A 57,671-nucleotide genomic window follows, 5' to 3' on the forward strand; every position below is an offset into this window, starting at 1 on the left:
GCAGCTATCGCCAGTGGAGTTTGAAAAGCGCTATTTCCAGAGCTTGGAGAGTGTCTAGGAAAGCCGGGGCGATTCAGAAATCTCTACGCGGGCGGTCACAATGCAGGCTGGCCCCCTCATTGTTTCCTTCCCATAAGGTAAGAACTCAGAAATCGCGCCGACACCATGTGTGTGGATGAATTCAGCTTCGCCAAGACTCGTCACCTCACTCACCCCAGGCAAATGCAGAGGCTGGGGGCTGTGTCATTGAGACGAAGACTGTCATGGTAAATGTGTGCGGACTCCATCGCCTCGGGCTGAGATTGAGCAGTTGTATGAAAGGGACGCTTGAGCTGCGATGGGACACGCTTCTACTGTGTCCCACGCCCCTGGTCGCCGGTCGACCGGAAGGGGCCTAGTTGGTTGATGCGCGTTTCGACCACTAGCCTGAGTCGTCAGGGCTAGGGCTGTTTGCACATGATTTTCTACCTTAGGGCCACTAGCAGTGTTTGTCCGGTCACAGCCTTTGGGTTAGGTATTGCACAATCTCTCGGCGTTCGTGGCCTACAGCTACCCATAGCGCATCATAGGTCTGCAAAGGACTATTGCTGGGCATAAGGGGCAGTGCTGCGTCACCACCATGGCTTAGCAGGAGTTTAAACAGAGCTAGATCCCCAATTTCTGCGGCGAATAATGTTGGGGTCCACTCGGCTAGATGCTCCGGTTGAACTCGGTAGCGACGATTGGGGTTGGCACCGTGCTTGAGTAGGACTTCGATGACTTGACGTCTGTCTTCCAAGGGGCGTGAGTAGTATTCCTTAGTGGCTTGGAATAGGTCTCGGTAACGGGGGTTCTGCATCATGCTGAGCATGGAAAGACGGCGACTGGGTAGATCAACGTCCACTGCGACACCTTCTTTGGCGTCATACGCATCACTGCGAGTTGTGCCGTTGAAATAAAGTTCTTGCTCGATAGCGAATGCAATTTCTGGCCGTTTGCTGTGGTGGAATAGTGCCATTGCATAGCACAGCGCTGAGGCCTGGTATCCGCAGGAGTTTTCAGTTTGGGCACCTAGTTGTAGTAGTTGTTCGACGGTGGCCGCGTCAGCCATTTCTATGGCCCATTTCATCGGAGTTTCTTTTTTTGTGGAGGCGTGGCGGTTTACCGTTTCGACGGTCAGTCCCGCGCCGAGCAAGTGATACATGATGGCGGGATCTTTCTGGTCGCAAGCTCGGCGCATGGCATAACTGATCGGCCCTTCACCTGACTCCGGAATATAGTCGTTTGGGTCTCCGCCGTGTTCCAAGAGAGTCTGTACGTCAACCAGTGAGCCCATCATGACAGCCTGCATAAGCGGTGTTCGTCGTGTGCGCCCATCGGCGTATTTAACTTTTCGGTTTGGAGCCTCAAGAGCTTCGCTTGTGACGCGAAAGGGGCCGTCCAGAACCGCCATTTCCAGGACTGGCGGCACGCGATCATGTGCTTTTAATGGTTGGAAGCGATGCTCAAAGGCCAAGGCGAGGCTTCGGCGTTGTTGCTCATCAAATGGGCGTTTTGGCCAGTGGTTGATGCCTAGTAAAAAAGTCTTGTCCCAGAGGTGTTTTGCGACACGCTGCTCGCCAGCACCTACAGCGAAAAGCAGTGCCTCTGTGAGCAGTGCCTTCTGATTGGCCCCTTTTCGCCACCAGGCCTGTTCGACTGCTCGCAGGTATAGAGTCACGGCTTCACTGTGTGGTCGAGTGAAAGCGGCTAACCGCGCATCCAGCCAGTCATGCTGGTATTGGAGCTGTACTTGCTCTTGTTCTGTGCTTTGCCGGATCAGCTGTTGCAGCTGTTGAAGGTTTAGTCGAATGGTTTCCGCATGCGCTGTTGTTGACGCAAATAACTCTTCGGTTTCAATGATGAGCGGTATGGCCTTTTTACGAATACCGTGAAAAGACCACTGCGCTTCGCGTTGAGCAAAGCGGTTGATGACATCATCAAGCGATGAGGGGGAATGCGGGGGCGACTGGTTGACGGCTACTCGCAAAGCGATAGGGATGTTTTGCAGGCCAATCGCCACGATCAGCCAGCCTGTACTTAGCTCGATTTGCCGTTCGGACATAGCACCATCTGCACACGTCTCTACTTTCTTTCGGAACGGCCAGAAGCTTTTTTTGATTGGATTGCCTTGTAGCCAGCGTTGCAAGCTACGCATTTCAACGCTGAGGCAGGGCTCTAGACGTTCTAGTAGGGTTGCTTGCTCAATCGCCAACTGTGCAGAAAACCATTCAACCCAAGTATGGAAGGGGCGCACGCACAGGTCATTTAGAGGTGGTCCCGGCATCTGACGTTGAGCCGACTGAAGAAGGCCCCTGAACAACGGCAGTTGAATCGTCTCCCGGTAAAGGTCTTGGCCTTCCTCATCAGCCCAAGACATTTCATCAATGTTCTGCACAAGGATTTGTATCGTTGTGCGGGTGTGACGCCAAGCAGCGTCCAACCACTGATGCCAAGAGGGGCCACACTCTGCGTGCACGGCTTTAAGTAACTGCTGCTCAATCTCGGCGATCAACTCTGCGGTGGATTCAGGGCGGGCCTCGATAGCCGCATCGTCTAGGCCTTTATCCATGCCGCGCTCGTTTAAGAGCGGACGCAGGCCTGCATCGGTAAAAACGTGGCGAAGCAATTCTCCGAGTTTGGGCAGAGGACTTCTGGAAAACATTGGGTGTCCCTAGTGAAGAGGCGGGGCAGAAGCCCCGCGTTTTCCTTAATCAGCGTTTGTTCTTTTCAGCCGCACGAGTCGCCCGTGCTGTGAAACTGTCTTTGGATACCTGGCCGCCATTACCCTTTGCCTCGCTGGAATGGATTCGGGCCGCTGCTTCGCTAGTCATTGGGGTGGGCGAGGTTGTCTTAGATTGCTGGGTCATGATTGCTCTCCTGATTATGTGCCATGAGCGGCACTAAGGAGATCATCCCGTCCAGCTCCACGTAGCGCACGACAGGCTACCGAGAACATTTACGAATTTTCGGGATGATAGGTTTTAGGCGGCTGGCGGTTCGAGCTTGCTTGCTAAAGCGAGTCAGTATGATGGCATCATGGTGGCAACTTTACCGTCTGAGATACTGACTCAGGGGGCAAGTTTTCTTCATATGTCCCTTCATCATTGTCGCCGCACATCACGGCGCTAAGGATCAGCCCCAATGCTTTATGAGTTGACTGTGCCGGCCCTAGTGGACAGTCGTCGAGTCCCTATCGAGCGCCCGGATGCCTTGGGGATTAGCGAAAAGCACATTGAGGAGTTCTTGGCTTCTCACCTTGTTGAGTTGATTCCCGAAGAACAGCTCATGCTGCTGGCTCAAGAGCGGCAGTTTCAGGAAGAGGCCGATATTTTGGCGCTCGACCGGAAAGGAACCCTGTACATCTTCGAGTTGAAACGGTGGCAATCGAGTGCGGAGAACCTGCTCCAGGTCATGCGCTATGGCCAGAAATTTGGTCGTTACACCTACGCTCAGCTGGAGACGATGGTGCAGAGACAGCAACGCTTGCAGGGTGCCTTGAGTGCTCGGCACCAAGAGTACTTTGGGCTTGAAGCGCCGCTGAAGGAGCAGGAGTTCAATCAAGATCAGCGCTTCGTTGTGGTAACCAATGGTGTGGATCGTGACACCTTGGAGGCCATTCAGTACTGGTCGAAAAAAGGCGTCCACATCGACAGCCTGACCTACAAGCTTTACCGGGTGGGAGGTAAGCCGTTCATTCAGTTCGATACCTACAACCCCGAACTGGATCTGTTGATGGAGGCTAACCCCGGCATCTTCATCGTCAACACCAACCGTACCTACATGGACGATGCCTGGCGCGACATGCTCGGTGATGGCAAGAAAGGAAAAGCGGCGGCTTACTATGACCGCAAGAACGCGGTGCGGAAGATCGGAAAGGGATCGACCGTGTTCCTGTATCACACAGGAGTTGGGGTCATTGCCAAGGGCAAGGCAACTGGTGGTGTACAGGCCACCGACTACGAGGGGGATGTGGACGAGCAGTTCTTTGTCCCGCTCCAGTTTGAGTGGTCGCTGCCGGATCCGGAAAGCTGGTCGTCACGGGCACCCAAGGCCTACGAAATCAATGCATCGACCGGGGCTAGCAACCGTTTTCGCCAGACAGTGTTCAACGCCTCGGAAGAAATGCGGGATGCGATCCAGGGCGTGTGGGTTGCACGCAAAGGCTGATTCCTCACTCGACATGCCCTTTCGTTCGAACGGGCCTGCCTGAGGACGCTGACTTGAGGTGAACTGGTCGAGTTGTGCTCTCCGAGTAGGTATGTAGTAGGCAGCGACAGATTTATGGTTATTCGACGTAAGGAAGAACTACGCATGGACGTCACCATGATTCAGCACCCCGTCGGACAAGGCGGGATGTTCAGCGGTCAGCTTCAGGAGGGAAACTCAGTCCTGCGCTGGGTCTATGACTGCGGCTCCAACCAGCAAGATCGCCTCAACGAAGAGATTCTTTCCGTCGCGGCCCAAGGGATGATTGACCTGCTGTTTCTGTCTCACTTGGACAGTGACCATGTCAACGGCGTTGACCGCCTGCTCGCGGCGACCAGTGTGGCCGAGGTGGTTCTGCCCTATCTGAGCGCAGCTGAGTTTGCGCTTGCTGTGGTTCAGGATGTGGTAACCGGTGCGCTCTCTGGCACCTTTCTGGAGTTCGTGGCCGACCCGGCGAAATGGCTGATTGGCCGTGGCGTTAGTACCGTGAGTTTTATTCGAACTACCGGCGAAGACCAACCGTTGGGTGAGTGGCGGATTCCGGAACCAAAGCGCGAGGACGACACTCGCCGCCTCAAGGTGCGATGGCCGGCAGCGGCGGTAACGAAGCGAGCGGTGAAAACAGCGACCGTGCAGGATATTGCGGCGGGCGCAGTGGCCAGCATTTCAACAAATGGTGCAAAGGTGGACTGGCTGCTTGTTCCCTATGCGCACAAGCCTTCCAAGCAGCAAATGAAAGACTTCAATAGGGCGTTGGAGTGCTGCTTTGGAAAGGGGTTGACCCGTTCAGCTATTGTGCGCCATGCCCGTGACGAGAACGGGCGTGTGAAGCTGAAAGAGTGCTATCACCAGTTGTGGAGCGACCATAATAAGGTCTCCATGTCGCTCTATGCTGGGCCGCAAACATCCCCTCACATCACCAGCCTGCAACTGCCGTTCAGCCAGTGGCGAAGGGGAGCGTCGGCAGCACCTCGTGCAGAGGTCGGTTGGCTAATGACGGGCGACGCCGACCTTGCATCATGTCGTAGGCTGGACGCTCTGTTGAGCTATTACCGTCCGGTGCGAGATCGTGTGAGCGTGCTGGTGTTGCCGCATCACGGCTCAGCGTTGAGCTTCCATTGGGATCTGGTCCCTAGCTTCTCGAATGTAAGCGCCTGCATCGTGGCGGCTGGGCGCAACCAGTACGGGCATCCACACTCTTGGGTATATGAGTGCGTGACGAGTTTTCTGGGGTCTCAGGGATGGCATCAGGTCAGTGAATGCCCCACTAGCGGTTTTGGTGTGCGCGCCGTGCTATGAGCTGGCTCTCGCTGAGTAAGGCTGCGTAACTGCGCGTAATTTGGCCTTATGGTCAATCGACCCCCTCGTTTCACCCGTGTCTGGCGAGAGTCCCAACTGGGACTGGTCACCAGCACCCCGGTCGCTGGTCGACCGGAAGTAGGCCAGCTGGTTTACACCTCTATTGCCCACTAGCCTGATCTGTCTGAGAGCGGGCGGTTGGGACCAAAAGAAATGAAAAAGGCGGTTGAGCAGGACACGCTGGTGGCGCTGATCGAGAGCGGGGCGGCACGGGAGTTTCGGGCGACGCGCGGGCCGGGTGGTGAGGGCTGGAGCCTGAGTACCCGACTGGGCAGATTTTGGTTGCCGGTGCGCTCGCGGCGGGAACCGGTCAGGACCTGGGCGAGCCTGACCGCGCTGGGACGCTTTTGCGAGACGGTTGGAATCCGCAGTTTGAGCGTGGAGTTTTAGCTGGTGATAGCGGGTTCACTCGTCTCGATACGTTGAGTATCCATTTCGCTGCTGGCACTGGTGGTTTTCTTCAAGGCCGCAGGCAGTGGTGGGCCCATATAGGTGCCGAGCAGGTGGCTGCGGTCGAAGCTGAACACATGGTAATGGGGGCTTTCCAGGCAGCGGCCCACCAAGGGGACACGGTGGTCGGGTTTGCCTGGCAGCAGTTCAACGCTGCCGCCACAGAGTGGGCAATCGGCCGTAAAGCGCACGAGCCGAATCCATTTTTCTCCTGCGTGACGATACATCTCCAACTGGCACGGGTCTTCGCTAAACGCGACTACAGCGCCGGGTGCACTGACCACCCGATGATCGAGCAGTTGCCACCAGGGGCGATAAACCTCATGCCAGACGAGCCCGAACGTGGCAGTGGTCACCAACAGCTTGACCACGTGGCCGAGGGTTAACGGCTCGTTCGATAGCCACATCCCGAAAATCGACAGCGCATACATCACCACCCACCCAGCGGATAGCAGCAAGATACTGCCGAGGAAAAACTTACCTTTGCTGCTGCGATTGCGCACCTCGCCATTCTTCAGCCACCAGCGTAGCCAGTGGGCGGGTTTGACTTCGCCTTTTTCGGTGCGTCGGTAGGTGATGTCGAGCGGGGCGGTGGGTGTTTCGTCGGCGTCATCGGTATCGAGCGCACGTTCCTCCAGAGCTAGCCAGAACTGGCTGATGTTGCCTTTTCCGCCCCCAGTGACATCCCGCAAAACCAGCGTATAGCCGGGAGCCAGCGCGTGGGTACGGGCGCTGAGTGCAGCGCGAAGATCCTTGGTGCGAGGCACCCATTTATTGGCGTCGATCAACTGCGGATTGCCATCCGGATGGCAGGCGGCGACGAAGTTGTCGCGCACGAACTGCACCGGTTCAGCCTGGCCGCCCTCCAAGCGCCGCAACGTCTCCGCGACCATGTGGCGAATGATGCTGTTGGCCTTTCCCGAACCAGGGTCGGTCAAAAAGCTTTGGTGCAGCGTCCGCAGTGCATCCTGCATGTCCATTTTCCCTAAAGGCTCTATTCCGGGTGTTTTTGGCCAGTTTAAACCTCCGTAAACCCCGTTTGTGGAGGTTTGGGGGCTGTTTGGCGTTTCGGCGGCGATGACTCTGGAGTCCTTCTTAACACCGGAGGACGCCATTATGTCGATGTTTGTTGCCCTGAACAGCCAGCAGCAGTTGGTCACCATCCACGAGGTCGCACGTGGACTTGCCTGCACTTGTACCTGTGTGGCGTGTGGCGAGGTATTGATCGCACGCCAAGGGGCACTGAACGAACACCACTTCGCCCACTACTCGAATAAGGTCAGCTGCGAAGTCGGGCGCGAAACGCTGTTGCACCTCTATGGTAAGCAGGTGATTCGGGAGGCGATGGGGCTCCAGATTCCGCATCTGCCAGACCACGCTCCAGCGTTTGGCGATCTGTCGAGCTGGTGGGACTTTGAGTCCGTTCAGGATGAGGTCTGGATGGACAACTTCAGGCCCGATCTTGTCGCGCATCTGCGTGATGGGCAGCGCTTGCTGATTGAGGTCGCAGTCACCTCATTCATCGATGACGAAAAGCGGGAGCGGATTAATGCGGCAGGGCTATGGGCTCTAGAGATTGACTTGAGCGGCTTGTTCAATGGGCAGGAGGCGATTCCTTCGGAAGCGATTCGTCAGCAGATTCTGCATCGAGTTGACTGCAAGCAGTGGGTATATCCAGAGCCGGTAGAGGCGGCAGTAGAACTGGAGATCCCACCGGTTGCCCCCCTTCCTTTGGCGAAACCCCAGATGGCAGAGTATCGCTACACCATCCAAGGAATGTGGGTGACAGCACGGCTGTTGCCCTCAGGATCTCTGGCGGTGCGCTCACTCGCCTACAGTCCCCAGATCAGAGATCTGCTCAAAACCATGGCATACCAGTTCGGTGGGTACTACAAGCCAGCGTATCGCAATTGGATCTTTCCAGCAGAGGTCACCCCGAGGCTTATCGAACGGCTTGAGGGTTGCGCGCTGATGGGGTGACTCTGCTCATGGGGCAAACGACCAAGCAGGAACACCGGCCGCGAGAAGCTCGTGTTTGTTCTCCAGATAAAGGTGTTGGGCCTTTGGGTTGCCGGTCGCTGAGTCCGTGACATCTATATTCCACTGCCGGAGGAAGTAGCCGACGAGGCATGCCTTTAGCTCAACATATTTGGCCTCGCCGGTGATGTCGTAATCAAGGCGAATGCTGTCCAGATGCTCGGCTGCCGGATGCGGAACAAGCCGCAAGCGAACGTCAGTTGTCCAATGGGGGTCGTTGTCGAGCTTGGCTTCTGACGGCTCGCCAGGGTGGGCGGATGTGAATCGCGCGAGGTTGAAATCCCGAAAGTCTTCTTTGGCATGGTCGAAGCAGCGGATATGCCAGCGCAATCCGTCATGCACCATCGCCAGTGGGGACAGTACGCGCTCTCGGTGTCCACTGCTCATCGAGCCATATTCGACCGTCATCTGCCGGCCTAGGTAGATGCAACGCGTAATCGTGCTCACCAGGGATAACGGAATCTTCCTTTTGATGCTGGAGCTGATCCAGCCAGGTAGACGCTTGGCATGCTCAGAGTCCATGGCGATTGCTCGCTCACCGACGAGTGAGAACAGCGCCTGATTAACGTCATGCTGGAAGTGGGGCTTACCTTCGGACAGGACGTAACACTTTTGCCTCAGGTCATAACGCAGTACATCGGGAGCCAATTCTGAGTACAGGGACAGATCTTTCGTGGCCGCAGGTTCACTGATTCCGAAGCGGGACACTAGATCTTTTCGACTGACCTGGCCGGTGAACAAGGCGAGGAACTCAATGTAGAACAGTCGTTCGCGCTGGATGTCTCGTTGCTGATCCATGTGTTGGCTTAGCTTGGCTTGAGTAGAGTATTTCAGTCTAGCAGGTGGGCATAAAAAAAGTGACAGGATAAAAAGTATGACGTGATAAAAAGTATTTGCGTTGTTTTGATCTGGGCGTATAGTCATGGCTGTGGTGCCTGGTTTGGACAAGTGTTGGTCTCGTCTAGGTGCCCCCCCCAATCCTTGGTTTCACCTTCGCTGTATAGGAGTATTTCGATGAGCCAGCGTGACAAGCCCGAACACCCGCACAAACCCGATCATCCCGGCCGGCCAGAACATCCCGGTCACCCCGATCATCCTGATGTACCGCCAGGGCCGCCGATTGATCGCCCCAATCCTGGGAACGGTGCGCCCAAGCCTCCGAGCCACAGGCCGGTGGGCTGACATGAGCGGCTGGTGGAATCGCTACCCGCTTGAGTTCGAGGCCGAGAAATCGGCTCTCGACGCGCTGGGGTGTTCGTGGCGAATCGATGAGGGCGAGTGGCAGTCGGGGCGTTTAGCCATCGACATCGAGTTGCTGCATGGGGAGCAGCGGTTTCGCTTAACGGCGGAGTATCCGGATAGCTATCCGTATTTCCCGCCTCAAGTGACTCTGCACGAGCATGTGTTGCAACGGCATCAGCATCCGGTTGGTAGGAACTTGTGTCTGTTGGCCAGGGAGGGCGAGGACTGGCGACCGGGTCAGGACACGCTCGCGTGCCTTTTGGCGCAACAGTTCCCTGTGGTTTTGGCGGTCAATGCTGCCGAACTCTCATCTGACTTCGTAGCCGAGCACGAGGATCATGTTGGGGAGCCGTTTTCATCGTTTGTACCAACTGACCCCAATTGCATGATCGTGGTGCCTGACGAAACACCAGGTGTCGAGATTGCTGGTGGGCGTTTGGTGCTTGATGTACGGGCTACTGCTCCAGCGGCGCATGACCGATTGCTCGTCAGTGGAATGATCAAGGCCATTCATGACCTGCGTGGCAATCCACTCATTGAGGTGGCTACTTGTGTTCCCGCGTTTTCCCAATCTATGACTGGGTTTTGGCTGCGTTTGCCGGAGCGTCCCAGCGTGGAATGTTCCAGTCAGGAAGTGGAGTTGGCGCAGCACTTCCTCAACCTCATGAAGTCTTCGCTCCCCGAATTTGAGAAAGCACTACATGCGGCCAAACCAGGCCAAACTCTCATCGCTGGTTTCGTTTATCGGGATGAGGTGGTGTGGCGAGAGAGTGCTGACGATTGGTTATTCCTCGCGGTTCGGGTTCGGCGCGAAGCCAAGCGCACAAGACCTGCGCAAGTACAGTTAGCCCTCGTTCGGGCAGATTGGGGTGGTGAGAATGCTTGGATGCGACGGGCTCCGGCTTTGCTTCCTCTTCGCGGCAAGTCGGTCATGGTTGTCGGTTTAGGTAGCCTAGGCTCGCCACTTGTACTGCACTTGGCGCGTGCCGGTGTGGCGCAGATGGAGCTGATCGACTGCGATTGGTTGCAGGTCGGTAACACCGTGCGCTGGGCTCTCGGCTGGCAGTACGCCGGACTACATAAGGCGCATGCCCTGGATCTTCATTTAAAACATGAATATCCCTATACATCGGTAAAGCCGCATCACCTACATATTGGGTCGACCGTCTCCCATGGCGATATGACGGACTATCAGCGCCTGCGCTCTATAAGCGAGGGCTGCGATCTGATCATCGATGCGACAGCCAATCACCGGGTTAGCCATTTTCTTGCGGATCTGGCCCGAGAGCTGGGCAAACCTTATCTGTGGCTCACCACGACTCATGGTGCCGCTGGAGGTGTTGTTGGGCGTGTCATTCCAGGAAGGACGGCGGGGTGTTGGCATTGCTTTCAGCATCGTCTGGCGGATGGTTCTATCCCCTTGCCCGCTGACTCCGGGGGGAAAGCAATTCAGCCGGGAGGGTGCTCCCAGGCGACATTCGTCGGTGCTGGCCTAGATAGCGATGAGGTCGCTTTACTGGCTTCCAGATTGGCGGTGGCGACCTTGGTCTCGGGAGCAGAAGGGGGCTATTCCGATTTCAATTGGAATGTGGCAGTCGCGGATTTCTGGCGGGACGGATTTTCCATCGCTCCGGAATGGGCGACCGATCAACTCCACTCTCATCCCAGCTGTGCGCACTGTAATTCCGTATGACTGTTCTATGGATTGAGGCGCAGGCGCTCTGCGAGTTAAACGCCGAAGCCTGTCGCGCCTTCCCTCAAGAAACAGGCGGAGTGTTGGTGGGGTATGTCGCTGATGGTCAGCAGCCGGTTGTAATTACTGTGATTGGTCCAGGTCCGGCTGCGGTTCATCAGCGAGACAGGTTTCAGCCTGATCATCAATGGCAATGCGAACAGCTTGACGATCTATACGAGCGCTCATCGGGGCGGTTGGTCTATTTAGGTGATTGGCATACGCATCCTGATGGTTCACCGCAGATGAGCTGGCTGGATAGAAGAACAATCCGAGCCATCGCGAGGCATTCTCCTGCTCGATGTGCTCAGCCCCTTATGCTAATCGGCGGTGGTTCGTCTGAGTACTGGTTGTGGCGGGGGCATCGATACCGGTCTGCGCGATTGCTGGGAGTCCTGATCGATTGCGAGGTGTTGGAGGTGCATCAGTTTCGGGCAATGGACTCTCAGTTAATGCCTGGCCAAATGGGCTGAGGTATTGTGGCCCCCATCACGCCAAGGCGGGAATGTCCGCCCCAGAGCCTCTGAGAAGAATGCTAAAGCCGTGTGACTGACTTGCACCGCTCTCCTGCCATTGTTTATGGCGAGTAAGCACAATCGAAAACGCGAATCTCCAGCCCAATTGATAAAGCTCGAGATATAGAGGTAATAAGCATGACCGCACTTGCCGAAGGCATCGGCTATCGCCAGCTTCCCGAACCAGGCCAGTTGGTGGAGGTTCGCCGCAGGCAATGGGTCGTGGCAGAAGTGAATGGATCCAATCTTGGGGAGCGTCGTCAGCATCTGATCACGCTCAACTCGATTGACGAGGATGCCTTGGGTGAAGAACTCCAGGTGATCTGGGAGATTGAGCCTGGTGCACACGTTATCGAGCGTGCGGGTCTCCCTGCTCTCACTGGTCAAGATGATGCCGAAACCCTGGACGCTTTTCTAGACGCGGTGCGCTGGGGGGCTGCCACCAATGCGGATCGTGGTTTCCTTCAGGCCCCTTTCCGTAGCGGCGTGAGTATTCAAGGTTTCCAGCTTGATCCACTCGTCCGCGCGATCGATATGGCGCGAGTGAATCTTCTGATCGCCGACGATGTGGGTCTTGGTAAAACAATCGAAGCTGGCCTGGTGATTCAAGAAATGCTCCTGCGGCATCGGGCTCGCTCGGTGCTCATCGTTTGTCCGGCGTCTCTTCAGGAAAAATGGCGTATCGAGATGTTGGAGAAATTCGGTCTCGAATTCCGCATCGTAGATAGTGGGTACATCAAGCAGCTGCGTCGTGAGCGTGGCATCCATGCCAACCCATGGAACTCTTTCCCACGGCTGATCACCTCCATGGATTGGGTCAAGACGGGCGAGGGCCTGCGCTCTTTCCGTGACATCCTGCCGTCGCATGTCACCTATCCGCGCAAGTTTGATCTGCTAGTGGTGGATGAGGCACATCACGTCGCACCCTCCGCTACGGGTGAGTACGCGGTGGAGAGTCAACGTACACGCCTCGTTCGCGCAATCGCTCCGCATTTCCAGCATCATTTGTTCCTGACCGCTACGCCGCATAACGGCTACACCGAATCCTTCACTTCTCTGCTGGAGCTTTTAGATGATCAGCGTTTCGCTCGAAACATCCTGCCAGAGGAAAAACAGCTTGCGCAGGTGATGGTCCGTCGTCTGAAGAGCGAGATCACTGATGAGAAAGGTCAGCGTATCTACGCTACGCGCAGGCTTGAAGTCTTACCTATTGATTACATACCGGTCGAGCGCGAGATACATCGCAAGCTCATGGCCTACTGTGCCAGTCGCGAGAAAGCTATAGATGAGTCTGGCGTCACTGGCGCATCCTTCGTTAACCAGTTACTCAAGAAACGCTTGTTCTCCTCGCCGGCTGCATTCGCCAGCACGCTCGAAAAACACCTGGCGACTTTGGCGAACGACGGTGTCGAAAAATCGAGCGTCGATCTGTCCGATCGAATTTTGCTCAAGGCGATTCAGCGCGCCGAAGAGGATTACGCTAAGGACGAAGACGTAGAGGACGCTCAACTGGAAGCCGTCGAAGTTGCTTCGCGGCGTTCTCGACCGTTGTCCGGAGAGGAGCAGCTGTTGCTGGGCGAGTTGCGATCATGGGCTCAACAGGCAATGAACCGTCTCGACTCCAAAGCGCACGCGTTGCTCGCCTGGATTGACGCGTACCTCAAGATCGATGGTGGATGGAATGGCAAACGTGTCATTTTCTTCACCGAATACCGCACCACGTTGGATTGGCTGCAACGCATTCTGGTCAACCACCTTGACGATCCTCAGCGCTTGTTGATCCTGCATGGTGGCAAGGACAGCGACGAGCGTGAGGACATCAAGGCTGCTTTCCAGGCCTCGCCGGACATCTCGCCGGTGCGCATCCTGCTCGCCACGGATGCAGCGTCTGAAGGTATTGACCTCCAGAATCACTGTAACTACCTCATCCATCTTGAGATCCCTTACAACCCCAATGTGATGGAGCAACGCAACGGTCGTATCGATCGTCATGGTCAGCGCGAGAAAGAGGTGGTGATCTGGCATCCGGCGGATGCGCGAGAAGATGCCGACTCGGTAGGTGGCCACAAGGAAGACATTCTGCGTGCCCTGAACAAGTTGGAATCCATGCGCGCCGATATGGGCAGCGTCAACCCGGTGATTGCGCCACAAATGTCTGGGTTGATCGAGGGCGCGCGGCGAGAGCTGGATACGCGTGCTGCCGAAGCTAAGCTCTCACGCTCCCGACGTTACGTGCGTGCTGCGGACAACGTAGTCGAGCGCGTCGCCAAGCTTCATGAGCGGCTGCTGGAAACAAGGGATGACTATCGTCTATCACCCGAACATATTCTCAACGCGGTCGAAACGGGATTGGCGCTGGCGGAAAAAGCTCCGCTTAAGCTAATCGATTTTCCAGGAGCAAAACCTGGATCCGTATTCGAACTACCACCTCTCGGCGGGGCCTGGGAACGTTGCCGCGAAGGCCTGGCTCACCCCTATACCCGCAAGATTCGCCCAGTCACCTTCGATCACGAGGTCGCGGCAGGTCGAGACGATTTGGTGCTCATCCATCTCAACCACCGCTTAGTTCAGATGTGTCTGCGCTTGCTGCGGGCGCAGGTCTGGTCAAGTGGTGAGGGAAAACCACTCCATCGAGTGACGATAAAAACACTGCCTGACGAGCAACTGGAATCGCCTGCTGTAGTGGTGGTTTCCCGCGTAGTGATTACCGGAGGCGATCATCACCGGTTGCACGAAGAGCTGACTGAAGCTGGAGGCTATCTGCGTGAGCAAGGTTTCAAGCGTGAGGAGACTCTGGGCCGTTTGAGAGGATGGTTGGATGCTGGGCGTCCAGTGAAATTGATGGATGAAGATTTCGACCTACTCACTGGTTGGTTCCGGTCGTCGGAGGCATCCATTTGGCAAGCCATCGAGGCGCGCTCACGTACACGCTTGGAGTCCCTTGGGAAGACGCTTGACGGCCGTAAGGTCAAGGAGCAGGAGGACATCCTGGCGGTGCTTGCTGAGTTGGAACGAGCCATTCGTGGGGAGCTTGTTCGAGACGAACAACCAGAACAGTTGGCCTTGTTTAGCGAAGATGAGCGTTTGCAGGTGCGTCGTGATCATACTGCTTTGCACGCGCGACTGAAGCGCATTCCGGATGAGCGAACTCAGGAGTGCGCCGCCATCGAATCACGCTATGCCGATCCGCAAGATCATACCTTCCCCGTTTCCATCATTTTCATCGTGCCCGTATCGTTCGGCCAAGGAGGCCGTGCATGAAAGCTATCGACATCCATGACGAGTGGCTTTCGCTGATCGAAGTTTCCGGCCCCTTCCTTGCTAAACCAGTTTTGAATAAGGTTTTTTCCACGGGGCTGCCTGCTGCCGATCAGCGCATCCGCAAACATTTGCGCCAGGCTTATGACGAGTGGTGCGAGGCGCGCGATGGCGATGATCCGCGCTTCGAGGCTCTGCATAGCGCGTGGATTCGAGAGGTACTGGCTCGAGGTCTAGAGTTCGACGAATCGAACTCGGGAGACCTCCTCAAGCATGGGCAAAGTTTGCCAGCCAGCGTGGTCGTCGCCATACCCGAGCATGGGGTTATCCTCTCGCCTGACTATGCCTTGGTCGCTAGTGACGAAGCGCGGCTACTGATCAAGTCCTACCCTGCCGGTACGCTGCTTCAGGCGGCTATTGATGTGGATGGCTGGGCGGCGAGCCCGGCCGAGCGGATGGAACGGCTCTGCCGAACGTCCGGTTGCCGGCTGGGTCTAGTCACGGATGGTGAGCGCTGGATTCTGGTGGATGCTCCAGTGGGGGGCGTTGTCAGCTTCGCGAGCTGGTATGCACGCCATTGGGGGCCGGAGCCACTAGCTTTGCAAGCCTTCCTGGCCTTGCTGGGGGTGGCACGCTTCTTCGGCCCAGCGGGTGAGCGTTTACCCGCCTTGTTGGATGAATCGCTCCAGCATCAGGAAGAAGTCACCGATGCCCTGGGCGAGCAGGTTCGGCGAGCGGTCGAAGTGCTGATCCAAGCGCTGGACAAGGAGGATCGGGAGCGGTCACGTACGCTCCTGCAAGGTATCGAACCCGCAGAACTTTACGAGGCTGGTTTGACCGTGATGATGCGCCTGGTCTTTCTGCTTTCTGCCGAGGAGCGTAGTTTGCTACTGATGGGCGTGGGGGCCTACGAGCGTAATTACGCCATCTCCACTTTGCGCATGGATCTGCGTAAGGAAACCGAGGAGGTGCAAGAGCACCGTAACGATGCCTGGTCGCGCCTATTGGCGACTTTCCGGGCGGTGTATGGCGGCATTGAGCACGATTCTTTGCGTCTGCCTGCTTTGGGTGGTTCGTTGTTCGATCCGGATCGCTTCCCCTTTCTCGAAGGCCGAGTCAAAGGGTCGAATTGGCGTACGGATGCCGCCAGGCCATTGCCGATCGACAACCGTACTGTGTTGCTCCTGTTGGATGCTATTCAGCAATACGAAGGGCGCACATTGTCCTACCGCGCCCTAGACGTAGAACAGATAGGTTACGTCTACGAAGGTTTGCTTGAGCGTACCGTGTCGCGCACCAAGAGCGTGACCGTCGAATTGACTGGCGGCAAAGGTGCAAGGAAGACCCTCTATTCCCTGGACGAACTAGAAGCCCTACATCGTCAGGGTGTCGAGGTATTGGCCGATGCTCTAGCGGGGGCTGAGGCTACCAAGCGCAGTGTCTCGGCCATTCGCAACGATATGCATCGCACCGTCGGAGATGATGACGCCAGTCTTCTGCTCACTGCATGCGATGGTGATGAGGTCCTACGTGATCGTGGCAAGCTCTTCCTTGCTCTGATGCGTCGAGATCCATGGGGCTATCCACTGATATACCCGCAAGGTGCCTTCATTGTCACTGTCGGAACCGATCGGCGAGAGACAGGTACCCACTACACACCTAAATCCCTTACCGAGCAGATCGTCGAAACCACGTTGGAGCCAGTGGCCTATATCGGTCCGGCTGAAGGGCTACCGCGTGAGCAGTGGCACCTCAAGTCAGCTACCGAGTTGTTGGATTTGAAGGTCTGCGATCCAGCCATGGGATCGGGGGCGTTCCTCGTGCAGGTCTGCCGTTGGTTGGCCGAGCGTGTCCTTGAGGCTTGGGCCGTAGCGGAAAAGGCTGGCGGTTTCATCGCTGTCGAAGGCCAGGTGTTGGAGCGGCTGGATGGGCAGGAGGTTATGCCAGCCAACCCTGAAGAGCGCTTGGTGATCGCTAGACGTCTGGTTGCCGAACGTTGTCTTTACGGTGTGGACTTGAATCCGCTCGCAGTGGAGCTGGCCAAGCTGTCCATCTGGTTGGTGACCTTGGCCGAAGGGCGACCTTTTGGTTTCCTCGACCATAACCTCAAGTGTGGCGACAGCCTGTTGGGTGTGCATCGTCTGGAGCAGCTCACCGAGCTGAGCATGACTCCAGGCGGAAAAGGGCAACAGCGGCTCTTCGGCAAAAATATTGAGCAGGCTGTACATGAGGCAGTAGAGCTGCGTCAGCAACTGCGTGAGATACCGATTCGAGACATACATGATGTCGAGGCCATGGCTCGCCTTGACGCATGTGCGCGTGATCGACTCGAGGTGCCTGAGCGAATCGCCGATGCATTGATTGGGGATGTGTTCGCTGCGGGGGGAAATGGATCAGCCATAGAAACCAGTCTTAGGTCTCTCGCCATTCAAGCGGAGCAAGCTATCGATGGCAACCGTGACGCCATAACAGCCATCGTTGCACGGGCGAAGTTAACGTTAGCTGCCTATCTATCTACGAACCAGGCCCGCAGGCCTTTCCATTGGCCGTTGGAGTACCCAGAGGTGTTCGTACGGGAACGCACAGGCTTCGATGCCATCGTCGGAAACCCTCCGTTTCTGGGTAATCGTCTTTGGAAGGGAGCGATGGGTGAAAAATTGCAATGGCAATGCCAGATGATCCTTGGTGCGTCACCCGGAAAGATCGATTTGTGCATTGTCTTCCACCGTAGAGCGGTCGATCTGCTGCGGGGGGATGGCAGCTATGGCTTGCTCGCCACCAGCAATATCGCGGAGGGTAGTGCAGTCAGGGTCGGCTTAGGGGTCATCGTAGGGAGCGGAGACATCTTCTTCGCTAGGAAAGGCATGCCTTGGCCAGGAACTGCGGCAGTGGTGGTGGCGGTCGTCTCCTTTTTTAAGGGGGTATGGCAAGGACTGTGCGATGCAGAGGGGCGCAGCTGCGAGCGCATTGGGGCACGCCTAGAACCTGAGGCAGATGATGTTTGGATACCCAGAGAGCTGCCCCTTCCGATCTTCAGTTTCGAAGGAGTGAACAATAGCAAGGGGCTAGCGTTCGTTATCACTCGAGCTAGCCCTTGGTTTAGCCAGCTCAAGGAGGAGCCAAATAGCTTGTTGAAACCGTATGTCACCGGTGACGACATAACTAGTTCCGCGCTGCGTCGGACCGAGCGTTGGGCATTGGATATTGCTGACCGCAGTCTTGAAGAAATAGAGCAAAGTTGGCCAATTGCCCACCGATTTTTGACCGAAGTGGTTCAGCCTACTCGTACCCCTGAGGCGCTTAAGAGCTACAAAGGACTTTATGGACGCTGGTGGCAGTTCTGGAACCATCGAGCGGATCTCATGCGTCGGTTGCGCCAGCGAAAGCGTTTCATCGCGTTTGCGAAGGTCACAAAGTACCCATTTTGTATGTTGGCACCTGCTGATTGGATCTTTACCAACAAGGTTTTGCTAGTTGAGGCAGAAAGGGATGACCTTTTTTCTATTTGCCTAAGCTCGTTTTTCCGTAGTTGGCTTCATGCATTTTCAGTGCGTAGCCTAGGTGCCGATACCAATACACTTACACTGTCGATTCGAGAGTCTGTATCGACATTTTCTCTGCCGATTGCAGAGGTTTCGAAAGCTGGGGGCGATGCTGCAACGCGCTTTCAAAGTGCTGTCGCTATATGGAGCGCAGAGCATGAGTGCGGGCTTACGGATGTGCTGAATGCCGTCAATACGCCAAGTTGTGCAGACCCGACAATCATTGAGTTGCGACAGCTTATGGCCGCTATCGATGCTGAGGTCGCCGTGGCCTACGGTTGGACTGATCTCGATCTCGCTTACGATTTTAGGGCTTTCGGAGGCGGATCGGCCAACGATCCATGGCGTTGGGCGCTATCTGGCAGCGCGATCGCTGAACTTCTGAATAGGCTCACGGCTTTGAACCGTCGGCAGTTCGAGGCGCATTCCGCTGCCGACGATAGCTCGTCTTCCCGAAATCTGGCGAAGCGTGGTCGTCCGAAATCTGATCCGCCGATGATCGTGAAGGGATTGTTTGATGGTCTAGCCGGATGACTTCGCCATCCTCTGATGGCCAAGGTCGGATATTTGGAAAGCTTAATATCAAGAGCGCGCATTTAAAGAGTTGGGCGTCATGATCAGCAATTGTTCGCTTACTGGGGTTTCAGGAGTCCTGCATGGAAGAGCGTAACGAAGGTGTTTTCGACGCGTGGATCGTCATCGACAGAGGGCTTCAGCGTGATACTCGCCTGAGGGACAAAAGTGTTCGTTTAAAGGGGCAACACCCAGCATTGCGCGAAGGCGCTTGGCTTCTGGTTCTAGATGAGCGAGGAGTGGCCAAGCTGATCGGGCGCGCGATGCGCGTTCGGGCTGATGCTGATGGAACTACGGTTTTTTTCGACAAAGTGAAGTCCATCGTGCCGGGTATTGCTATCGGATCACTTGGGCTGCAACCACCGATCACCGGTAGCATTGTGCGCGCAGCTTGGACCGAGTTCGCCGAGAGTGTCAGCGGACTAGGCTTTACGCTCGCCGATGTGAAGCTGATCGCGGACAAAGCGTACATTCGTGAGTTGCTGCAATCGGCGATCGTAGATGACTTGCTCGGCCCGGCTGGAGGCCCGGAAGAACTGATCGTCGATATGAGCGTTCGCGATCGATACCTGGTTGGCAAGTTGGCACCTGTGGAGAGTGTCGAGCGAGGAGAGGATTACTCTATCGCCGAACCGGGAGAGGATGAAGATGAGCCCGTAGAGCTTGAACCGAAGGCGCGCGATAAGCAGTTGGATGTTCCAGATAGTTCAGGGGTGGACGAAGCGGATTCGGAGGCGGAGTTGGATGCTGCGTCCAACAAATCGTTGATCCCCTCCAGTCTCGGCTTCACCTTCTGTGTCGATGGTCAGGTAAACGCGCTAGAAGTCGAGGTGCGCTGGGGGCGTTATGTGCGTTCGGAAAGTGACGACCCATTGCATTCGAAGGTCGTGAAGAAGAAAACTCGTGATGCTGAAGGGCGGATCGTCGATACGGTGGAGGAAGTTCGCAAAGCGAAGTTATGGAAAAGGATTCCCTCTGGCGGAATCTTCACTTTGCCAATGATCGATGGCGCTCTTGCCCCCACGAGTGCGGACGCAAGCTGCCCCGAGGTGGTCGTTCGAGGGACGATTCACCCTACGAATACCAAAGGCGAGCGCTTGATCACTTTGTTTTTGGTCAACGCTCAGGTTGAGCCTCCGCAGAATCGCGATGAGGCGTGGGTGTTCCAACCAGAAATCATCGTCCGAGCTAAGGCAGGTAGCGATACGCTTTCTGTTTTCCGTCGGCGACCTGCACTTGAGGCCGAGTCTTTCAATCCGAACGATGAAGATCTAAATGAGCGCCTCGCTCTGGAAATGATCTATCGGGACAAAGTGGAGTTTGCGGTCGGCCATGGTGTTGCCGTGCATGCGACTGCCGCTGTCGAGGATCTCACCAAAGCGATCGAGCTACGAACGACGGTAATGCCTCAGTACGAGGTGCCTGTCACCGAGACGCCTGGGGGCGAAGTAGAAGACCGTCCGGCCATGCGGAAAATGTTTTCTGACGGCTCGCTCGATATGAAGCGACTCTCCGAGATGGAAAAGCCGCAGCTGATCGCGGCGCTCCAGGTGTTGACCGACGATTATGAGGCTTGGATCCAAGAGCAAGTTGCGAGCATTGAGCATGCCGTCGTCGGTTATGAAACGCAGGGTGAAGAAGCTATGTCGCGCTGCACAAAGATTCTCGATCGCTTGCGTGAAGGGATCTGCACTATTAATGAAAACGAAAAAGCGCTGAGCGCTTTTCGCTTCGCCAACCGTTCTATGGCTACTCAGCGGGTGCGTAGTGCCTATGCTGCCGGTCGTCGGGGCCAAAAGAGCAGGTCTTTGAGCGAGTTCGACGTTCCTGAGGTCCACACTTGGCGTCCTTTCCAGCTCGCCTTTCTTCTGCTTTCGGTGCCGGGGTTGGCTGACCCATTGCACTCTGATCGCACCGAACCACTGCAAGCCTACGCCGATCTGCTCTGGTTCCCAACAGGTGGTGGTAAGACTGAGGCTTACTTGGGGGTGGCGGCATTTGCCATGGCTATGCGTCGCTTCCAGGGGAATTTAGGTGGCTACGATAGCTCTCGTGGTCTCTCGGTCGTGATGCGCTACACCTTGCGGTTGCTCACTCTTCAGCAGTTTCAGAGGGCGGCCGCTTTGCTTTGCGCGATGGAGGTAATCCGTCGTGAGGCTATCGCCAAAGGTGACCGTTCCCTCGGTACCGTACCATTTACGATTGGGTTGTGGGTGGGCAACAAAGTTACGCCGGGCACTACGGATGAATGCAACGAAACCATCCGAACGCTGCGCAACCCGAATAAGAACCCTGCGGGATTGGCATCCCCAGCTCAGATTACTAGCTGTCCTTGGTGCGGTTCTGAGATATCAGCTGGGCGTGAGATTGAGGTGGATACCACCTTGAAACGTACCAGCATTTTCTGCGGCGACAAGTTGGGGAACTGCGAGTTTTCCCGTGGTCAGTCGAGCAGAATGGAGCATCCGGGGTTGCCGGTGCTAGTGGTGGACGAGGAAATGTACCATCGCCCACCGAGCATGCTGATCGCCACTGTCGATAAATTCGCCATGATGGCTTGGCGTGGCCAAGTGCGGAACCTGTTCGGTCGGGTGGAAAAAGAGTGCAGTCGTCATGGCCTCCTATGGCCCGGCGTTGACTGCAATAGTGGGCACAAGAAGAAGGACACTCATCCAACGGCGACCGTGCGTGCTATATCTCCGATTCGTCCTCCGGATCTGATCATTCAGGATGAGTTTCACCTGATAAGCGGCCCACTCGGTACCATGGTAGGTCTCTATGAGACTGCGGTGGACGAACTCTGTACGTGGTCTTATGGGGAGAGCCGAGTGCGGCCGAAGATCATTGCGTCTACCGCGACGGTGCGTCGTGCGAGACAGCAAGTCTCGGGTGTATTCATGCGTGATGTTTCTGTTTTCCCGCCGCATGGACTGGATGTTGGCGATAATTTCTTTTCGGTTCAGCGGTCTATCGAGAATCGTCCTGGGCGCCGTTATCTGGGGATTTGTGCCCCCGGCAGTTCGCGTCCGGCCATGCTCATCCGAGTCTATACAGCCGCTCTGACAGCCGCTCAGTCGTTGTTTGAGCGTTTTGGTGAACTGGCCGACCCCTACATGACTATGGTGGGGTATTTCAACTCGCTGCGGGAGTTGGGCGGTATGAAACGCCTGGCCGAGGACGATGTTCAGACCCGTTCTTATCGGGTCGCCATGAGCTTGGTCGAGCGCCCAGGGTTGGCTCAGCGAAGTGTATCCAACATCCGCGAGCTTACTTCTCGCGTTTCCAACCAGGATATTCCCAAGTATCTCAATGACCTTGAGGTGACGTTCAAGGCTGAATGGGACAAAGAAAAGCTTCGCTTCGTTACGCGTTGGGGCGAGGGCGATCAACGTGCCATCGACATCGTGTTGGCGACCAACATGCTCTCGGTCGGGGTGGACGTAAGTCGGCTCGGCATCATGGCGGTAAACGGTCAACCTAAGGGGACCGCCGAGTACATCCAGGCCACCAGCCGAGTGGGGCGGGCGTCTCCCGGTCTCGTTTGTTCCGTATTGACTTGGGCTCGTCCGCGCGATCTTTCCCATTACGAGACCTTCGAGCATTACCACGCGACTTTCTACAAGCATGTCGAGGCGCAATCTGTCACACCTTTTTCGCCAAGGGCTCTGGATCGGGGACTCACTGGTGTCATGCTCTCGAATATACGTGGTGAATATTCGAACTTCTCCCCGAATGAAGGGGCTGAACGCATGGACAAGGTGGATCGCGATGAGATGAAAAACACTATCTCGATCTTGGAGCGGCGAGCTGCGAATGTCGTCGATGCTTCTGCCAAGGAGACCATAAGTTCGATGCTGAAAGAGCGCGCCGACTTGTGGGTCAAGGAGGTCAAGCAGGGTGGGCGGATCTTGGCCTATGAGAAGAGGGGCCCCGATAGAGATCGAACCTATGCATTGTTGGAGTCTCCAGGCGGGAAAGCCTGGGGCAAGTGGACGGTGCCGATGTCGATGCGTGAAGTTGAGCCAGGTGTGCGCTTGATGATGGACTCCGATCGTATTTTGGAGGCGAAAGAATGGAAAGCCCGCCCGCTAGCGGCAGATAAGGACGAGTAGGTATGTCTAAACAAAGAGCGCCTGTAGGCTCGGTGCGTCCGAGCCAACTGTTGTGGACATACGGTCCTGGGGCATTGATCGATTTGCCGAACATTTCCGTCGTCACCATGGGTATAGATTCTTGGGAGCAAGATCGATGCTTGCCAGTCCAGGAAAAACGACTTCTCGCTGCGGTACAGAAAGCACTGGGACCACAAGTACAGTCGCTGCGCCTGCCTCCGTTCAGCAAGAGTGAGGTGATCGACCCGACTTCGGCGGAGGCCTATGTCGGGGTGCCGGTGAAGCCATTTCCACGCTGGTTACGTTGCGTCAAATGCGGAATGCTCGCCCCATTCGACAGTGGCCTATTCGAATTGAAAGAGAATCGCTATAGGCCTGAGGCTACTCGTTTCGTACACAAAGGGTGCAAGGGTTCAAAAGGGGACCAGCCGCCGAAGGATGCTGATGCGGTGCCGGCTCGTTTTCTGTTGGCATGCAAGAATGGTCATTTGGATGATTTTCCTTGGCTGTGGTTCGTGCATAGCGGCCCTCATTCTTGCAGAGGTACCTTGCGCTTCTTCGAAAGCGGTGCCTCGTTACAAACCGAGAACCTCTGGGTTAAATGCGACGATTGCGGCTTGGCGAAGAGCATGGCCCATGCGTTTGGAAGTATGGGCAAGGAGAACTTGCCAGGATGCCGTGGTCGCCATCCCCATTTGAATGCCTTCGATGGTGAATGCGATGCTGAGCCTAGGGCAGTTCTCCTGGGGGCGACCAATACTTGGTTCCCTATTTCGATATCGGCTTTAGCTATTCCGCAGGCCAAGGACTCTCTTGGGCAGTTGGTTGAAGACGGATGGAAATTCTTTCTCGATGTGGAGTCGTCGGAGGAATTGGCCTTTGTGGTGAAAACGCTGAAAAAATCCGGAGATCTTCTGGGGATCGAGAAGCACTCTGTGGAGTCGATCTGGACTGCAATTCAATCGCGAATTGAGGGAAGTGAAGATTCTGTTAACGAGGACGATATTAAAGGGCCTGAGTGGCAGGTGCTAACAGATCCTAATCCTGTCAACGATTACCCCCACTTCATGTCTGAAACAGTGAACGCCCCTTATGGGTTCGAGGGGCGTATCGCAAGAGTTTTGCTGCTTAAGCGTTTGCGAGAGGTAAATGCGCTCATCGGTTTCACTCGAGTCGAGGCGCAAGATGTTGGCGGCGATCCGGATACGGGTCTAGGCAAGGCTCCGCTATCTAGTCATAAGCCTGAATGGGTACCTGCGAACCAGGTACATGGTGAAGGCATCTTTATTCAGTTTGATGAGCAATCGATTGCCGAGTGGGAGTCGCGCCCAGCGGTGTTAGCGTTAAACCAGCGACTCCTCCTCGGCCATCGCTTGTGGCGGACAAAGCGCCGGATCGCTGCTCCTGATGAGGGGTACCCAGGAGCGCGGTACGTTCTATTGCACACACTTGCCCATCTACTAATACGTGAAATGGCTCTTGAGTGTGGTTACAACGCTGCAAGCATTCGTGAGCGAGTTTATGCATCAGCTACAGGAGAGGATAACCAGGCTGGAATCATCATTTACACCGCTGCTGCTGACTCAGATGGAACCCTTGGGGGGCTTGTAGAGCTAGGAAAACCTGAGAATCTTGAGCGATTGCTTGTCCAGGCGTTGCGTCGCGCGCGGATTTGCTCCTCAGATCCGCTCTGTTCCGAGCACGACCCTCAGAAGGATGGGAAGCTGCATGGGGCTGCCTGTCACGCCTGTTCTTTAGTTCCCGAAACATCTTGCGAGCGTGGCAACGGTTACTTGGACAGAGCAATGGTAGTGGAGACAGTCAAAAACGCTGATGCCGCTTACTTCAAGAGCTTTTGAGATGAAGGCGCTATTCGATGCTATCTCTCAGTTGGTTTCTGAGCTTTCTGTTGAGAGGTTGTCAGCGATCGCCGTCAGTTTAAAAAGTATGCAGGCCGACCAGGCCGGATTGTTCAGGGAGTCTATTGGCGTTACGGGCAATAGGTCGAGAAAGGCACTCAATGATTTGACCAGTGCCTGGTCGGAGAACCCGATACCCGCCGAACAGCTCGCTGGGATGCTGCTGGCGGCTGGACATGCGTATCGGGCTTGCGAGCTGCGACAAAGTGTCGAGTTGGTGTGGACGGGGCCCAGGACGGATTCAGTACCGACTCGTCTCACCGAACAGGTGCTGATCCAGGTTATCGAGGCGGCGAAGGAACGGCTCTTCATCACAAGTTATGTGGCCTACGATGTTGAGTCCGTGATAGCCGCTTTACTCGCTGCGATGGGGCGTAAGGTGATGGTCGAGTTCCTGCTCGAACTCCCAAGTATTCACGGTGGTAAGGTCAGTATTGACGCGATAGCAAATTTGCGCAGCATCCTACCGGATGCCAAGTTCTATGTTTGGAAGGAGAAGGCGGAGTCGTTCAAAAACGGTAGCGTCCATGCAAAGGTCGCTGTCGCAGATGGCCAAATTTGTTTCATCACCAGCGCTAACCTTACTGGCTTCGCCATGGAGCGCAACATGGAAGCGGGGGTGTTGATCAAAGATGGGCACGTTCCAGACAAGCTGCATCGACATCTGGATGCTTTGGTCTCCACGGGAGTCGTTACTCGAGTCTGAGAGGTGAGGTGGTGGATCGAAGCGAGATTATGCGGTCGGTCAGGCGAGAGCACACAACTCCCGAACTCGTAGTTCGACGCTCGCTACATCGCCTGGGTTTTCGTTTCCGACTGCATCGCAAGGATCTTCCAGGTTCGCCCGATATAGTCTTACCACGATTTCGAACTGTTATCTTCGTGCACGGCTGCTTCTGGCACCGGCATCCAGGATGCCGATACACGACGACACCTCAATCTCGGCAGAACTATTGGTTGCCGAAATTCATGGCCAATGTCGAGCGGGATCAGCGAAGTGTCGACTCGCTTCGGGAGTCAGGCTGGAGAGTCGTAATCGTGTGGGCGTGCGAAACCAAACTGGTGGACGAGCTTGACCAGCTTTTGCTGCATTCGTTCAGGCTTGATGAGCCTGTTCAACATGCTGGCGTAAACTCTCTCCGATGACTTCTCCCAAGCGAACCGGGACGGCGTTTCCGATCATTCGTCCAATAGTGCGAAAGTTTATTTTTTCAGTAGGCATGAACTCATAGTCCAGGGGAAAGGATTGCAGGATCGCGGCCTCACGAAGAGAGATAGCCCGATTCTGATCCGGGTGTCCGAATCTCCCGTTCCCGAAGCCGTAGCATAGAGTGGTCATGGTTGGAGCTGGTTCCTCCCAGCGCATACGTCCGTAGACACTTGGATAGGTTCTACCGCTCGACTTTCGATGACAATCCGCTACCAGATGTTCTGGCCAGTCTCTCCAGGTGCCGCCTGGCTTCGAGTGAATGATGCGTTTCAGGTTGAGGTGAGATAGCGCCGCAGCTCGATGAAGAGGGTCAAGCGTGTGGCATTCACCGGCCGAGATCTTGGGTAGGTGGCCGATTGCATCCTGGACCTTCACAGGTTCGCCTAGATGGGTCTTTTGGATGAGGTTCACATCACCCAATCGTGAGGCCAGTAGCACATGGCGTTTTCGGTGTTGGGGAAGGCCGTACTCAATGCAAGTGACTTTACCAGCCCATACTCTGTAGTCGAGCGCTTCGAGCGCTGCTACGAAGTCATGGTAGACCTCATGCTTGGTCACATCCGGCACGTTTTCCATTGTGACCAGTTCTGGTTTGATACCCTCAATCAGCCTTTTGAAGGCGTAGAGCAAAGGCCACTTACGATCGCTGCGAGTGTCACGCCCTTGGTTGTAGCTAGAAAAGGGTTGGCATGGTGCGCAACCAGCTAATAGCTTGATGGACCCCGATCTGTACCAAGAGGAGACCTCCTCGACTGACAAATCTTCGACGCTTTTGCATACGAAGCTGGCACCATTGTTCTTCTCGTAGGCATAGCGGCAATTTTCGTCTATATCGTAGCCGGCATGGACGCTCAGGCCTGCTTGTCGAAGCCCTGCGGTTAGGCCTCCAACACCACAGAAAAGATCCACTACATCAATGCGGGGTAAGGTCATGAGCTTTATTCGGCATCCGAGTTTGGGCGCGAATGGTAGAGATTAATGCAGTTCAAGTCGAACTAGCTGAGCGCTAATGAGGTTGTTTCGATTCAACTCACTTAAAGGGACTGCCCTGTGGCAGCCCCTTTTTGGTGCATCCGTTTCACGCTTAGTGAGAAACTTTCACGGTCTAGCGATTTTGAGCGGCCTTATTTTTAATCCCAGCTCAGAGCACCACCAGTCTGATACTCAATCACACGCGTCTCGAAGAAGTTCTTCTCCTTCTTCAGGTCCATGATCTCGCTCATCCACGGGAACGGGTTGGTCGCGCCCGGGTACTCTTCTTTCAGGCCGATCTGCGTCAGACGACGGTTGGCGATGAACTTCAGGTAGTCCTCCATCATCGCCGCGTTCATGCCCAGCACGCCGCGCGGCATGGTGTCACGCGCGTATTCGATCTCCAGCTGGGTGCCCTGCAGGATCATCTGGGTCGCTTCGTCCTTCATCTGGGCGTCCCACAGATGCGGGTTCTCGATCTTGATCTGGTTGATCACGTCGATACCGAAGTTCAGGTGCATGGACTCGTCGCGCAGGATGTACTGGAACTGTTCGGCGGTGCCGGTCATCTTGTTGCGGCGGCCCATGGAGAGGATCTGGGTGAAGCCGCAGTAGAAGAAGATGCCTTCCAGTACGCAGTAGTAGGCGATCAGGTTGCGCAGGAACTGGCGGTCGGTCTCCGGGGTGCCGGTCTGGAACTGCGGGTCGGAGATCGAGCGGGTGTACTTCAGGCCCCAAGAGGCTTTCTTCGCGACCGAAGGAATCTCGTGGTACATGTTGAAGATCTCGCCTTCATCCATGCCCAGCGACTCGATGCAGTACTGGTAGGCGTGGGTGTGGATCGCTTCCTCGAAGGCCTGGCGCAGGATGTACTGGCGGCACTCGGGGTTGGTGATCAGGCGGTACACGGCCAGCACCAGGTTGTTGGCAACCAGGCTGTCGGCGGTGGAGAAGAAGCCGAGGTTGCGCATGACGATGCGGCGCTCGTCCTCGGACAGGCCGTCCTTGCTCTTCCACAGGGCAATGTCGGCGTTCATGTTCACTTCCTGCGGCATCCAGTGGTTGGCGCAACCATCCAGATACTTCTGCCAGGCCCAGTCGTACTTGAAGGGTACGAGCTGGTTGAGGTCGGCGCGGGCGTTGATCATCTGCTTGTCGCCGACGTGGACGCGGGCGCTGGCGCCTTCCAGGTCGTCGAGGCCTTCCTGGATGTCCAGGTCGTTCAGCGCCTTCTTGGCGCGGGCGATGGCGTCGGAGTCGTTGGCATCGACGGCGCGGGCCTGCTCGACGGAGCCGGCGGCTTCGTCGTCGAGCTTGTCGGCCGCGGCGGCCACGACGGCAGCGGCAGGCTTGGCAGCCGCTTCGGTGGTGTCTTCCTTATCGAATTCGTCCCAGCTGAGCATGGTGGTCTCCTGCTTGGTTCTCATGGCCGCAATTGGGCGACCTGTATGAATGTCCAGTAATTCTGATTATGTTCCGTTGCGATCTGCACGCAAGGGTTAAACCCTGCCACCCGTCGGTGGCACCCAGGCCCGCAAGGCGGGCGAGGGGAGATGTTCTTGGGGGCTGTGCCCCGGACCCGAAGGGAAGCCGAGTTGCTTTCAGCTTTTACTGTTGGCAACTCGGTGCGAGCGGTTTGCAGAGCGAGGCAGCGCTAGGCGCCCGGTAGGGTGGAGCCCCTGAGCGTGCTGTAGCACGTGATGGGGGCCGCCCTGCCGGGCAACAACGCGAGGTCCGCTCTGCGGGCCGCGACTTACTGACAAGCTTCGCAGTCGGGGTTATCGATGGAGCAGGCCTGCGGCACCGCTGCCGGAGCAGCGAAGTTGCCTTCGTCGATCGCACCACTGGACACGGCGTTGAGCTTGCCGGTGTTGATGGTGGATTTCTCGGTGCTGGTGGCGGCCAGGGCACGGAGGTAGTAGGTGGTTTTCAGACCACGGTACCAGGCCATGCGGTAGGTCACGTCCAGCTTCTTGCCCGAGGCGCCGGCGATGTACAGGTTCAGCGACTGCGCCTGGTCGATCCACTTCTGGCGGCGGCTGGCGGCGTCGACGATCCACTTGGTTTCCACTTCGAACGCGGTGGCGTACAGGTCCTTGAGGTCCTGCGGGATGCGCTCGATCTGCTGCACGGAGCCGTCGTAGTACTTCAGGTCGTTGACCATGACGCTGTCCCACAGGCCGCGGTTCTTCAGGTCGCGAACCAGGTAGGGGTTGATCACGGTGAACTCGCCGGAGAGGTTCGATTTCACGTACAGGTTCTGGTAAGTCGGCTCGATCGACTGCGACACGCCAATGATGTTGGAGATAGTCGCGGTCGGCGCGATGGCCATGATGTTGGAGTTGCGGATGCCTTTCTTCACGCGCTCGCGGATCGGGGCCCAGTCCAGCGACTCGGACAGGTCGACGTCGATGTACTTCTGGCCACGCGCCTCGATCAGGATCTGCTGGGAGTCCAGCGGCAGGATGCCCTTGGACCACAGCGAGCCGTCGAAGGTGCTGTAGCTGCCGCGCTCGTCGGCCAGGTCACAGGAAGCCTGGATGGCGTAGTAGCTGATCGCTTCCATCGACTTGTCGGCGAACTCGATGGCCGCGTCGGAGCCGTAGGCGATGTGCTGCAGGTACAGGGCGTCCTGGAAGCCCATCAGGCCGAGGCCGACCGGACGGTGCTTGAGGTTGGAGTTGCGCGCCTGCGGTACCGAGTAGTAGTTGATGTCGATGACGTTATCGAGCATGCGCACGGCGGTCTTCACGGTGCGGCCGAGTTTCTCGGTGTCCAGCTTGCCGTCGACGATGTGGTTGACCAGGTTGATCGAGCCCAGGTTGCAGACTGCGATCTCGTCTTTGTTGGTGTTCAGGGTGATCTCGGTGCACAGGTTGGAGCTGTGCACGACGCCCACGTGCTGCTGCGGGCTGCGCAGGTTGCACGGGTCCTTGAAGGTCAGCCACGGGTGGCCGGTTTCGAACAGCATGGACAGCATCTTGCGCCACAGGTCCTTGGCGGCGATGGTCTTGTAGACCTTGATCTTGCCGTAGCCAGCCAGGGCTTCGTAGTACTCGTAGCGCTCTTCGAAGGCCTTGCCGGTCAGGTCGTGCAGGTCCGGTACTTCGGACGGGCTGAACAGGGTCCACTGGCCGTCGTCGAACACGCGCTTCATGAACAGGTCGGGAATCCAGTTCGCGGTGTTCATGTCGTGGGTGCGGCGACGGTCGTCACCGGTGTTTTTGCGCAGTTCGAGGAATTCCTCGATGTCCAGGTGCCAGGTTTCCAGGTAGGCACAGACGGCGCCTTTGCGCTTGCCGCCCTGGTTCACGGCCACGGCGGTGTCGTTGACCACTTTCAGGAAGGGCACGACGCCCTGGGATTTGCCGTTGGTGCCCTTGATGTAGGAGCCCAGCGCGCGCACCGGCGTCCAGTCGTTGCCCAGGCCGCCGGCGAATTTCGACAGCATGGCGTTGTCGTGGATGGCGCCGTAGATGCCCGACAGGTCGTCCGGCACGGTGGTCAGGTAGCACGAGGACAGCTGCGGACGCAGGGTGCCGGCGTTGAACAGGGTCGGGGTCGACGCCATGTAGTCGAACGAGGACAGCAGGTTGTAGAACTCGATGGCGCGCTCTTCGCGGTTCTTCGGCTCTTCGATGGCCAGGCCCATGGCCACGCGCATGAAGAACACCTGCGGCAGTTCGAAGCGGATGCCGTCCTTGTGGATGAAGTAGCGGTCGAACAGGGTCTGCAGGCCCAGGTAGGTGAACTGCTGGTCGCGCTCGTGGTTGATGGCGCGGCCCAGTTTTTCCAGGTCGTATTCTTTCAGCTTGGCGTCGAGCAGCTCGTATTCGGCACCTTTTTCCACGTAGGCCGGCAGGGCCTTGGCGTACAGGTCGGCCATTTCGTGGTGGGTGGCGCTGCTGGCGATGCCGAGGAAGGTCAGCGCTTCGGCGCGGATGTTGTCCATCAGCAGGCGGGCGGTGACGTAGGAGTAGTTCGGCTCGCGCTCGACCAGGGTACGGGCGGTCATCACCAGGGCGGTGTTGACGTCCTTCTCGGCCACGCCGTCGTACAGGTTCTTCAGGGTTTCGCGCTCGATCAGCTCGCCATCGACTTCGGCCAGGCCTTCGCAGGCTTCGCGGATGATGGTCTGCAGGCGGCCCATGTCCAGCGGCTGCAGGCTGCCGTCGGCCTTGGTCACGCGGATGCTCGGGTGCGGCTCGGCAATGTCGCTGGCGGGGCTGGCGTTCTTGCGCTTGGTGGCCTGGGCTTCGCGGTAGATCACGTAGTCGCGGGCGACCTTCTGCTCGCCGGCGCGCATCAGGGCCAGTTCGACCTGGTCCTGGATCTCTTCGATATGGATGGTGCCGCCGGAGGGCATGCGACGCTTGAAGGTCGCGGTGACCTGTTCGGTCAGACGGGCAACGGTGTCGTGGATGCGCGACGAGGCGGCAGCGCTGCCGCCTTCAACTGCGAGAAAGGCCTTGGTGATGGCGACGGTGATCTTGTCGTCGGTGTACGGCACCACGGTGCCGTTGCGCTTGATCACACGCAGCTGGCCGGGGGCGGTGGCGTTCAGGTCCTGGCCGGCATCGGCCGCCTGCGGCGCAACGGCCTGCGGGTTCTCGCGAGTTGTGTCGATCTGCATGGGGGTCTCCCGTCTCCATTTATTAGTAGGGCATCGATTGGCGGGGAGTGTTCCGCCAGACCAACGGCCACAGCTTTATTACGAATTACGTTTCAAACCAGCCACGCCGCTGGAACCTCCGGGAAGGTCAGGCGTGCGTGTACTACTTGCTACAACAAGGCAGGGTGCGCGGACTCAAGCGCCTCCATGGCCCAAGTCAAACATCACGGCCTATGCAAAACCGTGACCACAATACCTAGTGGTGTGCTCCATCTGGAGCTACAACCGCTATCGCCCGGGCAGACAACCATTACGGCCCTGGTGCGAGGCTCGGCGGATGAGGCCGGGCCGGTGTGAAACAGGTTGCGACTCACCGGGGGCGGCCAACGAAAGGGCCATCTCGACATTCATTCTTCTAGTGTCCGGTGGTCTGGCCTAAACCCAACATGTAGTGGGTTGGCGCTGTGGGGATACAAGATAATGCGCTGTTGGGGGCAATGCAAGGTGACTTGCCGGGTATAACCTGTGGATAAATTGTGGGTGGATTGTGGGTGAAATGGCTGAAGCCGGCGCAGGCTGCGTGATTGCTGGCTTATACCGTTCGTCGCCGTTCGCTGGCGGCGTCCGAGGCGGAAAATGCCTGGGTCGCTTATGGCCATAGCCACAACATATAGTGGTTGGCCTGTCCAGTGGAATGAGCTGTGCAACCGGGGTTCGATTGCTAGAATGCCGGGCTGGCTGAACGGCCGCGGCAGGCACAGTTGAAGGAGCCGAAGTTGGAACAAGAAGCGCAAATCCTGATTGTCGAAGACGATCAGCGACTGGCCGAACTGACCCGCGAATACCTGGAGAGCCATGGCCTGAAGGTGGCCATCGAATCGGATGGCGGCAGTGCCGTGGCGCGTATCCTGCGTGAGCAGCCGGACCTGGTGGTGCTCGACCTGATGTTGCCGGGTGAGGATGGTCTGTCCATCTGCCGCAAGGTGCGTGGTCGTTACGAGGGGCCGATCCTGATGCTAACCGCGCGCACCGACGACATGGACGAGGTGCTCGGCCTGGAAATGGGCGCCGATGACTATGTGTGCAAGCCGGTGCGCCCGCGCGTGCTGCTGGCGCGCATCCGTGCCCTGTTGCGACGCAGCGAGGGTGCCGACGCACCGGTCGAGGGCCAGCAGCGTCGCCTGGAGTTCGGCCAGCTGGTGATCGACAGCGCCATGCGCGAGGCCTGGCTGCGTGGCGAAGGCATCGAGCTGACCAGCGCCGAGTTCGACCTGCTCTGGCTGCTGGCGGTCAACGCCGGGCGCATCCTCTCCCGCGAGGAAATCTTCACCGCCCTGCGCGGCATCGAGTACGACGGCCAGGACCGCTCCATCGACGTGCGCATCTCGCGCATCCGTCCGAAGATCGGCGACGACCCGATGCACCCGCGCCTGATCAAGACCGTGCGCAGCAAGGGCTACCTGTTCGTCGCCGAGGCCGCTGCAGAGCTGCAATGAACACGATCTTCCTGCGTATCTACGGCGGCATCATTGCCGCGCTGGTGCTGGTCGCGCTGCTTGGCGTCGGCGCCCTGCAGCTGACCAACGAGGTGCGCAGCGACCAGTACCGCGAGAAGCTGGCGCGCGGCACCTTTCGCCTGATGGCGGACAACCTGCAGCACATGGATCAACTCGATCGGCGCCGCGCCCTGATTACCTGGAGCCGCCTGCTTGGCGTGCCGCTGGAGCTGCAGGCCGTGGCAGGCCTGCCGCTGGATGGCCGTGCCCGTGGTCGCCTGCAGCGCGGCCAGGTGCTGGTCGAGCAGACCGGGCCACACGCGGCGCGGGTGTATGTGCAGATCCCCGACGAGCCTCAGGTGCTGACCACCGAGGTGGAGCAGATCAGCGAGCAACTGGCGCGGGCCACGGTATTCCTGCTGATGGACGAGCTGGTGCGCTACCCGATCGCCGAGCAGCCCCGGCGCCTGGCGGAGCTGAAGGAAGAGAAGCAGTTCGGTTTTTCCCTGCGCCTGGTGGTGCTGGAGAAGGTCGACCTGGACGAGGACCAGCAGCGCCGGGTGGACGAGGGTGACACCGTGCTGGCGCTGGGCAAGGAGGGCGACTCGATTCGCGTGATCGCCGGCATGGTCAGCACGCCCTGGGTGCTGGAGGTCGGCCCGATCCAGCAGATGAACCCTTATCCGACCGAGTTGCTGGTGTTGATCGGCGCCCTCGGTCTGAGCCTTACCGGGCTGATCCTCTATCTGCTGGTGCGGCGCCTGGAGCGCCGCCTGCAGGGGCTGGAGGATGCTGCGGCGCACATTGCCGGCGGTCGTCTGGATGCCCGTGCACCGACCCTCGGCGCCGACTCGGTGGGGCGCCTGGCCACCACCTTCAACGCCATGGCCGAGCAGTTGCAACGCCTGCTCAACGTGCAGCGCGAGATGGTGCGAGCGGTGTCCCACGAATTGCGCACGCCGGTGGCGCGGCTGCGCTTCGGCCTGGAGATGATCGAGGATGCGCCGAGCGACGAGGCGCGGCGCAAGTACATGGACGGCATGGATGGCGATATCCAGGAACTGGACAAGCTGGTCGACGAGATGCTGGTCTATGCCCGCCTGGAACAGGGATCGCCGGAGCTGAACTATCAGAAGATCGACCTCTGCGCGCTGGTCGATCAGGTGATTGGCGAGCTGGCGCCGCTGCGTGCGAGCATCCGTGTCGAGCGCGGCCCCTGCCAGGATGGACCACACGGCGAGGTGCTGGTCGAGGCGGAGCCGCGCTACCTGCATCGCGCCCTGCAGAATCTGCTGAGCAACGCCATGCGCCACGCCGAGTCGCGGGTGCGGCTGACCTATCAGATCGGCCACAAGCGCTGCCGGGTGGATGTCGAGGATGACGGTCCCGGCGTGCCGGAGGATGCCTGGGAGCGTGTCTTCACGCCGTTCCTGCGTCTGGACGACAGTCGCACCCGCGCCTCGGGCGGGCACGGCCTTGGCCTGTCCATCGTGCGGCGAATCATCTACTGGCACGCCGGTCGCGCCCATGTCGGGCGCAGTGCCGAGCTGGGCGGCGCGCGCTTCAGCCTGGTCTGGCCGCGTCGGCAGGCGGCGCAGACGCCGCGCTGAAGCTAGCGTCACGACCGTTCGGCGTGCTTCATCAAATTGTCATCGAACTGTGGCAGCGGCCGCGAACAAACATCCGCAGACTCGCGCTTGACTGGGGTTCTGCGTTTTAGGTGTTTGCGTAATGCGTGCTTTCTTATTGCTGGCCGCACTCTTGTGTGGCCTGCCTTCCTTTGCGGCTTCCCGCTGCGATATCCAGGTGCCGACCGCCATGGCGACGGTGGGGGAGGTGCGTCTGGCCTACCAGAGCATCGGCCGTGCCAGCGACCCGGCGTTGCTGCTGGTGATGGGCCTTGGCGGGCAGTTGATCCACTGGCCGGACGAAGTGGTGGCGAGCCTGTGTCAGCAGGGTTTTCGGGTGATCCGCTTCGACAACCGCGATGTCGGCCTGTCCGTCTGGCGCGATGAGGCACCGACCGTGAGCCTGACCTACGAGCTGCTGCGTTATCGCCTGGGCCTGGCTGTGGAGGCGCCCTACGGCCTGCGCGACATGGCGCGTGATGCGCTGGGGCTGATGGACGCCCTCGGCATTCAGCGCTTTCATGTGCTGGGCGCCAGCATGGGCGGGATGATCGCCCAGCACCTGGCCGACCTGGCACCGCAACGCGTGGAGAGCCTGACCCTGCTGATGACCAGCTCCAGTGCGCCGGGCCTGCCGGCGCCCGATGCACGATTGCTGGCGCAGTTGGCGCGCCGTGAGGCGCCTGATCGTGAGGCTGCCATCGAGCAGCAGGCCGACCTGCTCATGGCCCTGGGCAGCCCGCGTCAGGGCAGTGACCGTGCGCAGCTGTTGCTGGAGGCCGCGCACAGCTATGACCGCGCCTACAACCCGGCAGGTGTGCAGCGGCAGATTCTCGCCATTCTCGCCGAGCCGAGCCGGGTGCCGTTGCTCAACCGCCTGCGCGTGCCGACCCTGGTGGTGCATGGCACCGCCGACCCTTTACTGCCGGCGATGCACGGCGTGCATGTGGCCGCGCATATAAAGGGGAGCGAGCTACGGCTGATTCCCGGCCTGGCCCATCGCTTCCAGGCGGCGTTCAAGGAGCCCCTGCTGGCGGCCGTGCTGCCGTACCTGCGCGACCAGCGGATGCGGGATGCACAGCTGGCCCAGAGCGCTGATGTGCAGGACGTGCGTTCGCGTCTGTAGCCGCGACCAGTTGCTTATCGAGTTGGCGAGTGATCGCGGCTGAAGCGGGATGCCGCCCAGTCGCTCCCACAAAAGCAGGTCTGCGCACGGTATGGATCTCAGGAGCGCCTCGTCTGTGGGAGCGGCTTTAGCCGCGATAAAGGCAGCCCGAAGCCACTCTGGGCCCCACCCGCTCTTACAAAATGCAGCAGCACGCAACTAGGTGTCGGCCGCGCTCAGTGCCCGTAGGAGGGGCCTTGGCCGCGACGCTTCTGCGCGCCATGAGTCGCGGCCAAGGCGGATGGCCGCCACGCTCCTCCTCCGAAGCACGAGCAGTTTGGGTGTCGACTGTGGCTCTGTGGGCGTGCTTTAGAGGGCGGCGGCGCTGGCTTGTGGCGTGTCCTGTTGCAGGTAGCTGCGCAGACGGGCTTGCTGGCTGGTGGTCATGAACAGGCCGAGCTTGGTGCGGCGCCAGAGGATGTCTTCGGCCTCCATGGCCCACTCCTCGCGGCGCAGGTAGTCCACTTCGCGGCTGTACAGGCCCGCGCCCAGGTGTTCGCCCAGCTCGCTCTGCCGCTGGATGCCGTCCAGCATGTGCCAGGTGCGGCTGCCGTAGGTGCTGGCCCAGCGTCGGGCCAGCTCGCGGTCGAGCCAGCCGAAGCGGCCGATCAGCTTGTCGACCAGGGCCTCGCGCTCGCCCATGTTCTCTCCGCCAGGCAGTGGCGCCTTGTCGGTCCAGGCCGGGCACAGGTGCGGGAAGCTGGGGGCCAGCAGTTCCATGGCCGACTCGGCCAGCTTGCGGTAGGTGGTCAGTTTGCCGCCGAACACCGACAGCAGCGGCGCCTCGCCCGGTGCGCCGGCCAGTGACAGGGTGTAGTCGCGGGTGATCGCCGAGGGCTGGTCGGACTCGTCGTCACACAGCGGCCGTACCCCGGAAAAACTGTGCAGGATGTCGCTGCGCTGCAGATGTTGCTTGAAGTGGTCGTTGACCACTTTCAGCAGGTAGTCGGTCTCTTCGTCGCTGATGCGCACCTTGGCTGGGTCGCCCTGATATTCACGGTCGGTCGTGCCGATCAGGCTGAAGCGCTCCAGCCAGGGGATCACGAAGACGATGCGCTGGTCCTCGTTCTGCAGGATGTAGGCCTGTTCGCCGTCATGCAGGCGCGGCACCACGATGTGGCTGCCCTGGATCAGGCGAATGCCGTAGGGCGACTTCTGTTTCAGGTCGTCCTGCAGGAACTGCGCGACCCAGGGCCCGGCGGCGTTGACCAGGGCGCGCGCGCGGATGGACAGCAGGCTGCCGTCGCTGCGCTCCAGATGCAGGTGCCACAGGCCCTTGCTGCGCCGCGCGCTGACGCAGCGGGTACGGGTGTGGATGTGTGCGTGGCGCTCGCGGGCAGCCATGGCGTTGAGCACCACCAGGCGGGCGTCGTCCACCCAGCAGTCGGAGTACTCGAAGCCGCGCGCGATTTCAGCCTTGAGCGGGCTGCCGGCGCCGAAGCGCACGCCATTCGAGCCCGGCAGCTTCTCGCGCTTGCCGAGGTGGTCATAGAGAAACAGGCCGGCGCGGATCATCCAGGCCGGACGCAGGTGTGGGCGGTGCGGCAGGATGAAACGCATGGGTTTGACGATGTGTGGCGCCTTGGCCAGCAGCACCTCGCGTTCGGCCAGGGCCTCGCGTACCAGGCGGAACTCGTAGTGCTCGAGATAGCGCAGGCCGCCGTGGATCAGCTTGCTGCTGGCCGAAGAGGTATGGCTGGCCAGGTCGTCGCGCTCGCAGAGGAACACCGAAAGCCCGCGCCCGGCGGCATCGGCCGCGATACCGACGCCATTGATGCCGCCGCCGATCACGGCCAGGTCATAGATTTCGGCAAGCGGAGGCGTCTGGCTGAGCGGCATGGAGGGCACCGTGAGTTGTAATGTGAACGTAATGATGTTCGAAAGTGAAAATATGCTAGCCGAATACGTTCGCTTTCTCCAGCCTGAAAGGGGTTCGCTTGTCAGATCGAGATGGTTTTATCCGCGGCCGCCCTCTCTTGATGAGAGCGCGGCAGGGCTCAGACCAGGTGCAACTGGATCTTCTGTTCGTGCAGCAGGCGGGCGACTGCCGGGGAGGGCGGGGCGTCGGTGTAGATATGGTCGACCAGGGCGATGGAGCCTAGGCGTACCACGGCGTTGCGCCCGAACTTGCTGGAGTCGGCGGCCAGCAGTACCTGGCGGGCGTTGTCGATGATGGCCTGGGACACGCGCACTTCCTGATAGTCGAAGTCGAGCAGGCTGCCGTCCTCGTCGATGCCGCTGATGCCCATCACGGCGAAGTCGACCTTGAACTGCTGGATGAAGTCGGCCGCTGCCTGGCCTACCACGCCGCCATCGCTGCGCACGCTGCCGCCGGCGACCAGTACCTCGAAGTCGGCCTTGTCGGCCAGGGTCGCGGCCACGTGCAGGTTGTTGGTGATCACCTTGAGGTGCTTGTGGCCGAGCAGGGCGCGGGCGATGGCTTCGGTGGTGGTGCCGATGCTGATGAACAGCGAGGCGTGGTCGGGAATGGCGGCGGCGATGGCCTCGGCGATGCGCTGTTTCTCGTCGCGCATCTGCCCGGCACGCATGGCGTAGGCGGTGTTCTGGATGCTCGATGTCTCGCTCGCCGCACCGCCGTGGGTACGCCGCAGCAGGCCCTGTTCGGCCAACTGGTTGATGTCGCGGCGAATGGTCTGCGGGGTGACGGCGAAGGCCTGGGCCAGCTCGTCGATGCTGACATAGCCGCGCTCGCGGGCGCGTTCGAGGATGCTCTGCTGGCGGGGCGGGAGGCTCATGGGCGTTCCTTGGTAGCGCTGTCCAAGACCGGGTGTGGGGCGACTTCAGTCGCGATAAACAAGTCCATCGCGGCTATGGCCACCCTCACGGAGGCTGATCGCATGGCTGTTGTTATTGGCTGGCGGAGTATACGAGGTGCTGTCACGACGCGTCTTTTATACTCTGCCAACCATGGCGATACCCAGCGGGCCGTCGTTGTGCGACGTTAAAAACTGCTCCAGGCGGTTTTTTCCGTTAAGGTACGCCACTTCGTCAGCTGATTTTCACATTCGAACATGACTCCCGCCATCGATCTGCTGAAAAAAGCCAAGGCTGAGCACAAGGTCCTCAGCTATCACCATGACCCGAAGTCTGCCTCCTATGGCCTGGAGGCCGCGGAAAAGCTGGGGCTGGACCCGGCTCGGGTGTTCAAGACCCTGCTCGCCGCCACCGAGAAGGGCGAATTGCTGGTGGCGGTGGTGCCGGTTGCCGGTACGCTTGATCTCAAGGCCCTGGCTCAGGCCGCCGGGGTGAAGAAAGCCGACATGGCCGACCCGCAGCAGGCGCAGCGCAGCACCGGTTATCTGGTCGGCGGCATCAGCCCGCTGGGCCAGAAGAAACGCCTGCGTACCTTCATCGATGAGAGTGCCCGGCAGTACCCGACCATCCACGTCAGCGCCGGGCGGCGTGGTCTGGAGGTGGAACTGGCGGCCGCGGTGCTGGCCGAGCATACCCAGGGCAGCTTCGCGGCCATCGGCCGGGAGTGATCCAGTCTCTGTAACGGTAGGCGCGCGCTGCTCGCGAACGTGTTCTTACCTTTCAAACTCGACATAACAATAAGGAAGCGTGCATGTCCCAATACCTGCTTGCCATCGACCAGGGCACCACCAGTTCCCGTGCCATCGTCTTCAGTGCCCAGGGCCTGCCGCTGGCCAGTGCTCAGCGTGAGTTCAAGCAGTATTTCCCCAAGGATGGCTGGGTCGAGCACGACGCTGAGGAGATCTGGCTGACCACCCTGGCGGTCTGCCGTGAGGTGCTGGCCAGCAAGGGCCTCAAGGCCGAGGACGTGCTGGCCATCGGCATCACCAATCAGCGCGAGACCACCATCGTCTGGGATGCCGCTACCGGCACGCCGATCCATCCGGCCATCGTCTGGCAGGACCGCCGCACCGCCGACTACTGCGCCGGGCTCAAGGCCGCCGGCCACGAGGCCCTGGTCGCGCAGAAGACCGGCCTACTGATCGACCCCTATTTTTCCGCCACCAAGCTGCGCTGGATTCTCGAGCAGGTGCCCGGCGCCCGTGCGCGGGCCGAGCGTGGCGAGCTGCGTTTCGGCACCGTGGATAGTTTCCTGCTGTGGCGCCTGAGCGGCGGCAAGGTGCATCGCACCGATGCCAGCAACGCCTCGCGCACCCTGATGTTCAACATCCACGAGCAGCAGTGGGACGACGAGCTGCTGCAGCTGTTCGAGATTCCGCGCAACCTGCTGCCGGAGGTGCTGGATTGTGCCGCCGAGTTCGGCGCCACCAGCCCCGAGCTGCTCGGCGCCAGCATCCCGGTGCTGGGCATGGCCGGCGACCAGCAGGCGGCACTGATCGGTCAGGCCTGCTTCGACGAGGGCATGGTCAAGAGTACCTATGGCACCGGTTGCTTCATGATCCAGAACACCGGCGCCACGCCAGTGGTGTCGCAGAACCGTCTGCTCACCACGGTGGGCTATCGGCTGAACGGCAAGGTCACCTACGCGGTGGAGGGCAGCATCTTTGTCGCCGGTGCGGCGGTGCAGTGGCTGCGCGACGGCATCAAGCTGATCAGCGATGCGCGCGATACCGAACTGCTCGCCGAGCAGACGGGCGATGCCTGCGGCGTCTACCTGGTGCCGGCCTTCACCGGCCTCGGTGCACCCTACTGGGACCCCAAGGCGCGCGGCGCCATCTTCGGCCTGACCCGTGACACCGGGATCAAGGAAATCGTCACCGCCGGGCTGCAGGCGGTGTGCTACCAGACCCGCGATCTGCTCGAAGCCATGCGCCAGGACGGTGCTGCCGAGCCCAGCGCGCTGCGTGTCGATGGCGGCATGGTGGTCAACAACTGGGTGATGCAATTCCTCGCCGACATCCTCGGTGTGGCGGTGGAGCGGCCGGTGGTAACCGAGACCACCGCTCTCGGTGTGGCCTACCTGGCCGGCCTGCAGGCGGGCCTGTATTCCAGCCTGGAGGAGATCGCCAGTCACTGGCATCGCCAGCAGCGTTTCGTGCCGCGCATGGCCGATGGTCACCGCAGCAAGCTCTACGCCGGTTGGCTGGATGCGGTGCAGAGAGTGCGCAGCGAAGGCTGAGAGTGGTACAACTGTTGCGGTTCCCCATCTGAGGTCGCCGCATGCAGTTGCGCCGTTGCCTGCCGCTCCCCGCTCGAATCCTGTCGTTGCTCGCCTGTCTGGCCCTGAGCGGCCTGGCGCGTGGCGAGACGCTGGTGATCGCGGCCGATATCTGGTGCCCGATCAACTGCGAGCCGGGTTCGGCACGCCCCGGCATCTTCGTCGAACTGGCGCGCGAGATCTTCGCCGAGGCCGGCATCGAGGTGCGCTATGAAGCCCGCAACTGGGCGCGCGTGCTGCAGGAGGTGCGTCGCGGCGAGGTCAACGCGGCGGTGGGGGCCGGTGTCGAGGATGCTCCCGATTTCATCTTCACGCCGACGCCGGTGGCGCTGTCGCGCAACTGCTTCTACACCCGTCAGGATTCCACCTGGCATTTCACCGGCATCGAGGCCCTGGCGGATGTGCGCCTGGGGGTGATCAACGACTACAGCTATGGCGAGGCGCTCAATGCCTACGTGGCCGAGCAGCGCGGTCATGTCGACCGGGTGCAGGTGGCGTCTGGCGACAAGGCGCTCGATCTCAACCTGAGCAAGCTGGCGCATCGGCGCCTGGACGCGCTGATCGAGAACAGCTGGGTGGTGCAGTCGCGGCTGGCGGCGTTGGGGCGCAGTGGCGAACTGCGCGAGGCCGGTTGCCGCGAGCCGGACGTGCCGATCTACCTGGCCTTCTCTCCGGCCCTGAAAGACAGCCCCCGCTATGCCGAACTGTTCGAGCAGGGCCTGCGCCGCTACCGTGCCGATGGTCGCCTGCAGACGCTGTTGCAGGCCTACGGCGTGGAGAAGCACTGAGTCGTCCGGGTGAAGGCTGTCTCCAGCCTATCCCCAGGGCAAACAGATCTTCAGGTTTTCTGCCGCATTACCTGCTCATAGGCGCTGGTCAGCTCGTTCATCTGCTTGAGCAGGGTCTCGGTGGTGGTGGCGATCACCGTGGGCACATAGTGGGCGTCGGCGGACAGGTTGAAGCCGGCGCGGGCGAAGCGCCATTGGGCGTCGACCTTCTTCAGGGCCGCGGCGATCTGCGGAGTGTTCTGTTCGGCGGCCAGCAGTTCCTGCTGAGCCGTCTCGAACTCCTCGGTGGCCTGTTGCAGCTGCTGCTCCAGGCCGTCGACGGGCAACCCCCAGCTCAGCGCCAGATACAGCTTGGCGATGCGCTGGCTGAGCATGCGCTGGCGCCCGCTGCGGTTGACCAGGCGCGCGTCGGCGCTGCCGGTATGGGTTTCGATCAGGCGCACCACGGCTTCGCTCTGCGCCAGGAGCTGGTCGCTGAGTTGCAGTAGGCGTGCGGCCTGCTCCCGTTCGGGGCGGGACAGGGCCAGTTCGCGGTAGGCCTGCCAGGTCTGCTCGACCTGGCCGAGGGCGGCGCTGATTTCACCGGCAGGGGCGTATTCGCTCAGCGCCAGGAAGTTGCTCTCGAAGCGTGCCACGCTCTGATCCAGCTGTTCGATGGCCTGTTCGCTGCGCACCTGCGCTCCGATCATCAGGTAGCTCTTGGCGATACGCTGGCTGAGCATCCGTTGCATGCCGGACAGGTTCATCGCCTCGGCATCGCCAATGGCCGCCGTGGCGGGTGGGCAGAGCAGGGAGAGGGTGAAGCCCAGGAGAAAAATCATACGACTCAACATGGGAGCTCCAGGGGCGCGCGAACTTGCCGCGCGCCGGTAAAAGGGAGGACTGCGGGCGGCGGATAGCGCGGCCCGAGGCCGCGCTACCGTCAGGCCTGCTCGGTTCAGTAGCTGTACTGCAGCTGCAGCCAGAACTTGTCGGTATCGGCGGTGCGGGCCTCGTCTTCCGAGTTGTAGCTGGCGTACTTGACCAGGCCGACCAGGCCCTTCACCCCGGGAATCGGGTGGGCATAGGACAGGTCGATCTCGCTGCCGTAGTCGTCGCTGCCCTGCTCGGTGGCGAAGTCGTGGTAGACCGCCTGCAGGGTGCCGCCCAGCAGTGGGGCGGTGGCGCCGAAATAGAGGTCTTCGATGCCGTCGGCCGGGGTGGTGAGGAACACGTCGGCCCAGCCCTGGAAGGCGTGCTTGGTCGCCAGCGGGGTCTGGAAGGCACGGTTGCCCGGGCCGTTGTCGCCGCCCAGTACTTCATAGCCGGCCTTCAGCTGCACGCCCTTGAGGATGTAACCCAGCTCCGCCAGGTAGTACTCGCTGTCCAGTTCCTGCGGGTTGTCGTCGTAGTCGCTCTGGCGAGCGTATTCCAGGGCGTAGCTGAACCCGGAGATCACCCCGTTCAGGCGCAGGCCGCTGGTCTGGCTGGACAGCGTGCCTTCGGCGGCGGCCGCGCTGATGGCCAGATTGTCCAGGTCAAGCAGGTAGCTGTAGGCAGTGGCGGTCAGCTGCGGTGCGAACACGTATTGGGCGTTGATCAGGTGGCTGTGGCCGTCGATGTTGGCTGGGTTGCTGCGGTTGTCGTAGCGGCCGTTTTCCGGGCCGAAGATGGTGTTGACCTGGTCGATGTAGGCATAGCTCAGGGTCAGGCCTTCGATGGGCTTGAGCTGGGCCAGGGCGCCGTCGTAGGTCTGCTCGTTCTGCCGCCAGGCCACGCCGCCGACGAAGCGCTGGTTGTCCAGGTTGATGCGCTGGCGGCCGAGCACGGCGCTGCCGTACTGGTGGTCGTAGCGCAGCAGGGCCTGGTTGATCTCGCTGCCGTCCGGGTCGGCGACCACGGCGTAGTTGCCCTGGCCATTGCGCGTGCTGTTGTAGGCGGCATCGCCAATGCGGCTGACGTTGTCTGCCTCGATCAGGGACGAGAGGCCGTACCACTTGCCGCTCTGCAGGCCGATGCGGGTACGCAGGGTCTGGGCGTGGGCGTCGCGCAGGGCGTTTTCCTGGTCGACGTTCTCGAAGCGGTAGCGGGCGTCGAGGCTGGCCTTGCCCTGGGTGAACAGGTTGCTGAAATCCTCGGTTGCGTTGGCGGCGTGGCTGAAGGTGGCGCAGGCCACGGCGAACGACAGCAGGGACAGTTTGGTCATGTGCATGGTGGTCTCCAAAAAACGCAAAAAAAAACGCCACGATGCCGGGCTCTTCTGAAAGAGAGCGGAGGCTTTCGTGACGTCGTTGTCGGTTGAGTGGCAGACACGCCGTTGTGCTGACCGGAGCCTGCCATAGCAGGCGGCGTGCCAGGATTTCCAAGTGACTGATTTGTTAAGAATTAGTGAAGGTTTAAGAACCTTTCGCGATTTGGCTTTGCACCGAGCTAGCTCGTTACGCCTTGATACAGTGCAGCTGTAGCGTTGCCTTGGCGCAAGACTGTACTGGGCATGCGGGCAGGGTTGCGGGCATGCTGGGCGCCTGATCCCCGCCAGGCAGGAGCCATTCATGCAACTCGATTTTCATCAGGTGGACGCCTTCAGTGACCGTCCGTTCGCCGGCAATCCGGCCATGATCTACCGCCTCGACAGCTGGCTCGACGACGCCCTGATGCAGCGCATCGCCGCCGAACACAACCTGGCCGAAACCGCCTTTGTGGTGCGCGAGGGCGCGAGCTGGCGCATCCGCTGGTTCACCCCGGCCTGCGAGGTGCCGCTGTGCGGCCACGCCACCCTGGCCAGCGCCCACGTGCTGTTCGAGGTGTATGACGAGCCCGGCGAGCGCCTGGATCTGCTGTGCAAATCCGGGGCGCTGGCGGTGAGCCGTGAAGGCGAACGGCTGGTGCTGGATTTTCCCGCGCAGTACCTGGAGTCCGTCGATCTGGCGGGCGAGGTCGAGCCTATTGTCGGGCAGCGCGTGATGAATCTGCAGGGTGGCAAGGAGCTGCTGGTTGAACTGGAGTCCGAGCAGGCGGTGCGCGCCTGTGCACCGGATCTGAAGGCGCTGGCGGGTTTGCCTGGACTGGGCGTGATCGTCACGGCGCGAGGCGAGCGGCACGACTTCGTTTCGCGTTACTTCGCCCCGGGTATCGGCATCGACGAAGACCCGGTGACCGGCTCTGCCCATTGCATCCTCACGCCTTACTGGGCCGAGCGCCTGGGCAAGACCGAGTTGAGTGCCTTCCAGTGTTCGGCGCGTGGTGGCGAACTGCACTGCCGACTGGAAGGCGAGCGGGTGAAGATTGCCGGCCAGGCGGTGTTGGTGGCCAGCGGCAAGCTGTTTATCTGAGTGGGCGATTTTCCCTCTGCCGGCGGGAGAGGGGCACGATCGGTGCTGCTGAGGTTCTCTGTGGGGGAGGCAGCGGCGCGCTCTCAGTTGCTGCTGTAGCGACGCACGCCCGAGTCGCCCAGGTTGACCTGGGCGGCCACGCTGCCTGGGGCGGGGAAGACCACCAGGTGGTCGGCGGCGACGCGGATGCCAACCTGTTGGCCGGGCAGATGGTCGGCGTGGCTGGGGAACAGCGCTTCCAGCTGGCTGCCGGTGGGCAGTTGCAGGCGGTACAGGGTGGCGGCGCCGAGGAAGGTCTTGCCGACGATCTGCGCCCGTAGCTCGCTGTCCGGCGCCGGCACTATGTCGTCCGGGCGCAGCAGCACGTCCACCGAGCTTCCTGCTGCCCAGGTGTAGGCGCGGTTGCCGCGGATCACGCCCAGCTCGGTCTGCACCGTGTCCGGGCTGAGCAGCTGGCCGCGAATGAAATAGCCCTGGCCGACGAAGCTGGCGACGAAGGGCGTCAGTGGCTCGTGGTACAGGTTGAAGGGCGTGTCCCACTGCTGCAGGCGGCCCTCGTGGAATACGCCGACATGGTCACTGACGGCGAAGGCTTCTTCCTGGTCGTGGGTGACCAGGATGGCGCTGGTGCCACGGGCCTTGAGGATGTCGCGTACCTCATGGCTGAGCCTACGGCGCAGTTCGCCATCGAGGTTGGAGAAGGGCTCGTCGAGCAGCAGCAGCTGCGGCTGTGGCGCCAGGGCGCGGGCCAGGGCCACGCGTTGCTGTTGGCCGCCGGACAGCTCGTGGGGGAAGCGCTGGCCCAGGTGGTTCAGCTTGACCAGTTCCAGCAGCTCGGCAGTGATGTGCTCGCGTTGGGGATGCTTGCGAATGCCGAAGGCGACGTTGTCGGCCACATTGAGGTGGGGGAACAGGGCGTAGTCCTGGAACACCATGCCGATGCGGCGCTTCTCCGGGGCCAGGGTGAAGCCGGCGCGGGAGATGACTTCGCCGCCCAGTTCGATCTCGCCTTCCTGCACCGGCTCGAAACCGGCGATGGCACGCAGGGTGGTGGTCTTGCCGCAGCCGGAAGGGCCGAGCAGGCAGCCGATGTCACCGGCGTTGAGGTGCAGGTTGAGCGTCTGCACCACACGGTGCTGCTGGTAGCCGCACGCCAGCTCACGCAGCGACAGCAGCACCTGACTCATGCGTGATAGGCCGGCTCGACCAGCATCTCCAGCAGGGCCTTCTGTGCATGCAGGCGGTTTTCGGCCTGCTGCCAGGCCAGCGAACGCGGATCGTCCAGCAGATCCTGGCTGATTTCCTCGCCGCGGTGGGCGGGCAGGCAATGCAGGAAGATCACCTCGGGATCGGCGGCATCGAGCAGGGCGCGGTTGACCTGGTAAGGGGCGAACACGGCCAGGCGCTTGGCGTTCTCTTCTTCCTGGCCCATGGAGGTCCACACGTCGGTGCTGACCAGGTGGGCGCCGGCAACGGCTTCCTTCGGGTCGCGCACGATCTTCGCGCGATCACCGGCGGCGGCGAGGAACTCGGCCTTGGGCTCGTAACCCTCGGGGCAGGCGATGCGCAGCTGGAAGTCGAACTGCACGGCGGCTTCCAGATAGGAGTTGCACATGTTGTTGCCGTCGCCGATCCAGGCCACGGTCTTGCCGGCAATGCTGCCGCGCGCTTCCTGATAGGTCTGCATGTCGGCCAGCAGCTGGCACGGGTGCAGATCGTCGGACAGGCCGTTGATCACCGGCACGCTGGAGTTGGCGGCAAAGTCGGTGAGGGTGCTGTGGGCGAAGGTACGGATCATCACCGCGTCGAGCATGCTGGACATGACGATGGCGGTGTCGCCGATCGGCTCGCCACGGCCCAGCTGGGTGTCGCGCGGCGAGAGGAAGATGGCCTGGCCGCCGAGCTGGATCATGCCGGCCTCGAAGGACAGGCGGGTACGGGTCGAGGCTTTCTCGAAGATCATGCCCAGAACGCGGTTCTTCAGCGGCTCGAACAGCACGCCACGGCGGCGCAGGTCTTTCAGCTCGATGGCTCGACGGATCAGCCCGCCCAGTTCCTGGGGGCTGCAGTCCATCAACGAGAGAAAGTGTCTGGCGCTCATCATTCACTACCTTTAATTCAACAGCTGTCGCGGTCCGGTTTTTCCGGGGAAAAGCAGCCCACACAACGGCTGGGGCCGCGCGGGTGCGACAAAGGGGAAGGGCGCGATCTTATAAGGAAACGACGCGCCGGAGCAAATTGCCCCGGATCTGGGCTGCGACGAAAAGTTTCAGGAGAAATTTCTCCAGCTGTGGCGGATGTCACAAAAGTGAAACGCTGGCTTGCCCGTCCCAGAGCGGCGCTCCTACCATGCGCCCCGCCTTGAAAGGCACCCCTCGATGTCCCGCAACGGGGCGTTATGGATCTTCTATGCAAAGGAGTCTTGCATGAAACACGTAGCCTATGCCGCCGCTTTTTCCGCTCTGGCCCTGCTGACTGGCTGTGCCAGCCAGAACTACAGCCAGCCGAGCGCCCCGCTGAACGGTGAAGTTCAAACCAACCTGAAAGCAGACGTAAAAGTGGGCGAGTCCATCAGCGGCGAGTCTTCGGTGAACATCCTGTTCGGTATGTTCAAACTGGGTGGTGATACCCAGTACGCCGACGGCGTGACCTATGGTGGTGGCGAAGGTGGTTTCGCTCTGGGCCTGGACCCGGTAGCAGCCGCCAAATCCGCAGCAGCCTTCAAAGCGGTGAAAACCTCCGGTGCCGACCTGATCGTCGCGCCGCGCTATGAAGTCAGCGTGCAGGATTACATGGTGTACAAAGCCGTCACTGTCAAAGTGACCGGCAACAAAGGCACCGTTACCGCAATCCGCTAAGCCTCACTGGGCCGTGCCTTCGGGTTCGGTTCGTTGTGTTGCTTTTGGTTGTGTCTGAATCGGCGGGCATGATGCCCGCCGATTCATGAAATGAAGGCCCCTGGCCAACCCTCCCTCCAGCCTCCATAGTCTTGCCATCGCGACCTGACCGGTCGTCTCGGACGAGAACAAAGAGGCTAGGCCATGACCAAGACCCTCCACCACCGTGCCTGTCACCTGTGTGAGGCCATTTGCGGCCTGACCATCGAAACCCAGGACCATGAGGACGGCAGCCGCCAGATCCTGTCGATCAAGGGCGATGCCCAGGACAGTTTCAGCCGTGGCCATATCTGCCCCAAGGCCGTGGCCCTGCAAGATATCCAGAACGACCCGGACCGCCTGCGCCAGCCCGTGCGCAAGGTCGATGGCCAGTGGCAGCCGATCGGCTGGGACGAGGCTTTCGAGCTGGTTGCCGAGCGCCTGAGTGCGATCCAGGCCGAGCATGGCAAGAATGCCGTGGCCGTGTACCAGGGCAACCCCAGCGTGCACAACTACGGGCTGATGACCCACAGCAACTACTTTCTTGGCCAGCTGAAGACGCGTAACCGTTTCTCCGCCACCTCGGTGGACCAGCTGCCGCATCACCTGACCAGCTACCTGATGTACGGCCACGGCCTGCTGTTGCCGATTCCGGACATCGATCACACCCAGTTCATGCTGATTCTCGGCGGCAACCCGCTGGCCTCCAACGGCAGCATCATGACCGTGCCGGACGTGGAAAAGCGCCTCAAGGCGCTCAAGGCGCGCGGTGGCAAGCTGGTGGTGGTCGACCCACGGCGCAGCGAAACCGCGGCAATGGCGGATCAGCACCTGTTCGTGCGCCCGGGCAACGACGCGGCGCTGCTGCTGGGGCTGCTCAACACCCTGTTCGACGAGGGGCTGACCCGCGAGAGTCCGCTGCCGGTCAATGGCATGGAGCAGGTCAAGCAGGCCATCGCGTCATTTACCGCCGAAAGCATGGCTGCGCGTTGCGGCGTTGCGGCGGCCGAGATCCGTCAGCTGGCCCGAGACTTCGCCGCGGCCGAGTCGGCGGTCTGTTACGGGCGCATGGGCGTGTCCACCCAGGCCTACGGCAGCCTGTGCCACTGGCTGATCCAGCTGATCAACCTGGTGACCGGCAACCTCGACCGGGTCGGCGGCACGCTGTGCACCAGCCCGGCCGTGGACCTGGTGGCGAACACCTCCGGCGGTCACTTCAACGTCTGGCAGAGCCGCGTGTCCGGCCTACCGGAGTACGGCGGCGAGCTACCGGTGGCGGCCCTGGCCGAGGAAATGCTCACGCCCGGCGAAGGCCAGATCAAGGCGCTGATCAGCGTGGCCGGTAACCCGGTGCTGTCCACGCCCAACGGCGGACAGCTGGAGCGTGCCCTGGACGGTCTGGAGTTCATGGTGTCGGTCGATCTGTACATCAACGAGACCACCCGCCACGCCGACCTGATCCTGCCGCCGACCGCGCCGCTGGAGCATGATCACTACGACACCACCTTCAACGTGTTCGCCGTGCGCAACGTCACCCGCTTCAACCAGCCGGTACTGGCCAAGCCCGAGGGTGCGCTGGACGACTGGGAAATCTTCGTCGGCCTGGCCAGGGCCTTTGCCGCGAAGAACGGCACCGAGCTTAAGCCGACCATGGCACCGCAGCAGATGATCGACATGGGCCTGCGCGCCGGCCCCTACGGCGACCGGTCGGAGCACAAACTCAGCCTGGCAGCGCTGCACGAGGCGCCGCATGGTATCGACCTGGGGCCGCTGCGGCCGAACCTGGCGGCGCGCCTGAAGACCGACTCGAAGGCCATCGAGGCCGCGCCACAGCTGCTGGTCGCCGACCTGGCCCGCTTCGCCGCCGAGCCGCAGCCGAGCGCTGGCGAGCTGGTGCTGATCGGCCGGCGCCATGTGCGAAGCAACAACTCCTGGATGCACAACTACCAGCGCCTGGTGAAGGGCAAGCCGCGTCATCAGCTGCTGATGCACCCGGACGACATGGCCGGGCGCGGCTTGGCCGATGGTCAGCGGGTGCGGGTGCAGTCGCGAGTCGGCATGATCGAGGTCGAGGCGGTGGCCAGCGACGAGATGATGCCCAGTGTGGTCAGCTTGCCGCATGGCTGGGGCCACGCCCGCCCCGGCGTGCAGATGGGCATCGCCAGCGCCCAGCCCGGCGCCAGCGCCAATGACCTGACCGACGAGCGTCAGCTCGACGCGGTGTCCGGCAATGCGGCGCTCAATGGCGTGCCGGTGCGCGTCGAGGCGGCCTAGAGGTATACGCCATAGCTGGCGTAGATCTTGTCGATGGTGCCTTGCTGCTTGAGCTGGATGATCGCCGCGTCCAACCTGTCCAGCCAGGCCTTGTGCCTCGGCTGGAGGCGCATGCTCACGTCGTATGAGCTGATCACGTCGCCGATTTCGAGTTGGCCGTATTCCTGTGAGTCGCGCAGGTGGTACTGGGCGATGGCCTTGTTGACGATGATCTGGTCGAAGCGCGACCTGGCCAGCATGCCCAGCAGTTGCTGCTCGTTCAGTGCATTGCGACGGTCGAGCTGGCCGGAGGCAATCAGCGGCGCCAGCTCGGGGTAGGCGTAGCCACGCACCATGCCGACCGACTTGCCGCGCAGGTCCTCGGGGCGTTTCACCGGGAAGCGCCGGTTGGGCGTGAAGACCAGCACATCGACCACCTTGCCGAACGGCACTGAGAAAATGCCCGGCCTCGGCTGGTTCTGCACCCAACCCGGATAGACCCCGGGCTCAATATCCAGCTGCCCCTCGTTGAACAGCAGACCGATGCGGGGGTAGGGGTAGTACTGCACGTTGAAGGTGTCGCCGGTGAGCCGGCTCACCTCATCGAAGATGTCCTGGTAGATGCCGCTTCTACCGTCCTCGATCATCATTGGCGGGTAGTCATAGAAGCCCACCTCGAAGGTATCGGCGCAAGCGCTCTGCATCAGCCAGGAGAGACACAGCGCACCTGTCGCTTCGATCAACCGTTTCACTGCACTGCCTCTCGCCTCGACCATGGTGCAACCAGCTTAGCTGTTCGGTCGCCTCGATGGATTCTTACGCATCGAGTATGTCGATATCGTCGGGTTCAGTGCAGCCGGGCTCTGTCTGAGAGCATACCGGTTAGCGACTGACTGGCAGTTTGATGACTCGGGTGGCTCTGTTGGGGGTATTCGTTGCGCAATTGACCCTAGGCTTTGACTGGTTCTGCACGCGGTGCGCTCGGTCGCACCACCAGCCACAGGGCCACGCCGATCAGCAGGCAGCCCGGCAGGTAGGCCCAGCTCAGCGGCTCGTCCAGCAGCAGGGCACCCCACAGCACACCAAATGGCGGGATCAGGAAGGTGGTGGTGGAGGCCTTGATCGGGCCGATGTCGGCCAGCAGGCGGAAGTACAGGACGTAGGCGAAGGCGGTGCAGACCAGGCCGAGGCCTGCCAGCGACAGCCAGACTTCGGGGCCGCCCCAACTGGCCGGCATCTGCCAGGCCAGGCTGCCGGCCAGCAGCGGCAGCTGGAACAAACTGGCGCCGACCAGGCTGGCGAAGGCGATCAGGCGGTTGTCCAGGCCCAGATGGCCGATCCAGCTGCGGGTGAGGAAGCCGGCGAAGCCGTAGCAGATGGTCGCTACCAGGCAGGCAGCGGCGCCGAGCAGCAGCGGCAGGTCGAAAGCCACCGGGCCGGTGCGGGTCAGCACTGCCACGCCGAACAGGCCGAGGGCCACGCCGGCGGCCTTGCTTGGCGTCATCGCCTCGCTGAAGAACAGTGCGCCGATCAGCACCCCCATCAGCGGTGTGGTGGCGTTGAAGATTGACGAGTAGCCGGCCGGCAGCACCAGGGCGGCCAGGCAGTACATCACCGAAGGCAGGCCGGCATTGATCGCGCCCAGCGCCAGGCAGGCCTTGAACTTGCCGCGAAACTCCCAGGCCGGGCGCAGCATTAGCAGAAGGGCCACTAGGCCGAGGGCGCCGAGGCTGGCGCGGAAGAATGCGGTGGGCAGGCTGCCCAGCACCGGCACGGCGATGCGCATGAACAGGAAGCTGGCGCCCCAGATGGCAGCGAGCAGCAACAGGCGGAACAGGTCGGCGGGTTTCATGGAGGCTCCACGGCAGGAGCGCCAAGCTTACGCCGCCGCCCGGGCGGCGCAATCCGCAGATGACTTTCAAATCGGCCATACAGTTGGCCGAGTCGGGACAGTCAGAAAGTCTTGCTGGCGCTGAACACCAGGTCGGCGCCGCACAGGTCTTCATAACCGCTGAAGCTCAGGCACTCGGCGTCCGAGAGGTCGGTGTCGACGTAGCTCACGCCCCAGGTCACTCCTGCCAGGTCGCGGCTGAGTGAAACCTGCCAGTTGTCGTAGTCCTCGCGCGAGTCACTGAAGTCGGCGTTGAAGAACACCCCGTCCTTGTAGTCGACGTTCTCCCAGCGCAGCTCCAGGTTAATTTCCAGCGGCAGTTGGGTGCGGTAGCCGGCGTATTTGCTGAAGGCCGTTTCGTCGGTGTCGTGGGAGTGCTTGCCGCCGATGAAGAAGCCGTAGGCATCCAGGGTCAGGTAGATGTCGCTGCCATTGAACTGGCTTTCTCCGGGGAAGGTGTAGCGGTTGTAGTAACCGTCCAGGCTGATGGCGTCGGTGATCTGCCAGTAGTAGCCGAGGTAGTAGTCGATCTCCTGGCGGGTGCCGAAGTCATCGTCGTTTTCCCAGTCGTAGCCGAACTCGACGTTGCTGGTCCACAAACCTGCGTACAGGCCGCTGGCATGGCTCAGCATCAGGTCGAACTGGGCGGCGGGGTCGCCAAGGGTCTGCGAGATGCCACTGTTGCGGTAGTCGCTGTAAATGGCGGGGGTGATGCTCAGGGCGAGCTGCTCGTTCAGTTCGATGGCACTGGCCTGCAGGCTGCAGGTGGCGGCTGCGATGGCCAGGGTGAGGTGTCGATGGATGCGCATGGATGAGCCTTATCGTTGTGGTTATTGGTCGGCAGCGGATTCAGGGCCGAGCCGCTCCGGCCATGCCGCGCGGGCGGATGGCGGGAGCGGTGGCGGAGGGGGTTACTCGGTTTGAGCGATGGCGGGCGCGTCGGCGGCCTGGTACACCGGTTTGCCGGCGAACCAGGTTTGCAGCACGCGGGTCTCGAACAGCTCGTCGTCACTGACCTTGAACACATCGCGGTCGAGCACGATCAGGTCCGCCTGCTTGCCCGGCGCCAGCGAGCCGATGCGATCCTCCAGGCGCAGGGTCTTGGCGGCGTTGATGGTGTAGGCGCGCAGCATGGTTTCGCGGTCGATGCTCTCGGCGGCGTTGAGCACACCGAGCGGGCCCTTGCGCGTGCTGGCCTGGGCGATGGCGTTCCACGGGTTGGGGCTCGATACCGGCCAGTCGCTGGCCCCGGCGATGGTGGCACCGGCCTTGTGCAGCGAGCGCGCCGGGTACTGGAAGCGGTAGGCGTAGGCGCTGACGTAGGGCTTGACCAGTTCCTCGGTGTAGCTCTCGGCGGTGGCCCACAGCAGCTGCATGGAGGCGATCACGCCGAGCTGCTTGAAGCGCGGGAACTCCTTGGGGTTGACCAGTTGCAGGTGAGTGATGCTGTGCGGCACCAGCGCCGGGCTCTGCTGGCGGGCGTACTGCACGGCGTTGAGCGATTCGCGCACGGCGCGGTCACCGACGGCGTGCATGTGCACGATCCAGCCGCGCTGTTCGGCGGCCACCACCAGCGGGCCGAAGCCCTTGGGATCGATCAGCAGCTGACCCTGCTTGTGGCTGTTGCTGTAGGGGTCGATCACTGCGGCGGTTTGGCCCGGGTATTCGAGGACGCCGTCGACAAATACCTTGATACCGGGAAAGGTCAGATTGGGCACGCCGGCGAACTGGCGCATCACATCGGCCTGCACCGCGAGGTCTTGCGGCTTGCTTTGTGGGTGGGTCAGCAGCAGGGCGGCCACATGCACGTTGAGCTCGCCGTTCTCGGCCAGTTGGCGATACAGCGGCAGTACGCCCAGGTCCTTGGTGGTCGGGCGCATCTCGAATACCGATTGCTCGCCGCCGGCATTGGACGCGGCATCCATCCAGGCGGTGACGCCGACTTCCAGGTTGATGCGCACCGCCTCGCGGGCTGCCTGCAGCATCATCGCGTCGGAAGGTTTGGGCAGTTGGCTGCGCACCCGGTCCCAGCCGTTCTCGCTGAGGTAACCGGTGGGTGTCAGGTCCTGCTCATGCTCGATGTAGCTGGCTTCCTTGGCGTCCAGGCCCTTGATCAACCCGGCGTCGATACCGACCCGTTCGAGCATGGCGCGGTTGGCCCAGCCGGTGTGCCCGTCGATGCCGCTCAACACCAGCGGTTGCTTGGCCCAACGGCCCTGGCCGAAGCGCTTGGCCAGCTCACGGCTGTCCTGCCAGTAGGCCGAACTGACGCCGTCGATGACGATGATGTCGCCCAGGCGCGCGGTGCCCGCCTCATCCTGCTCGATTATCCAGCTTTCCAGCTCGGCCAGCGGCTTGACCTCGTCGTACAGGTTGGCGCGCAGGCTGGCCAGGGCGCCCATCACCGGGTGGCTGTGGGTGTCGATCATGCCCGGCATCAGTACCTTGCCGGCCAGGTCGACGCGGCGGGTATCGGCATCGGCCAGGGCGAGGATCTGCGCGTCGCTGCCCACTTCAAGGATCTTGCCGTTCTCCACGGCTACGGCCTGAGCGTTTGGCTGGTTGGTTTCTGCGGTGAACACCTGGCCGTTGAACAGGACCAGATCTGCGGCGGCCATGGCTTCCATAGAGGAAAAAGCCAGTGCGCTCGCCAATAGTGCTCTTTTCATGATGCCCCCTTGTTTTTATTGATCTTGCGGCGAGACTAGCGAAAGCGTGGCAGCGGCAGAATGCTGCTGTCGCGCACAAGCTTTTTGCCTAAAAGGAAAAAATCATGGACAAGCTCGGTGCCCTGGCGATGTTCGTCGCTGCGGCTGAACAGGGCAGCTTTAGCCGTGCCGCCGAACTGCTGGGCAAGACGCCGTCGGCGCTGACCAAGGCAGTCGGTCACCTGGAGCGCGAGCTCGGCGCGCTGCTCTTCGAGCGCAGCACCCGGCGCATCGTGCTGACCGAAGTCGGTCGCCTGTACCTGGACACCGCGCGCCAGGTGTTGCAGCGCCTGCATGAGGCCGGTGAAGAGATCGACCAGCTGCAGCACGGCCTGCACGGCACCTTACGCCTGACCGCGCCGCTGGCCTTCGGTCGCGCCTTCCTCGACGAGGTGTGCGCCGGTTTTCTCGCCACCTACCCGCAACTGCGCCTGCGCGTGGACCTGTGCGACGACTTCGTCGACCTGGTCGAAGCCGGTTACGACCTGGCCCTGCGCGAGGGACCGAGCGACCTGCCGGGGCTGATCGCCAGGGTGGTGGGGCACAACCGCATCTTCCTCTGCGCCAGCCCCGAGTATCTGGCGCGCAACCCGCAGCCGCTGACGCCACAGAGCCTCGAAGAGCACGAGTGGCTGATGTATGCGCACCCGGCGCTGGGACGCGAGGGCTGGTGGGTGGAGCGCGACAATCTGCGCATCCGCCTGCCGCACCCGCGGCGGGTGCGCCTGGAAAGCGACAACTACGACCTGCTGCTGGCGTGCGCCGTGGCGGGTCTCGGTGTGTTGCACACGCCGCAGTGGAGCGTCGCTACGCTGCTGGAGCAGGGACGCCTGGTGCGCCTCATGGCCGACTACCGGATCGATCCGGATGCCTTCGGTGCCGACATTCTTGCGGTCTACCCCAGCCATCGTCGGGCCACCGGCAAGGTGCAGGCTTTTATCGATTTCCTTCAGCAATACCTCGGCGAGCGCGGCTTCGTCTGAGGCTGTTGCTGAGCGCTGGGGTCAATCGCGCCGAGCGCTCGGGTCATTGAGGGCTTGCCGGGTCGGGTCTACCTTGAAGCAGCCCGGCAGGGCAGATAACAACAAGAAGGGATGCCTGCATGACCGAACAGCTGCCGCTACAACGTTTCCAGCACTGGCTGGACACCTGTCCCGAGCGTGTCTGGCTGCGCCAGCCGGTAAACGGCCAATGGCACGATTTCACCTGGCGCCAGGTCGACGGCCAGGCTCGGCGCCTGGCCAGCGCGCTGCAGGCCTTGGGTTGCGCACCGGGCGAGCGCGTGGCGATTCTGGCGAAGAACTGCGCGGAATGGTTCATCAGCGACCTGGCGATCATGCTGGCCGGGCTGGTCAGCGTGCCGCTCTATCCCTTGCAGAGTGCCGAGAGCATCGCCTATGTGCTGGAGCACGCCGACTGCAAGGCGATCATCCTCGGCAAGCTGGATGAACCGCAGAAACTGGAGGCGGGCATCGGACCCCAGGTAGTGCGTATCGCCATGCCTTATCCGACCCTGCGCGCCGACCACCAGTGGCACGAGCTGCTGGCCGCGCACGAACCTCTGCCAGCGGGGCATCGGCAACAGGGCGATGAGCTATTGAGCATCCTCTATACCTCCGGCACCACTGGTCAGTCCAAGGGGGCGATGCTGTCGGCGCGGGCCATGGCCTTCGCAGCGGTCAATACCTGCGCCGAGATGAAGATCGACCAGCGGGACCAGTTTTTCTCCTACCTGCCGCTGTCGCATGCCGCCGAGCGCTTCCTGGTGCAGATGAGCAGTCTCTATGCGGGCGCGCCCGTGGCGTTCGTCGAGTCGCTGGAGACCTTCGCCAGCGACCTGCGGCACGTGCGGCCGACCATCTTCTTCTCGGTGCCACGGCTGTGGACGCGCTTCCAGCTGGGGGTGCTGGAGCGCCTGCCACAGCAGCGTCTGGACCGGCTGCTGCCGCTGCCGCTGCTCGGGCGTTTGCTGGCCCGCAAGATTCGTCGAGGCCTGGGGCTGGACCGGGCGCGCATTCTGATTTCTGGAGCCGCGGCTATTTCACCGGGGCTGCTGGAATGGTACCGGCGCATCGGCCTGACCCTCTGCGAGGGTTACGGCATGACCGAGAACTTCGCCTACGGCTGTTTCAACCGCCCTGGACAGGTGCGCTTCGGCACGGTCGGGCGGCCTATGCCTTTCAACGAGATGCGCCTGGCGGACAGCGGCGAGGTACTGTTCCGCAGCCCGACGCTGATGCAGGGCTACTACCGCGAGCCGCAACTGAGCGCCCAGGCCCTGGAGGGCGGCTGGCTGCATACCGGCGACAAGGGCGAGGTGGATGTCGACGGCTACCTGCGCATCACCGGACGGGTCAAGGACATCTTCAAGACCAGCAAGGGCAAATACGTGGCGCCGGCGCCCATCGAGGGCGAAATCGCCAAGAATACCTGGGTCGAGCAGGTTTGCCTGATGGGCAGCAACCGTGACCAGCCGTTGGCGCTGATCGAGCTGTCTCCGGCAGCCCGCAGCCAGCCACGCGAGCGGGTGGCCGCCGACCTGCGGGCGACCCTGGCGCAACTGAATGCCGAGCTGCAGCCCCACGAGCGTCTGAGCCACCTGCTGCTGGTGCAGGACAGCTGGACCGTGGACAACGGCTGCATGACACCGACCATGAAAATCCGCCGCAATGTGCTGGAGGC

The 57,671-nt window shown here is 60.6% G+C and carries 39 protein-coding genes (1 of these 39 running past the window's edge); 23 read left to right on the forward strand and 16 right to left on the reverse strand.

Annotated elements, in window-relative coordinates:
* Positions 1-496: 496 nt before the first annotated feature.
* On the reverse strand, positions 497-2,590 hold the full coding sequence (locus AYB31_RS16735; RefSeq protein ID WP_068829848.1) for an ankyrin repeat domain-containing protein: 2,094 nt from the start codon (positions 2,588-2,590) through the stop codon (positions 497-499).
* Between the two features lie 572 nt (positions 2,591-3,162).
* Between AYB31_RS16735 and AYB31_RS16740 the strand changes: the two genes are divergently transcribed.
* The 3 genes from AYB31_RS16740 to AYB31_RS22070 all read left to right on the forward strand — a co-directional run bounded on the left by AYB31_RS16740 (position 3,163) and on the right by AYB31_RS22070 (position 5,976).
* Complete coding sequence (locus AYB31_RS16740; protein ID WP_082805332.1) at positions 3,163-4,188, forward strand: hypothetical protein; 1,026 nt, start codon at positions 3,163-3,165, stop codon at positions 4,186-4,188.
* A gap of 144 nt (positions 4,189-4,332) precedes the next feature.
* Positions 4,333-5,526, forward strand: coding sequence for a hypothetical protein (locus AYB31_RS16745; RefSeq protein ID WP_068829849.1), 1,194 nt, complete (start codon positions 4,333-4,335; stop codon positions 5,524-5,526).
* A 213-nt stretch (positions 5,527-5,739) separates the two neighbouring features.
* Entirely contained in the window at positions 5,740-5,976 is a 237-nt protein-coding gene (locus tag AYB31_RS22070) for a hypothetical protein (RefSeq protein ID WP_068829850.1), read from the forward strand.
* Here the strand turns inward: AYB31_RS22070 and AYB31_RS16755 are convergent.
* Positions 5,973-7,010, reverse strand: coding sequence for a hypothetical protein (locus AYB31_RS16755; protein ID WP_068829851.1), 1,038 nt, complete (start codon positions 7,008-7,010; stop codon positions 5,973-5,975). The genes AYB31_RS22070 and AYB31_RS16755 overlap by 4 nt on opposite strands.
* A gap of 142 nt (positions 7,011-7,152) precedes the next feature.
* On the opposite strand from AYB31_RS16755, the gene AYB31_RS16760 reads away from it, so the two are divergent.
* Positions 7,153-8,016 (forward strand): DUF7828 domain-containing protein, encoded by an 864-nt coding sequence (locus AYB31_RS16760; protein WP_153020739.1) that lies wholly within the window; start codon positions 7,153-7,155, stop codon positions 8,014-8,016.
* 6 nt (positions 8,017-8,022) lie between these two features.
* Here the strand turns inward: AYB31_RS16760 and AYB31_RS16765 are convergent, their stop codons facing one another.
* Positions 8,023-8,997: a helix-turn-helix transcriptional regulator gene (locus tag AYB31_RS16765; protein WP_082805333.1), complete on the reverse strand. Its 975-nt coding sequence runs from the start codon at positions 8,995-8,997 to the stop codon at positions 8,023-8,025.
* A gap of 259 nt (positions 8,998-9,256) precedes the next feature.
* Between AYB31_RS16765 and AYB31_RS16770 the strand changes: the two genes are divergently transcribed.
* From AYB31_RS16770 to AYB31_RS21200, 8 genes are all read left to right on the forward strand, one after another.
* Positions 9,257-11,008 carry a ThiF family adenylyltransferase gene (locus AYB31_RS16770; RefSeq protein WP_161489387.1) on the forward strand — a complete coding sequence of 584 codons (1,752 nt, stop codon included), beginning with the start codon at positions 9,257-9,259 and terminating at the stop codon, positions 11,006-11,008.
* Positions 11,005-11,520 carry a Mov34/MPN/PAD-1 family protein gene (locus AYB31_RS22365; RefSeq protein ID WP_082805334.1) on the forward strand — a complete coding sequence of 172 codons (516 nt, stop codon included), beginning with the start codon at positions 11,005-11,007 and terminating at the stop codon, positions 11,518-11,520. Before AYB31_RS16770 ends, AYB31_RS22365 begins: the two co-directional genes overlap by 4 nt.
* A 180-nt stretch (positions 11,521-11,700) precedes the next feature.
* Positions 11,701-14,823, forward strand: a complete 3,123-nt coding sequence (gene drmD / locus AYB31_RS16775; protein WP_068829855.1) for a DISARM system SNF2-like helicase DrmD — start codon at positions 11,701-11,703, stop codon at positions 14,821-14,823.
* Positions 14,820-18,896 (forward strand): Eco57I restriction-modification methylase domain-containing protein, encoded by a 4,077-nt coding sequence (locus tag AYB31_RS16780; protein WP_068829856.1) that lies wholly within the window; start codon positions 14,820-14,822, stop codon positions 18,894-18,896. Before drmD ends, AYB31_RS16780 begins: the two co-directional genes overlap by 4 nt.
* A 122-nt stretch (positions 18,897-19,018) precedes the next feature.
* Positions 19,019-23,047, forward strand: a complete 4,029-nt coding sequence (gene drmA, locus AYB31_RS16785) for a DISARM system helicase DrmA (protein WP_068829857.1) — start codon at positions 19,019-19,021, stop codon at positions 23,045-23,047.
* A gap of 2 nt (positions 23,048-23,049) precedes the next feature.
* Positions 23,050-24,906 (forward strand): DUF1998 domain-containing protein, encoded by a 1,857-nt coding sequence (gene drmB / locus AYB31_RS16790; protein WP_068829858.1) that lies wholly within the window; start codon positions 23,050-23,052, stop codon positions 24,904-24,906.
* Position 24,907: 1 nt separating this feature from the next.
* Positions 24,908-25,672 carry a DISARM system phospholipase D-like protein DrmC gene (gene drmC, locus AYB31_RS16795; RefSeq protein WP_068829859.1) on the forward strand — a complete coding sequence of 255 codons (765 nt, stop codon included), beginning with the start codon at positions 24,908-24,910 and terminating at the stop codon, positions 25,670-25,672.
* An 11-nt stretch (positions 25,673-25,683) separates the two neighbouring features.
* On the forward strand, positions 25,684-26,112 hold the full coding sequence (locus AYB31_RS21200; protein ID WP_269085716.1) for a very short patch repair endonuclease: 429 nt from the start codon (positions 25,684-25,686) through the stop codon (positions 26,110-26,112).
* Here AYB31_RS21200 and AYB31_RS16800 read toward each other — a convergent pair.
* The 3 genes from AYB31_RS16800 to AYB31_RS16810 form a co-directional block, all read right to left on the reverse strand.
* Positions 26,063-27,109, reverse strand: a complete 1,047-nt coding sequence (locus AYB31_RS16800; protein ID WP_068829860.1) for a DNA cytosine methyltransferase — start codon at positions 27,107-27,109, stop codon at positions 26,063-26,065. The two genes, AYB31_RS21200 and AYB31_RS16800, sit on opposite strands and share 50 nt — an antisense overlap.
* A gap of 197 nt (positions 27,110-27,306) precedes the next feature.
* Positions 27,307-28,551: a ribonucleotide-diphosphate reductase subunit beta gene (locus AYB31_RS16805; protein ID WP_068829861.1), complete on the reverse strand. Its 1,245-nt coding sequence runs from the start codon at positions 28,549-28,551 to the stop codon at positions 27,307-27,309.
* Positions 28,552-28,901: 350 nt separating this feature from the next.
* Positions 28,902-31,781 (reverse strand): ribonucleoside-diphosphate reductase subunit alpha, encoded by a 2,880-nt coding sequence (locus tag AYB31_RS16810; protein WP_068829862.1) that lies wholly within the window; start codon positions 31,779-31,781, stop codon positions 28,902-28,904.
* Positions 31,782-32,536: 755 nt separating this feature from the next.
* Here AYB31_RS16810 and AYB31_RS16815 point away from each other — a divergent pair.
* The 3 genes from AYB31_RS16815 (at position 32,537) to AYB31_RS16825 (ending at position 36,010) form a co-directional block, all read left to right on the forward strand.
* Positions 32,537-33,256 (forward strand): response regulator, encoded by a 720-nt coding sequence (locus tag AYB31_RS16815; protein WP_068829863.1) that lies wholly within the window; start codon positions 32,537-32,539, stop codon positions 33,254-33,256.
* Entirely contained in the window at positions 33,253-34,866 is a 1,614-nt protein-coding gene (locus AYB31_RS16820) for an ATP-binding protein (RefSeq protein WP_068829864.1), read from the forward strand. The genes AYB31_RS16815 and AYB31_RS16820 overlap by 4 nt, the downstream gene beginning before the upstream one ends.
* A 121-nt stretch (positions 34,867-34,987) precedes the next feature.
* Complete coding sequence (locus tag AYB31_RS16825) at positions 34,988-36,010, forward strand: alpha/beta fold hydrolase (RefSeq protein ID WP_068829865.1); 1,023 nt, start codon at positions 34,988-34,990, stop codon at positions 36,008-36,010.
* 348 nt (positions 36,011-36,358) lie between these two features.
* On the opposite strand, the gene glpD is transcribed toward AYB31_RS16825, so the two are convergent.
* Together glpD and AYB31_RS16835 are read right to left on the reverse strand one after the other, a co-directional pair.
* Positions 36,359-37,888: a glycerol-3-phosphate dehydrogenase gene (gene glpD, locus AYB31_RS16830; protein ID WP_068829866.1), complete on the reverse strand. Its 1,530-nt coding sequence runs from the start codon at positions 37,886-37,888 to the stop codon at positions 36,359-36,361.
* 158 nt (positions 37,889-38,046) lie between these two features.
* A complete protein-coding gene (locus tag AYB31_RS16835) occupies positions 38,047-38,805 on the reverse strand; it encodes a DeoR family transcriptional regulator (protein WP_068829867.1) in 759 nt (252 codons plus the stop codon).
* 276 nt (positions 38,806-39,081) lie between these two features.
* Between AYB31_RS16835 and ybaK the strand changes: the two genes are divergently transcribed.
* From ybaK to AYB31_RS16850, 3 genes are all read left to right on the forward strand, one after another.
* A complete protein-coding gene (gene ybaK, locus AYB31_RS16840) occupies positions 39,082-39,552 on the forward strand; it encodes a Cys-tRNA(Pro) deacylase (RefSeq protein ID WP_068829868.1) in 471 nt (156 codons plus the stop codon).
* A gap of 83 nt (positions 39,553-39,635) precedes the next feature.
* Positions 39,636-41,123: a glycerol kinase GlpK gene (gene glpK, locus AYB31_RS16845; protein WP_068829869.1), complete on the forward strand. Its 1,488-nt coding sequence runs from the start codon at positions 39,636-39,638 to the stop codon at positions 41,121-41,123.
* Positions 41,124-41,164: 41 nt separating this feature from the next.
* On the forward strand, positions 41,165-41,950 hold the full coding sequence (locus tag AYB31_RS16850) for a substrate-binding periplasmic protein (protein ID WP_068829870.1): 786 nt from the start codon (positions 41,165-41,167) through the stop codon (positions 41,948-41,950).
* A 50-nt stretch (positions 41,951-42,000) separates the two neighbouring features.
* Here the strand turns inward: AYB31_RS16850 and AYB31_RS16855 are convergent, their stop codons facing one another.
* Together AYB31_RS16855 and AYB31_RS16860 are read right to left on the reverse strand one after the other, a co-directional pair.
* The gene (locus AYB31_RS16855; RefSeq protein WP_068829871.1) at positions 42,001-42,783 is read right to left on the reverse strand and encodes a type IV pili methyl-accepting chemotaxis transducer N-terminal domain-containing protein; all 783 of its coding nucleotides are present in this window, start codon (positions 42,781-42,783) and stop codon (positions 42,001-42,003) included.
* Between the two features lie 104 nt (positions 42,784-42,887).
* Positions 42,888-44,141 carry an alginate export family protein gene (locus AYB31_RS16860; protein ID WP_082805336.1) on the reverse strand — a complete coding sequence of 418 codons (1,254 nt, stop codon included), beginning with the start codon at positions 44,139-44,141 and terminating at the stop codon, positions 42,888-42,890.
* A 340-nt stretch (positions 44,142-44,481) separates the two neighbouring features.
* On the opposite strand from AYB31_RS16860, the gene AYB31_RS16865 reads away from it, so the two are divergent.
* On the forward strand, positions 44,482-45,261 hold the full coding sequence (locus AYB31_RS16865; RefSeq protein ID WP_068829872.1) for a PhzF family phenazine biosynthesis protein: 780 nt from the start codon (positions 44,482-44,484) through the stop codon (positions 45,259-45,261).
* A gap of 83 nt (positions 45,262-45,344) precedes the next feature.
* Here AYB31_RS16865 and AYB31_RS16870 read toward each other — a convergent pair whose 3' ends face one another.
* Positions 45,345-46,448: an ABC transporter ATP-binding protein gene (locus AYB31_RS16870; protein ID WP_068829873.1), complete on the reverse strand. Its 1,104-nt coding sequence runs from the start codon at positions 46,446-46,448 to the stop codon at positions 45,345-45,347.
* The gene (gene argF / locus AYB31_RS16875; RefSeq protein ID WP_068829874.1) at positions 46,445-47,362 is read right to left on the reverse strand and encodes an ornithine carbamoyltransferase; all 918 of its coding nucleotides are present in this window, start codon (positions 47,360-47,362) and stop codon (positions 46,445-46,447) included. Before argF ends, AYB31_RS16870 begins: the two co-directional genes overlap by 4 nt.
* 325 nt (positions 47,363-47,687) lie before the next feature.
* Here argF and AYB31_RS16880 point away from each other — a divergent pair, with 325 nt between their 5' ends.
* Together AYB31_RS16880 and AYB31_RS16885 are read left to right on the forward strand one after the other, a co-directional pair.
* The gene (locus AYB31_RS16880) at positions 47,688-48,119 is read left to right on the forward strand and encodes a hypothetical protein (protein ID WP_068829875.1); all 432 of its coding nucleotides are present in this window, start codon (positions 47,688-47,690) and stop codon (positions 48,117-48,119) included.
* Between the two features lie 183 nt (positions 48,120-48,302).
* Complete coding sequence (locus AYB31_RS16885; protein WP_068829876.1) at positions 48,303-50,411, forward strand: molybdopterin oxidoreductase family protein; 2,109 nt, start codon at positions 48,303-48,305, stop codon at positions 50,409-50,411.
* Here AYB31_RS16885 and AYB31_RS16890 read toward each other — a convergent pair.
* The 4 genes from AYB31_RS16890 to AYB31_RS16905 all read right to left on the reverse strand — a co-directional run bounded on the left by AYB31_RS16890 (position 50,408) and on the right by AYB31_RS16905 (position 54,950).
* Positions 50,408-51,142, reverse strand: a complete 735-nt coding sequence (locus tag AYB31_RS16890) for a substrate-binding periplasmic protein (RefSeq protein WP_161489388.1) — start codon at positions 51,140-51,142, stop codon at positions 50,408-50,410. The genes AYB31_RS16885 and AYB31_RS16890 overlap by 4 nt on opposite strands.
* A gap of 197 nt (positions 51,143-51,339) precedes the next feature.
* Entirely contained in the window at positions 51,340-52,242 is a 903-nt protein-coding gene (locus AYB31_RS16895; protein ID WP_068829878.1) for a DMT family transporter, read from the reverse strand.
* 101 nt (positions 52,243-52,343) lie between these two features.
* Positions 52,344-53,090, reverse strand: coding sequence for a TorF family putative porin (locus tag AYB31_RS16900; RefSeq protein ID WP_068829879.1), 747 nt, complete (start codon positions 53,088-53,090; stop codon positions 52,344-52,346).
* A gap of 102 nt (positions 53,091-53,192) precedes the next feature.
* Positions 53,193-54,950: an amidohydrolase gene (locus AYB31_RS16905; protein WP_068829880.1), complete on the reverse strand. Its 1,758-nt coding sequence runs from the start codon at positions 54,948-54,950 to the stop codon at positions 53,193-53,195.
* Positions 54,951-55,054: 104 nt separating this feature from the next.
* Between AYB31_RS16905 and AYB31_RS16910 the strand changes: the two genes are divergently transcribed.
* Positions 55,055-55,972 carry a LysR family transcriptional regulator gene (locus AYB31_RS16910; RefSeq protein ID WP_068829881.1) on the forward strand — a complete coding sequence of 306 codons (918 nt, stop codon included), beginning with the start codon at positions 55,055-55,057 and terminating at the stop codon, positions 55,970-55,972.
* Positions 55,973-56,091: 119 nt separating this feature from the next.
* Positions 56,092-57,671: the 5' portion of an AMP-binding protein gene (locus tag AYB31_RS16915; RefSeq protein WP_068829882.1), read on the forward strand. 61 nt of this gene lie beyond the right edge of the window; 1,580 of the gene's 1,641 nt are visible here — the first part of the coding sequence; its start codon is at positions 56,092-56,094; its stop codon lies beyond the right edge, outside the window.

Source organism: Pseudomonas sp. BMS12 (genome assembly GCF_001592875.1).
GTDB lineage: Bacteria > Pseudomonadota > Gammaproteobacteria > Pseudomonadales > Pseudomonadaceae > Aquipseudomonas.

Bases quoted from the DNA above. Each gene is read 5' to 3' on its own strand.
- AYB31_RS16735 (WP_068829848.1), bottom strand. From the start codon at position 2,590: ATGGATAAAGGCCTAGACGATGCGGCTATCGAGGCCCGCCCTGAATCC.
- AYB31_RS16740 (WP_082805332.1), top strand. From the start codon at position 3,163: ATGCTTTATGAGTTGACTGTGCCGGCCCTAGTGGACAGTCGTCGAGTC.
- AYB31_RS16745 (WP_068829849.1), top strand. From the start codon at position 4,333: ATGGACGTCACCATGATTCAGCACCCCGTCGGACAAGGCGGGATGTTC.
- AYB31_RS22070 (WP_068829850.1), top strand. From the start codon at position 5,740: ATGAAAAAGGCGGTTGAGCAGGACACGCTGGTGGCGCTGATCGAGAGC.
- AYB31_RS16755 (WP_068829851.1), bottom strand. From the start codon at position 7,010: ATGCAGGATGCACTGCGGACGCTGCACCAAAGCTTTTTGACCGACCCT.
- AYB31_RS16760 (WP_153020739.1), top strand. From the start codon at position 7,153: ATGTCGATGTTTGTTGCCCTGAACAGCCAGCAGCAGTTGGTCACCATC.
- AYB31_RS16765 (WP_082805333.1), bottom strand. From the start codon at position 8,997: ATGACTATACGCCCAGATCAAAACAACGCAAATACTTTTTATCACGTC.
- AYB31_RS16770 (WP_161489387.1), top strand. From the start codon at position 9,257: ATGAGCGGCTGGTGGAATCGCTACCCGCTTGAGTTCGAGGCCGAGAAA.
- AYB31_RS22365 (WP_082805334.1), top strand. From the start codon at position 11,005: ATGACTGTTCTATGGATTGAGGCGCAGGCGCTCTGCGAGTTAAACGCC.
- drmD (WP_068829855.1), top strand. From the start codon at position 11,701: ATGACCGCACTTGCCGAAGGCATCGGCTATCGCCAGCTTCCCGAACCA.
- AYB31_RS16780 (WP_068829856.1), top strand. From the start codon at position 14,820: ATGAAAGCTATCGACATCCATGACGAGTGGCTTTCGCTGATCGAAGTT.
- drmA (WP_068829857.1), top strand. From the start codon at position 19,019: ATGGAAGAGCGTAACGAAGGTGTTTTCGACGCGTGGATCGTCATCGAC.
- drmB (WP_068829858.1), top strand. From the start codon at position 23,050: ATGTCTAAACAAAGAGCGCCTGTAGGCTCGGTGCGTCCGAGCCAACTG.
- drmC (WP_068829859.1), top strand. From the start codon at position 24,908: ATGAAGGCGCTATTCGATGCTATCTCTCAGTTGGTTTCTGAGCTTTCT.
- AYB31_RS16800 (WP_068829860.1), bottom strand. From the start codon at position 27,109: ATGACCTTACCCCGCATTGATGTAGTGGATCTTTTCTGTGGTGTTGGA.
- AYB31_RS16805 (WP_068829861.1), bottom strand. From the start codon at position 28,551: ATGCTCAGCTGGGACGAATTCGATAAGGAAGACACCACCGAAGCGGCT.
- AYB31_RS16810 (WP_068829862.1), bottom strand. From the start codon at position 31,781: ATGCAGATCGACACAACTCGCGAGAACCCGCAGGCCGTTGCGCCGCAG.
- AYB31_RS16820 (WP_068829864.1), top strand. From the start codon at position 33,253: ATGAACACGATCTTCCTGCGTATCTACGGCGGCATCATTGCCGCGCTG.
- AYB31_RS16825 (WP_068829865.1), top strand. From the start codon at position 34,988: ATGCGTGCTTTCTTATTGCTGGCCGCACTCTTGTGTGGCCTGCCTTCC.
- glpD (WP_068829866.1), bottom strand. From the start codon at position 37,888: ATGCCGCTCAGCCAGACGCCTCCGCTTGCCGAAATCTATGACCTGGCC.
- AYB31_RS16835 (WP_068829867.1), bottom strand. From the start codon at position 38,805: ATGAGCCTCCCGCCCCGCCAGCAGAGCATCCTCGAACGCGCCCGCGAG.
- ybaK (WP_068829868.1), top strand. From the start codon at position 39,082: ATGACTCCCGCCATCGATCTGCTGAAAAAAGCCAAGGCTGAGCACAAG.
- glpK (WP_068829869.1), top strand. From the start codon at position 39,636: ATGTCCCAATACCTGCTTGCCATCGACCAGGGCACCACCAGTTCCCGT.
- AYB31_RS16850 (WP_068829870.1), top strand. From the start codon at position 41,165: ATGCAGTTGCGCCGTTGCCTGCCGCTCCCCGCTCGAATCCTGTCGTTG.
- AYB31_RS16855 (WP_068829871.1), bottom strand. From the start codon at position 42,783: ATGTTGAGTCGTATGATTTTTCTCCTGGGCTTCACCCTCTCCCTGCTC.
- AYB31_RS16860 (WP_082805336.1), bottom strand. From the start codon at position 44,141: ATGCACATGACCAAACTGTCCCTGCTGTCGTTCGCCGTGGCCTGCGCC.
- AYB31_RS16865 (WP_068829872.1), top strand. From the start codon at position 44,482: ATGCAACTCGATTTTCATCAGGTGGACGCCTTCAGTGACCGTCCGTTC.
- AYB31_RS16870 (WP_068829873.1), bottom strand. From the start codon at position 46,448: ATGAGTCAGGTGCTGCTGTCGCTGCGTGAGCTGGCGTGCGGCTACCAG.
- argF (WP_068829874.1), bottom strand. From the start codon at position 47,362: ATGAGCGCCAGACACTTTCTCTCGTTGATGGACTGCAGCCCCCAGGAA.
- AYB31_RS16880 (WP_068829875.1), top strand. From the start codon at position 47,688: ATGAAACACGTAGCCTATGCCGCCGCTTTTTCCGCTCTGGCCCTGCTG.
- AYB31_RS16885 (WP_068829876.1), top strand. From the start codon at position 48,303: ATGACCAAGACCCTCCACCACCGTGCCTGTCACCTGTGTGAGGCCATT.
- AYB31_RS16895 (WP_068829878.1), bottom strand. From the start codon at position 52,242: ATGAAACCCGCCGACCTGTTCCGCCTGTTGCTGCTCGCTGCCATCTGG.
- AYB31_RS16900 (WP_068829879.1), bottom strand. From the start codon at position 53,090: ATGCGCATCCATCGACACCTCACCCTGGCCATCGCAGCCGCCACCTGC.
- AYB31_RS16905 (WP_068829880.1), bottom strand. From the start codon at position 54,950: ATGAAAAGAGCACTATTGGCGAGCGCACTGGCTTTTTCCTCTATGGAA.
- AYB31_RS16910 (WP_068829881.1), top strand. From the start codon at position 55,055: ATGGACAAGCTCGGTGCCCTGGCGATGTTCGTCGCTGCGGCTGAACAG.